Source organism: Leptolyngbya sp. FACHB-541, from assembly GCF_014695875.1.
GTDB lineage: Bacteria > Cyanobacteriota > Cyanobacteriia > Elainellales > Elainellaceae > JAAUTN01.
The window spans coordinates 1-54,177 of sequence record NZ_JACJPC010000077.1; the positions used below are offsets into that span (position 1 = coordinate 1).

General features: G+C 50.3%; 49 protein-coding genes. 18 read left to right on the top strand and 31 right to left on the bottom strand.

Features of this window, described 5'->3' with window-relative positions; translation table 11 throughout:
• The first annotated feature begins 588 nt into the window (after positions 1-588).
• The 5 genes from H6G00_RS17000 to larE all read left to right on the top strand — a co-directional run bounded on the left by H6G00_RS17000 (position 589) and on the right by larE (position 4,643).
• Entirely contained in the window at positions 589-1,635 is a 1,047-nt protein-coding gene (locus tag H6G00_RS17000) for an MraY family glycosyltransferase (RefSeq protein ID WP_190797668.1), read from the top strand.
• A gap of 9 nt (positions 1,636-1,644) precedes the next feature.
• Positions 1,645-2,925, top strand: a complete 1,281-nt coding sequence (locus H6G00_RS17005; protein WP_190797669.1) for a competence/damage-inducible protein A — start codon at positions 1,645-1,647, stop codon at positions 2,923-2,925.
• A gap of 93 nt (positions 2,926-3,018) precedes the next feature.
• Entirely contained in the window at positions 3,019-3,192 is a 174-nt protein-coding gene (locus H6G00_RS17010) for a hypothetical protein (RefSeq protein WP_190642823.1), read from the top strand.
• Entirely contained in the window at positions 3,176-3,700 is a 525-nt protein-coding gene (gene aroQ / locus H6G00_RS17015) for a type II 3-dehydroquinate dehydratase (protein ID WP_190797670.1), read from the top strand. Before H6G00_RS17010 ends, aroQ begins: the two co-directional genes overlap by 17 nt.
• 118 nt (positions 3,701-3,818) lie before the next feature.
• Positions 3,819-4,643, top strand: a complete 825-nt coding sequence (larE, locus tag H6G00_RS17020; RefSeq protein WP_190797671.1) for an ATP-dependent sacrificial sulfur transferase LarE — start codon at positions 3,819-3,821, stop codon at positions 4,641-4,643.
• Here the strand turns inward: larE and H6G00_RS17025 are convergent.
• The 6 genes from H6G00_RS17025 to H6G00_RS17050 form a co-directional block, all read right to left on the bottom strand.
• Positions 4,634-5,107 carry a DUF202 domain-containing protein gene (locus H6G00_RS17025; RefSeq protein ID WP_190797672.1) on the bottom strand — a complete coding sequence of 158 codons (474 nt, stop codon included), beginning with the start codon at positions 5,105-5,107 and terminating at the stop codon, positions 4,634-4,636. The two genes, larE and H6G00_RS17025, sit on opposite strands and share 10 nt — an antisense overlap.
• A 5-nt stretch (positions 5,108-5,112) precedes the next feature.
• The gene (locus H6G00_RS17030) at positions 5,113-5,604 is read right to left on the bottom strand and encodes a YajQ family cyclic di-GMP-binding protein (RefSeq protein ID WP_190642804.1); all 492 of its coding nucleotides are present in this window, start codon (positions 5,602-5,604) and stop codon (positions 5,113-5,115) included.
• Between the two features lie 42 nt (positions 5,605-5,646).
• Entirely contained in the window at positions 5,647-6,066 is a 420-nt protein-coding gene (locus H6G00_RS17035; protein ID WP_190797673.1) for an MAPEG family protein, read from the bottom strand.
• Positions 6,067-6,074: 8 nt separating this feature from the next.
• Entirely contained in the window at positions 6,075-6,578 is a 504-nt protein-coding gene (locus H6G00_RS17040) for a DNA recombination-mediator protein A (protein WP_190642802.1), read from the bottom strand.
• Positions 6,579-6,682: 104 nt separating this feature from the next.
• Positions 6,683-7,426, bottom strand: coding sequence for an FHA domain-containing protein (locus tag H6G00_RS36700; RefSeq protein ID WP_190797674.1), 744 nt, complete (start codon positions 7,424-7,426; stop codon positions 6,683-6,685).
• Positions 7,427-7,661: 235 nt separating this feature from the next.
• Positions 7,662-8,540 (bottom strand): alpha/beta hydrolase, encoded by an 879-nt coding sequence (locus H6G00_RS17050; RefSeq protein ID WP_190797675.1) that lies wholly within the window; start codon positions 8,538-8,540, stop codon positions 7,662-7,664.
• A 321-nt stretch (positions 8,541-8,861) separates the two neighbouring features.
• Here H6G00_RS17050 and H6G00_RS17055 point away from each other — a divergent pair, with 321 nt between their 5' ends.
• A complete protein-coding gene (locus tag H6G00_RS17055) occupies positions 8,862-9,272 on the top strand; it encodes a peptide chain release factor 1 (RefSeq protein ID WP_190797676.1) in 411 nt (136 codons plus the stop codon).
• Positions 9,273-9,274: 2 nt separating this feature from the next.
• On the opposite strand, the gene H6G00_RS17060 is transcribed toward H6G00_RS17055, so the two are convergent.
• The 6 genes from H6G00_RS17060 to H6G00_RS17085 all read right to left on the bottom strand — a co-directional run bounded on the left by H6G00_RS17060 (position 9,275) and on the right by H6G00_RS17085 (position 14,183).
• Positions 9,275-10,573, bottom strand: a complete 1,299-nt coding sequence (locus H6G00_RS17060) for a hypothetical protein (protein WP_190797677.1) — start codon at positions 10,571-10,573, stop codon at positions 9,275-9,277.
• On the bottom strand, positions 10,570-11,052 hold the full coding sequence (locus tag H6G00_RS17065; protein ID WP_190797678.1) for a hypothetical protein: 483 nt from the start codon (positions 11,050-11,052) through the stop codon (positions 10,570-10,572). Before H6G00_RS17065 ends, H6G00_RS17060 begins: the two co-directional genes overlap by 4 nt.
• Entirely contained in the window at positions 11,024-11,362 is a 339-nt protein-coding gene (locus tag H6G00_RS17070) for a hypothetical protein (RefSeq protein WP_242042316.1), read from the bottom strand. Before H6G00_RS17070 ends, H6G00_RS17065 begins: the two co-directional genes overlap by 29 nt.
• A 129-nt stretch (positions 11,363-11,491) precedes the next feature.
• Positions 11,492-12,499, bottom strand: a complete 1,008-nt coding sequence (locus tag H6G00_RS17075) for a hypothetical protein (RefSeq protein ID WP_190797679.1) — start codon at positions 12,497-12,499, stop codon at positions 11,492-11,494.
• A 229-nt stretch (positions 12,500-12,728) separates the two neighbouring features.
• Positions 12,729-13,325 (bottom strand): zf-HC2 domain-containing protein, encoded by a 597-nt coding sequence (locus H6G00_RS17080; RefSeq protein ID WP_190797680.1) that lies wholly within the window; start codon positions 13,323-13,325, stop codon positions 12,729-12,731.
• A gap of 201 nt (positions 13,326-13,526) precedes the next feature.
• Positions 13,527-14,183, bottom strand: a complete 657-nt coding sequence (locus H6G00_RS17085) for a sigma-70 family RNA polymerase sigma factor (protein WP_190642792.1) — start codon at positions 14,181-14,183, stop codon at positions 13,527-13,529.
• Positions 14,184-14,454: 271 nt separating this feature from the next.
• On the opposite strand from H6G00_RS17085, the gene H6G00_RS17090 reads away from it, so the two are divergent.
• Positions 14,455-14,625 (top strand): hypothetical protein, encoded by a 171-nt coding sequence (locus H6G00_RS17090; protein ID WP_190642791.1) that lies wholly within the window; start codon positions 14,455-14,457, stop codon positions 14,623-14,625.
• Positions 14,626-14,677: 52 nt separating this feature from the next.
• Here the strand turns inward: H6G00_RS17090 and H6G00_RS17095 are convergent, their stop codons facing one another.
• Positions 14,678-15,721 (bottom strand): isochorismatase, encoded by a 1,044-nt coding sequence (locus H6G00_RS17095; protein ID WP_190797681.1) that lies wholly within the window; start codon positions 15,719-15,721, stop codon positions 14,678-14,680.
• A 286-nt stretch (positions 15,722-16,007) separates the two neighbouring features.
• On the bottom strand, positions 16,008-17,003 hold the full coding sequence (locus tag H6G00_RS17100; protein WP_190797682.1) for a DALR anticodon-binding domain-containing protein: 996 nt from the start codon (positions 17,001-17,003) through the stop codon (positions 16,008-16,010).
• A 288-nt stretch (positions 17,004-17,291) separates the two neighbouring features.
• Here H6G00_RS17100 and H6G00_RS17105 point away from each other — a divergent pair, with 288 nt between their 5' ends.
• Positions 17,292-17,984 (top strand): Crp/Fnr family transcriptional regulator, encoded by a 693-nt coding sequence (locus H6G00_RS17105; RefSeq protein ID WP_190642788.1) that lies wholly within the window; start codon positions 17,292-17,294, stop codon positions 17,982-17,984.
• Positions 17,985-18,069: 85 nt separating this feature from the next.
• Here the strand turns inward: H6G00_RS17105 and H6G00_RS17110 are convergent, their stop codons facing one another.
• The 4 genes from H6G00_RS17110 to H6G00_RS17125 form a co-directional block, all read right to left on the bottom strand.
• Positions 18,070-19,149 (bottom strand): substrate-binding domain-containing protein, encoded by a 1,080-nt coding sequence (locus H6G00_RS17110; RefSeq protein ID WP_190642787.1) that lies wholly within the window; start codon positions 19,147-19,149, stop codon positions 18,070-18,072.
• A gap of 96 nt (positions 19,150-19,245) precedes the next feature.
• Positions 19,246-20,673 carry an ABC transporter substrate-binding protein gene (locus H6G00_RS17115; RefSeq protein ID WP_190797683.1) on the bottom strand — a complete coding sequence of 476 codons (1,428 nt, stop codon included), beginning with the start codon at positions 20,671-20,673 and terminating at the stop codon, positions 19,246-19,248.
• Positions 20,674-20,702: 29 nt separating this feature from the next.
• Complete coding sequence (locus H6G00_RS17120; protein WP_190797684.1) at positions 20,703-22,217, bottom strand: serine/threonine-protein kinase; 1,515 nt, start codon at positions 22,215-22,217, stop codon at positions 20,703-20,705.
• 12 nt (positions 22,218-22,229) lie between these two features.
• Positions 22,230-23,249, bottom strand: a complete 1,020-nt coding sequence (locus H6G00_RS17125; RefSeq protein WP_190797685.1) for a LysR family transcriptional regulator — start codon at positions 23,247-23,249, stop codon at positions 22,230-22,232.
• A gap of 233 nt (positions 23,250-23,482) precedes the next feature.
• Between H6G00_RS17125 and H6G00_RS17130 the strand changes: the two genes are divergently transcribed.
• The 6 genes from H6G00_RS17130 (at position 23,483) to H6G00_RS17155 (ending at position 29,344) form a co-directional block, all read left to right on the top strand.
• Positions 23,483-24,415 (top strand): hypothetical protein, encoded by a 933-nt coding sequence (locus tag H6G00_RS17130; protein WP_190797686.1) that lies wholly within the window; start codon positions 23,483-23,485, stop codon positions 24,413-24,415.
• A 23-nt stretch (positions 24,416-24,438) separates the two neighbouring features.
• Positions 24,439-24,924, top strand: coding sequence for a 2Fe-2S iron-sulfur cluster-binding protein (locus tag H6G00_RS17135; protein ID WP_190642782.1), 486 nt, complete (start codon positions 24,439-24,441; stop codon positions 24,922-24,924).
• 93 nt (positions 24,925-25,017) lie between these two features.
• The gene (locus H6G00_RS17140) at positions 25,018-25,494 is read left to right on the top strand and encodes a phycobilisome protein (RefSeq protein WP_190797687.1); all 477 of its coding nucleotides are present in this window, start codon (positions 25,018-25,020) and stop codon (positions 25,492-25,494) included.
• Between the two features lie 264 nt (positions 25,495-25,758).
• Entirely contained in the window at positions 25,759-26,307 is a 549-nt protein-coding gene (locus H6G00_RS17145) for a GNAT family N-acetyltransferase (protein ID WP_199318548.1), read from the top strand.
• A 601-nt stretch (positions 26,308-26,908) separates the two neighbouring features.
• On the top strand, positions 26,909-28,519 hold the full coding sequence (locus H6G00_RS17150) for an NAD(P)H-quinone oxidoreductase subunit 4 (protein ID WP_277881901.1): 1,611 nt from the start codon (positions 26,909-26,911) through the stop codon (positions 28,517-28,519).
• A 183-nt stretch (positions 28,520-28,702) separates the two neighbouring features.
• On the top strand, positions 28,703-29,344 hold the full coding sequence (locus H6G00_RS17155; protein WP_190797689.1) for a hypothetical protein: 642 nt from the start codon (positions 28,703-28,705) through the stop codon (positions 29,342-29,344).
• Between the two features lie 6 nt (positions 29,345-29,350).
• Here the strand turns inward: H6G00_RS17155 and H6G00_RS17160 are convergent, their stop codons facing one another.
• The 5 genes from H6G00_RS17160 to H6G00_RS17180 all read right to left on the bottom strand — a co-directional run bounded on the left by H6G00_RS17160 (position 29,351) and on the right by H6G00_RS17180 (position 37,084).
• Complete coding sequence (locus H6G00_RS17160; protein WP_190797690.1) at positions 29,351-30,289, bottom strand: COP23 domain-containing protein; 939 nt, start codon at positions 30,287-30,289, stop codon at positions 29,351-29,353.
• A 74-nt stretch (positions 30,290-30,363) separates the two neighbouring features.
• Entirely contained in the window at positions 30,364-32,499 is a 2,136-nt protein-coding gene (locus H6G00_RS17165; RefSeq protein ID WP_190797691.1) for a protein kinase, read from the bottom strand.
• Positions 32,500-32,627: 128 nt separating this feature from the next.
• On the bottom strand, positions 32,628-36,215 hold the full coding sequence (locus H6G00_RS17170; RefSeq protein WP_190797692.1) for a CHAT domain-containing protein: 3,588 nt from the start codon (positions 36,213-36,215) through the stop codon (positions 32,628-32,630).
• Between the two features lie 139 nt (positions 36,216-36,354).
• Positions 36,355-36,663 carry a WGxxGxxG family protein gene (locus H6G00_RS17175; protein WP_347278192.1) on the bottom strand — a complete coding sequence of 103 codons (309 nt, stop codon included), beginning with the start codon at positions 36,661-36,663 and terminating at the stop codon, positions 36,355-36,357.
• A gap of 115 nt (positions 36,664-36,778) precedes the next feature.
• A complete protein-coding gene (locus H6G00_RS17180; protein ID WP_190642775.1) occupies positions 36,779-37,084 on the bottom strand; it encodes a WGxxGxxG family protein in 306 nt (101 codons plus the stop codon).
• Positions 37,085-37,839: 755 nt separating this feature from the next.
• Here H6G00_RS17180 and H6G00_RS17185 point away from each other — a divergent pair.
• Positions 37,840-38,607 (top strand): YebC/PmpR family DNA-binding transcriptional regulator, encoded by a 768-nt coding sequence (locus H6G00_RS17185; protein WP_190797693.1) that lies wholly within the window; start codon positions 37,840-37,842, stop codon positions 38,605-38,607.
• Here H6G00_RS17185 and H6G00_RS17190 read toward each other — a convergent pair.
• From H6G00_RS17190 to H6G00_RS17205, 4 genes are all read right to left on the bottom strand, one after another.
• Positions 38,590-39,471: a DUF928 domain-containing protein gene (locus H6G00_RS17190; protein WP_190642773.1), complete on the bottom strand. Its 882-nt coding sequence runs from the start codon at positions 39,469-39,471 to the stop codon at positions 38,590-38,592. The two genes, H6G00_RS17185 and H6G00_RS17190, sit on opposite strands and share 18 nt — an antisense overlap.
• Before the next feature lie 30 nt (positions 39,472-39,501).
• Positions 39,502-40,263 carry a DUF928 domain-containing protein gene (locus tag H6G00_RS17195; protein WP_190642772.1) on the bottom strand — a complete coding sequence of 254 codons (762 nt, stop codon included), beginning with the start codon at positions 40,261-40,263 and terminating at the stop codon, positions 39,502-39,504.
• Between the two features lie 115 nt (positions 40,264-40,378).
• A complete protein-coding gene (locus tag H6G00_RS17200) occupies positions 40,379-41,167 on the bottom strand; it encodes a DUF928 domain-containing protein (protein ID WP_190642771.1) in 789 nt (262 codons plus the stop codon).
• 467 nt (positions 41,168-41,634) lie between these two features.
• Positions 41,635-44,271 (bottom strand): chloride channel protein, encoded by a 2,637-nt coding sequence (locus tag H6G00_RS17205; RefSeq protein ID WP_190797695.1) that lies wholly within the window; start codon positions 44,269-44,271, stop codon positions 41,635-41,637.
• Positions 44,272-44,741: 470 nt separating this feature from the next.
• Between H6G00_RS17205 and H6G00_RS17210 the strand changes: the two genes are divergently transcribed.
• Positions 44,742-47,639, top strand: a complete 2,898-nt coding sequence (locus H6G00_RS17210; RefSeq protein WP_199318549.1) for a GAF domain-containing protein — start codon at positions 44,742-44,744, stop codon at positions 47,637-47,639.
• 14 nt (positions 47,640-47,653) lie between these two features.
• Here the strand turns inward: H6G00_RS17210 and H6G00_RS17215 are convergent, their stop codons facing one another.
• The gene (locus tag H6G00_RS17215; RefSeq protein WP_190797696.1) at positions 47,654-48,616 is read right to left on the bottom strand and encodes a sensor domain-containing diguanylate cyclase; all 963 of its coding nucleotides are present in this window, start codon (positions 48,614-48,616) and stop codon (positions 47,654-47,656) included.
• A gap of 354 nt (positions 48,617-48,970) precedes the next feature.
• Here H6G00_RS17215 and H6G00_RS17220 point away from each other — a divergent pair, with 354 nt between their 5' ends.
• On the top strand, positions 48,971-50,281 hold the full coding sequence (locus H6G00_RS17220) for an FAD-dependent hydroxylase (RefSeq protein ID WP_190797697.1): 1,311 nt from the start codon (positions 48,971-48,973) through the stop codon (positions 50,279-50,281).
• A gap of 175 nt (positions 50,282-50,456) precedes the next feature.
• Positions 50,457-51,155, top strand: a complete 699-nt coding sequence (locus tag H6G00_RS17225; RefSeq protein ID WP_190797698.1) for a MotA/TolQ/ExbB proton channel family protein — start codon at positions 50,457-50,459, stop codon at positions 51,153-51,155.
• Between the two features lie 118 nt (positions 51,156-51,273).
• Here the strand turns inward: H6G00_RS17225 and H6G00_RS17230 are convergent, their stop codons facing one another.
• The 3 genes from H6G00_RS17230 to ispE form a co-directional block, all read right to left on the bottom strand.
• Positions 51,274-51,996: a TrkA family potassium uptake protein gene (locus H6G00_RS17230; RefSeq protein WP_190797699.1), complete on the bottom strand. Its 723-nt coding sequence runs from the start codon at positions 51,994-51,996 to the stop codon at positions 51,274-51,276.
• 18 nt (positions 51,997-52,014) lie between these two features.
• Complete coding sequence (locus tag H6G00_RS17235) at positions 52,015-52,359, bottom strand: DUF3082 domain-containing protein (RefSeq protein ID WP_190642764.1); 345 nt, start codon at positions 52,357-52,359, stop codon at positions 52,015-52,017.
• A 179-nt stretch (positions 52,360-52,538) separates the two neighbouring features.
• The gene (gene ispE / locus H6G00_RS17240; RefSeq protein WP_190797700.1) at positions 52,539-53,498 is read right to left on the bottom strand and encodes a 4-(cytidine 5'-diphospho)-2-C-methyl-D-erythritol kinase; all 960 of its coding nucleotides are present in this window, start codon (positions 53,496-53,498) and stop codon (positions 52,539-52,541) included.
• Between the last annotated feature and the right edge of the window lie 679 nt (positions 53,499-54,177).

A 54,177-nucleotide genomic window follows, 5' to 3' on the forward strand; every position in this document is an offset into this window, starting at 1 on the left:
CGTCTAACAGCATTTCAGGCCCTCCAGAGTCAGCAGGGTTAGCATAATAGCAGAGTTGTTCCCGTACTCTACATCTCTAGAGTGACGGGTATGCTATTTTCCCGCAAGTCCCTAAGTAAACGAATAGCAGTTAGCAAGTAAGTCCAGGTAGAGTTGTTACCAATATGTACAAGCACTGCACTACAGATCGAGTGAATGCTCGATTGTGTAGTCTCATATTGAATATTGGAATAACTGCTGCTGAAGCCAGGATTTAATTGCCTTGGCATCACGATTAAAACAATAAATCTAAAGAAAAACTTGCTGAAAACATATTCTATGTCTGGCTTTGAGAAGCATTAAACTAATGCTTCAACAGAATTCTCAAAGCCCTAAAATCAAAGTTCTGAAATTCTATGGCTCAGAACATTTAGCTATATCGCTGCTCTCATTTCAGGCGGATTGCAAGTATCCGGTCATGAATCAATGAAGAGCATTTACCTTGAGATGTCACAATCATCTTAGTCAAAGCCCTAGCATTGAGCCGACAGTTCATGTAGACTCTGCCTGAAACTTAGTTTTGTCTGCACCCTATCTTATAGTTATCAGATGCCTCCTCAGTTATACCACCTGGCTGCGTTCCTGGTTTCGGCTGTGGTAGTTCTTATTAGCACGCCGATTGTCAAAAAAATTGGACTCAAGAGCGGGCGCGTAGACATGCCGGGTGGACGCAAAGTTCACCAACGACCAATGGTACGCTTGGGCGGAGTTTCCATCTTTCTAGGAGCGCTTGTGGCGCTGCTAACCGTTTGGGGGCTAGGTGGATTTGGCTACCTGCCACCCGATAAAGAATACGAAATTTGGGGACTCACCTTTGGGGGGTTGGGCTTCTTTCTAATTGGGCTAGCCGATGATCTATTTGGTCTACCTGCACTGGTCAGGCTGTTACTACAGGCGATCGTAGCAGGGTGTGCTTGGCAGGTAGGGGTTCAAATCGATTTCCTCACCGTGCCCTTCCTGGGATTAGTCTCTCTGCCCGTTTGGATTAATCTGCCCATTACGATCATCTGGTTGGTTGGCATGGCCAATGCGATTAACTGGATTGATGGGCTCGATGGGCTTGCAGCAGGAGTCTCCGGGATTGCCGCCGTCGTCATGCTGGTCGTCAGTCTCTTCATGAATCAACCCGCCGCTGCTTTGATTGCCGCCGCCCTTGCCGGGGGTGCTCTGGGATTTCTCCGCTACAACTTCAATCCAGCCCAAATTTTTATGGGCGACGGGGGGGCTTATTATATGGGCTTTACCCTGGCTGGCGTAGGGGTAGTCGGGTTAGTCAAGAGCGTTACTACAGTTGCTGTACTCTTGCCCTATCTCATTTTGGCAGTGCCAATTTTAGATATGTCGGCAGTTATTTTAGACCGTTTACGTCACGGCAAATCTCCTTTCGTTGCAGACAAACGCCATCTGCACCATCGTTTACTCAACGCAGGGCTTTCCCATCGGCTAACGGTTCTATTTATCTATGCACTGACGCTCTGGGTTGGCAGTTTAGCGCTAGCCTTTTCTAATATCCCTAGCGGAGTTGCTTATGCAGTTGGGGCGACTGCATTGCTCAGCTATATGAGCTGGCAAGTTAGAAAACATGCCCGTCAGTAGGTGAATTTGATGAGCCATAGTGCTGAGACGAATAGTGCCGAAATTATCTGTGTGGGTACAGAGTTGCTGCTGGGTGAAATTCTCAACAGTAATGCCCAATTTCTGGCTCAACAGCTAGCTCAGTTAGGGATTCCCCACTATTACCAAACGGTCGTGGGAGACAATCCGCTGAGGCTACAAAAGGTACTGGCGATCGCCTGTGAGCGATCGCGCCTTCTGATCTTCACAGGCGGCTTAGGTCCAACTCCTGACGACCTGACCACCGAAACCTTGGCAGACTTTTTTGAAGTTCCGCTGATCGAGCGTCCTGACATTCTCGAAGACATTGCTCGTAAATTTGCCAGTCGGGGCAGAGTCATGTCACCCAGCAACCGCAAACAGGCGCTCATCCCCAAAGGCGCAGAAATCTTACCCAATCCCTGGGGCAGCGCTCCTGGAATTATTTGGCAGCCTCGGTCTGGGCTGACCTTGATGACCTTCCCCGGCGTTCCCAGCGAAATGCAGGCAATGTGGCAGCAAACTGCCGTTCCTTATCTTCAAAGCCAGGGATGGGGCAAGGAAATTATCTACAGCCAAACGTTGCGCTTTTGGGGCATCGGCGAATCCACTCTAGCTGAAAAAGTCGTTTCCTTTTTTGACCTGAAAAATCCGACTGTCGCCCCTTACGCTGGAAAAGGGGAAGTCAGGTTGCGAGTTTCTGCCAAAGCCAGTTCCGAAGCAGCAGCACTGGAACTGATTGAACCCGTCGCTCAGCAACTTCGTGAAATTGCTGGGGCAGACTATTACGGCAATGATGACGATACCCTTGCCGTAGCAGTTGGTAAACTGCTTCAGGATGCTGGACAAACTCTATCGGTAGCAGAGTCATGCACGGGGGGTGGATTAGGACATCTGCTGACATCAGTTTCGGGTAGTTCTAGCTACTTTAAAGGGGGAGTTATCTCCTATGATAACCAGGTCAAGATCTTGCTACTGGACGTTAACCCGGAAGATTTAGCACAGCATGGTGCAGTAAGTGATGTTGTCGCGAAGCAAATGGCGCTAGGAGTTAAGCAGCGTTTAGCGACCACTTGGGGACTCAGCATTACGGGAGTTGCCGGACCAACCGGCGGCACAGAAGAAAAACCTGTAGGCTTGGTTTACATCGGGTTAGCCGGACCAGATGAGCAGGTCGAAAGCTTCGTTTATTCCTTCGGTTCGCAACGCAGCCGTGACTGGATTCGCTGGATTAGTACCTGCAATGCGCTTGACCTGCTACGCCGCAGGCTCTTGATCCCCAGCAATCCTTAACAAATAATTAACCGACTTGATCATTCTGAAAGATTCGTTATGATCAAGGTGAACACTTTACGTTGACTTTATTTAAGCTAAGACTTTCTTGGCTTGATTAAGTTCCTGGTCTACGGCGAAGGAGCCTTTGGGTTAATGGATTACATCGAAAACATACTGGACAAGCTGAAAGAGTGGGCACGCAGGCTGATTGATGCTCTGTTAGGCCCAGAAGCTGAGCCTGAACCCGAACCCATTCCAATTCCTGTTAATGACCGCCGCCGATAGTCGTGAACCTTCTGGGTTAAGCGCCTCTTCAGAATCAAGCGCTCAATGGTTAGAATCAAGCGCTCAATGGCTGAGCATTTTAGTTCTGCATGGCCCTAACTTAAACCTCCTGGGTAAGCGTGAACCAGGCATTTACGGACATGAAACGCTGGATGGCATTAATCGCTCTCTAGATGAGGAAGGGCGATCGCTCCAGGTGAATGTTTCAACTATCCAGTCTAATCATGAGGGTGTGCTGATTGACGCGATTCACGAAGCGTTAGGAGAGCATCACGGTATTCTGATTAATCCCGGTGCGTATACCCACACAAGCGTTGCTATTCGAGATGCGATCGCGTCTGTCTTACTGCCAGTTGTAGAGGTCCATCTTAGTAACATTTACCGACGCGAGGCTTTTCGGCATCACTCTCACATTGCACCAGTGGCAATTGGGCAAATTAGCGGTTTTGGAGCTGACAGCTATCGTCTGGGGCTTCATGCGTTAGTTCACTACCTGAGACGGAACTAGTACTCAAGTTTTTACAAAAATTCGTTACGCTGGAGAAAGGCTGAGTGTTAAACCACTTGGTCTTTTTGCTTTTGAAACCGTTCATGACGGGACGGTGCGCTACTGGCATGGAGGAAAGATGCTGACAGAAAAACTTGAGCAACTCAAAGCTCTATTTACCGAAATGGGACAAGCGCTAGTTGCTTATTCTGGTGGAATTGACAGTACGCTGGTGGCAAAAATTGCCTTCGATGTGTTGGACGACCGCGCCTTGGCAATCACAGCTGAATCTCCCTCCTTATTGCCCGAAGATTTAGAAGATGCCCGAATCCAGGCAGCAGAAATCGGCATCGCCCATCAGGTGGTACAGACTCATGAGATGGACAACCCCAACTACACCTCGAACCCGGTCAATCGCTGCTACTTCTGCAAAAGTGAACTGCACGACACACTCAAACCCCTAGCACTCAAGTGGGGCTATCCTTACGTGGTAGACGGTGTTAATGCAGATGACCTGTCAGACTATCGTCCCGGAATTCAAGCAGCGAAAGAACGAGGAGCGCGATCGCCCCTAGCAGAAGTCGGTGTGACCAAAGCCGAAGTTCGCGAACTCTCAAGACTGCTGGGCTTGCCCTGGTGGGACAAACCTGCCCAACCCTGTCTTAGTTCCCGGTTTCCTTATGGTGAAGAGATCACCGTCGGCAAACTTCAGCGAGTTGGCAGATCTGAACGCTATCTGCGCAACCTGGGGTGGCAAAACCTGCGAGTGCGTTCAGAAGCGGATACTGCCCGCATTGAGTTGCTGCCTGAGCAAATCAAAGACTTTGTCTTGAAGACTGATCTGCCGGCTCTAGTTTCTGCCTTCCAATCCTATGGATTTCTCTACGTCACGCTTGACCTGGAAGGCTATCGCAGCGGTAAACTCAACCAGGTTTTGCAACCTGAACTTCTGGCTCAAAACTGATTGATGATATTGGCTAATTTTGAAGAGAAATAATCAGCAGGAGCGACCCCACTTTGAGAATTACGAGCTGGGGCCGGAGGAGTCTGTCGCCATAGGACAAAAGGAATGCTGAGCAGCCCCAAAATTAGCACTGTGCCTGCCGTGAGCCAGACCATCAAGCGACTAGGGCGATAGTCTGCTTGTTCAATTTGCCAGAACACCTGGTTGTAGCGCCACACGGACAGGACGATTACTACCAGTCCAACAACAACCAGCGCAATACCGAGAGTTTGATAGCTAAATATGGAACGGGCAGCAAGTCCGTCCTCAACAACGGCAGTCTGTACTTCTCGCAGGAACAAGCCAAATCGAGCGATCGCCAGCCCAAAGCCAATTAAGGCGATCGCTGTCCTTAGCCATGCCAAAAAAGTTCGCTCATTTGCCTGATGTTCTCGCTGGCGATCGATCTTGGGTTGCTCGTTCACACCGATCAGCGATAGTTGGTAAATTGCAGCGCGACAGGCAAGTCTTCCTGCTTTAAACGCTGAATCACTGTCTGCAACTCATCCTTAGATTTAGCCGAAACCCGTACCGCATCACCCTGAATTGAAGCCTGAATTTTATTAAACTCATCTCGAATCAGCTTTGAAATCTTTTTGCCAATTTCTGCACTGATTCCCTTTTTCAGCTTGATTTCCTGACGCACTCGGTTACCACTGGCAGACTCAATTTTGCCGTAATCAAAAATCTTCAGCGGCAGATTACGCTTAGCAGCTTTAGTTTGCAGCAGCGTATGCACAGCCTGAAGGGTAAAGTCGCTGTCAGTGTTGATGACGATCGCCTCATCACCCAACTCCACAGTCGTTTTGGTGTCTTTCAAATCATAGCGACTGCCGATTTCCCGCACAGTCTGGTCAATCGCATTGACCAACTCTTGGCGGTCAAAGTCGCTGACAATGTCAAATGAATACGTAGAAGCCATGAGTAAATTGAGATAACTACGAGAACTACTAACTATTAACTTTTAGCTAACTTTTAGCAGACTCATCACCATAAGCGTAGCAATACTAGCGGAACCGACAAGAAACATCAGCGATCGCAGTAACGGCACGCTCACAATATAGAAAACCGAGTAGAAGAAGCGAGCAGCCAAATAGGCGATCGCCGCTCCAACGACCAGGGTTGAATTCAGTTCCGTTACATACGCCATTAGCGCCGCTGCTGCAAATAGCACAAAAGACTCAAAGGAATTTTGGTGTGCCCAGGTTGCTCGCTGTGCCACCGCAGGCAGCTTATCAAACGTAGCCCGTGGTGCAGACATGTCATACCCTGCTGACAGCCGACCGTATGCCACAACTAAGAAAGGCAGATAAACCAAGATAGCTGCCCCAGCGATCGCATAGAGCAGCGTCGTAGACACAGGTAACTGTTCTAGAAAAGACATCACGCAGGCTAGTCAAAGTAAAACAACGTCACTAGCTTACGCTGATCTTCAGCATCCTGGCAGGTTTTTAACAGCGTATGGCTGTCATGAAAAGCAAAGCAAATAAGCTGCTGGCAGCGTGACACGATTTCCTGATTACAGACGGCGCTGGCTTCTGCTAGAGATAGCGTGTCATTAGCAGGATTTTCAACTAGGTGCATGACCTGATCAAGCTGATCACGAGATTCACGGGGTTGACGACTCAAGCTCTGAGGTAAAATCACCGTCAGCAAATTGGGGTCGGCCCGCATCGCTCCACGAATTGCAGCGGAATTAGTGCCTGTAGCGCCAGAGGTAAGGAGGCGATTACCCGATAGCACCAAGGCATAACTCATCAACTCAATCAAATGCTGATGAGTAATGGGTACATGACGCGACCCTAGCACCGCAATCCGCTTTGATCCAGCTTGCTGAATCGTTGCCAGCTCTTGCAAGAATTCATCTACGTTGGGCAGATCTACTGATTGGCTCAAAGACGGTATTGGGCTGAACGACCCAGCTATTTTAGCAGGTGTAGCGTGTCATCGAAACTTACCTTTAAGCTGAGAGAAAATTCTCAGCACAATCACAAACTCCACTACATTGAGAATTTGTCTCTCATAAAGGTCATAGTTTCTTCTAAGGCAGTGACCGGAGGACGCTTTACCGAAGTTGAATCAGGTTTACCAGCACAGTGCGCGCAATATTGGGGTTGCCCTGAAGGCAGCGACTCTGCCAAGCTGAGCCGTTCTATCATTTCAGCAGACAAATTTTCCATGGATTGGCTTTCGTTTCCACTTAAAAAAACGAGCGTTAGACTTCCTAGCCGAACGCGATCGCCATCTTTGAGCAAAAGGCTCCGTTGCACCTTTTCCCCATTCACATAAGAGCCATTACTGCTATTTAAATCAGTCAAGTAGAAGCCTTGATGGTCAACGTATCGAATCACAGCGTGACAGCGGGACAGTCGCTTATCGGCGATCGGCAAAGTCACCTGACGAGAATCGCGACCAATAATCCAGGTATTTTGAGGCTGAGAGAGCATCTGTGTAGTGCCATCCCGCAAATTAGTTGTCAGATAAATTTGGCGATTTAGCACCACTCCCTGAATGTAGGGAAACATCATCCCGGGTAAAGCACTACCTCTTGAATTCTCCAGGTTAAGAATTTCATCCAATAACCCTCGATGATGTTCATAGAGCTTTAGAAACAACTGATACAGCCCTAGACGCTGCTTCAATTCTGTATTCTCTACGGTATCTAATAATTCTGATGAGTATTCGGCTAAAAAATTTGCGTTAATCATATCTAGCTTGGGCTGGCTGGGCGTGAAAAGTCTCACTGTCCTCCTTCTAATGGCTGAAGCGGTTGAGGACAGTGATGAGTGAGCTTGATGAGCGTTAAGACCTTGTGGGGATGCCCCTGATCTGACTAATCATTCCATTCGCAGATGCTCAACTAAACTGAGGTTCTGTGAGCACCAAACTTAGACTAAGACCTCTCTCTGCTGGAGATAACCGCAAAATTACGATCAAATACAGAGTTGCAGGCATTTCGGGTAGTGAGATCTACGGAATCTAGACTTTGCGCAAAAAGCTCAATAGCTCTCGGTTCACGGTTTGAGGAGCTTCTTGTTGAATCCAATGACCACAGTGAGGCACCAACTTGATTTGAAGAGGAGCATTGACAAATTGACTGATGCCCTCAGTTAGGGTTTGACTCAGCAAAAAGTCGTCTTCGCCCCATAACACTAAGGTCGGGACGGTAATTGGGTCAGGCGATCGCCCCCAATTGCGAAACCAAATCTGGGGAGCCAGCCATTGGCGGTAGTGGTTAATCGCTGCAGATAGGACACCTGGTTTTGCTAGAGCTGCCCGATAAATCTCCGTATCCCTGGCAGTGAATGCACCCTTACGGATCGCCTGTTCCTGAAACAGATTCTTGACAAAACTCTGTAAGTTCTGCTGGATCAACCACTCTGGCAATCCAGGAATCTGAAACGCTAAAACGTGCCAACTGCGCCGCAGTTGATCCAGATTGCTGACCATTTCCTGCATGAAGTGCTGCGGGTGAGGTGCATTGAGGATGGCAAGGCGATCAAGGTACTGGGGAAACTTTTGGGCCATGTGCCAAGCGATCGCCCCACCCCAGTCATGTCCCACGACGTGTGCTCGTAAATAGCCCAATCCTTCGATCAAGCCGCGAATATCGGCACTGAGCGTATCCAGGTCGTACCCACTTTGAGGTTTGTCGGAATCGTTGTAACCACGCAAATCGGGCACCACCACCTTAAAATGGCGTGCCAAAGCTGGAATTTGATGTCGCCAAGAGTACCAGAATTCTGGAAAACCATGCAGCAGAATGACTAACTCCCCTTCGCCTTGAGTAACACAATGTAAGCGAATCCGATTTGTCTCAATGAAGTGGTGCTGCCATGCAGAACTAAGTGCGGTCATAGAAGTTGAAGAGAACAGAATATTAGGTCTTTTTCGCTACTGAAGCCTAAATCTCCGGACTACTTGCATGACGCTGGCAGACCAGAGCAAATCTGGAATTCTAGCAAGTTAGCTGCTTTCGGCAGTTGAAAGTTAGCAAAAGCAGATGGTTATGAACAATACGGCTGTCAGTGCTGTCAATATTGTTACATCTCACAGCCTACTTCTGATGATATTCAGAACTAGCTACAGCATTGTCACTAAAAAGCATCGTGGTAAACTCAATCTCAAATCTCAACCAGAACTCGGCTCTGAGCTTAAAATTCTTCTATCCCTTCTTCCATGAGTAATCCGCTTCGGAGACTCAAATTTCTGCCCTGGTTGCCTCTTTTTCAGGTAGCTGCATTGGCTACAGGTTTAGCTTTTGTTGTAGAGATTTTGTTAATTGCAGGAACCCAATTCTCTCCTATCGCTGAGACGTTGGAAATCCTATTTCAGCCGCCGCTCGCTTTATTCGTTTTACTTGCGGCTGCAGTTGGCTTGGGAGCATTGGCTGCCCTAATTTTGGAGCGCTTTCACCAAAGAGTTGTAATTAACACGTCTGTGCTTTGGGCGCTGATCTTGTGTGTCATGGTAATGCTGATGGCGCGATCGCTTCTACAACTTCCTGTCCTTTTTCTTGCACCAGATTACATGACCTTGATGGGAGTTTTGCTGGGTGTGTTCTGGCAAGGAAAAGCATACTGGCGGTGATACTAGCTACCAGAATCAAGCTCGGCTTCTTCTGGCAAATCTAGATCCAAGATGGCATCTACGGTTGACGGGCTAGTTGCGTTGTTTAGAGTAGTTGCGGCGACCTCAGGATCAGTCCGAGTTGAATCTGGAGTGGAAGTGGGCGCAAACGTCGGGGGAACTTCCTGGGCAAACAGACGGGCGATCGCCTCTTCTTCGGCAATTTCTTGAGGTGGTTGGCTAGCAGCAACTTCGGGTTGAGTTGGAGGCATTTGGACTAGCTGAGGTCTAAGACGATCCGCTTCAATGGCGCGGGCGATTGCCAACAGCCGCCGTTCCTGATCGCTGGAAATGCGGTGCAGATTATTGCCTAACCCTGGAGCATCCCACTCGCTAGTGTCTGGATCAAGGAAGGAGCGAGTTCGTGCCCAAAGGACTGCATCTGAGCCGCGCATTCCCATCTCGTGCGCCTGTTCCAGCCAGTCAATATAACCTCCTCTGCTCAGAGCCGCCCTTGGGGCTTGATTTGCGAGATCAATGCCGTTTAGTCTTTCCTCTAAAGTCAATTCGAGATTGTGAGCGATCGCCTTCTGCTGTAGGACCTGAGCTTGTTGTCGCAACCTTGCCAGTTGCTTTGCATCTGCTTCTTCAGGTGAACTCGCTCCGTGCTGGTAGGAAAAACTGCCCAAATTCCAAACGCCATTACCCGGATCAACGTGTCCATAGTAAGCGGGGTTGCGATGTCCATCTGGGGTGCGCGTGCCCTCTGCGCTACCGACTGCCCTGGCAACTAATGAATCAGAACCCCCCTCAAACAATCTGGCTTCTATGTCCTGCTCCTGAGTAGGGGGTGTGGGTGTGGAAGAGAGAGCAGAATTAGGGGTGAAATTGCCTGAACTCGCTGCCAATTCTGCTGAAGGAGACGCCTGTGGAGCAGGAGCTACAGCAGGAATGTCGAAGCTCAGATCCGCAGGCTTGATGGGTGATTCAGGCGAAATAGCTTCAATTTGTGGTGGGGGAGATGAAACAGGTTGGGGTGGTGGCGGTAAGGTGTTGGTAGGCTGATCTGAGACTCCAACTGGAATTGCAGTTGCCTGAGTCGGAATTTCTAGCGGTTTTACCTGAGGTGGTGCAGTATCAACAGGAAGCGCTGATGCTACAGCAGGCGCTTGCTCGACCCTTGGTTTAGGTGAACGGGGAGAGAGATCAAAGCTTAGAGCGAAGTCATCTGCCCGAGCAGCTACACCGTTACTTAGCGCAATTCCAACAGAAAAAGGGGCGATCGCCATCCAGCGCAACAAAGACTTACAGAGGGTTTTCATGGCTTTTTCAAAGTTCGCTCCAGGATGTCTACGGCAGGCTCAACCAGGGCCCACCTGCCATCAGGCTGTCTTCTTAGTGCCGCAAACTGAAGATATTCGCCTGACCCAATCGCTTCTCCCTGGCTGACTTGCCCTAAGTTAGGACGCTTTAGTCCACACAGGCGAAACAGGTAAGCCGGAATTTGAGGCGTAGAAAAAATGACACATCCTTTGACATTGGGTTGGACTCTGCCGTCGAATGGGGCATAGACTGAATCGCCTTTCAGCTGAATCGAGATATCGCCCAATCCGCCCAATACTCGGTGTCCGGCGATCGTATCTCCAGGTGCTAATTCCCAGTCCTGGTAAATTTGAATTGCTCGGACTGCTTCTGTAGGACGGTTGCTACAGCCCGTAACCGATAGCAATAACGCCAGCGCCAAGCCAACTTGTCTAAGTTTGCAGATAAATTTACTGATGGCTAAACTGATACCCCGCATACTCATCGTCCTCGTAGAGAATGACCAGCCAGGTCTGAGGGTCAAATTCAAGAGGATACGCTTCTCGTTCGGCCGCAACGCCAGCCCGAACTTCTAAGCTCGGCAGTTGGCAATAAGGCTCTTTTAGAATGTCTCGAACTCTTGCTTTTGGATCTCGCTCTGGCACGATGAGCAGTTGAAGCAGTTGCTCTCTTGATAGCGCAACCTCTGACTTCACGCTGCTCGGGCAGACTTCACCCTTACTGCTACTGGAACTGCCCGAAGGAACCATACCGCGTACATCTATCAGCAGCCCCACAAGTGCAAACATCAGCCCGCCTGCAAGCAATGGTTTTAGAGTAGATCGTTCAGAATCATGGTGCTTCATCTTGTCCCTCAACTTCTAGAAACACAAAGCAGGACAGCACAATTAAGCGCCACGCGCCTAAGAAGATAGACATCACAGCAGCCTTCCTCCAATTAGCAAACCAGCCATGACGAGAAATAGACGGTAACCCCAGATCGATCCGGTTTCAGGAGAAACAGCAATTTGGTAGATGGCGATCGCCGCTGGCGTTAAAATTAGAGCCACGATTGGCAGCCACAGCCCTGGAAATGATGCCAGCACTAGATCGATTCCCACTCGCGCGATCGTCGAGCCAATCACCCAGATCAATGCATCTGGCAAGCTAAAGGAAGGTACTGCTACGGGTGCAGCGTGATTTCGGGAAGCTTTGGAGGCTTTACGGCGACGAGCAATTAACTGGCTGGTCAGTTTGGAAAGTTGTTGCCACAGCAGTTTTCCCCAGACTCCAGCCATTTCAAGAAACAATTCAGGTTCGGCAGCGCGACGTCTTGACACACCAACATGCTTTTGAGGTGAAGCAGAACCCGGTCTGCCTGCTCGGTAACGTAGCGATTGAGCCATCAAAGTTGCTTCTCGCTCTGCCTTAAACAAATCGATTGTTCGCGTCGTGATGATGAACGCCCCGTTGGGTTCTCGCTCTACACAGGGCACTACTTCTGTTAAGTATTCACAAACAGGAATTTCAGATGAAAATTCCTCTGCATCTTCTGGAAGGGTCTGGCGCTTGCGTTCTAGCCTTTCGGCGATCGCCCTGAGTTCTAGAAGAGCCGCCTCTTGCGCTATAGAGAGTTGATTAACTCGTTCAGCCTGAGCTTCTAAGCGTTTAATCTCTTCAGCGATTTGCTCTGCAGACGTGACACGAGGTGGCTTCAGGTTTAGCTGCTGAATCTGAAGCTGGGAAGCCGGACGTTGCGGCAGTACTTCAATGGGTACAGAAAAGTTGTCAGGTCGGCTACTCGCTAGAGTTGCTGAAGCAGAACCATTCCTCTGAGGAACATGAACTTGGGACGGAGGAGAATACTGATAAGCTGGTTTACGTCCGCTCTGAAGCGCCTGAAGCTTGGCTTGAATGGCTTTAATTTCTGCTTGCGACTCTTTCATATCAGCTCCTTTGGGGTACCTGACTACTCTGATATTTGCTGATGCCTTAGAATTAGTACAAGTGTACTATAAATAAACTCTTTTGCATCCCCCTAGCAAAATTTGTGACAGCCGTATTCTTGGGCAGATTTTCCCTGCTTCAGCCCAACGAAAAAGAAATAGAGGGAGTGACCCACAGGTCACTCCCTCTATTTCTCTTCTATTAAGTTGTAGTTAAACAATCCGTCTGTTAACGGACATCATCATTGTTCAGATATGACCTAGATTCGTAGGGTTTGTCTCCCCCGTTCACATCAGGTGAAGAAATTGGAGCTTTAGGAATCTCGATGACCGGACGGTCTACAGCAATCATCAGCGCAGTGGTAGAAACATCAGGGACATCGGGAAACTCAGCAACCTGCGGTGCAGGAGATTGGTAACCCGGAGAAAACACGTTCGATAGTACACCCACGAATGTTGCGGCGATCGCCACCCCTGCCCAAGCCAGAGCTATTTTGGGTCGGCGGCTCAGCCGAGAAAAGACCTGTTCCGCAGCTTGTTCTGCGGATTGTTCGGGAGCAGGGATGGGAAGAGACTGCATTCCCTGACGCAATCTTAAAAGACGGCTGTATAGGCGCTGGACTGTTGGATCATTCTGTAACCAGCCTTCAACCTGGCGACGCTCCGCCGCAGTTACTTCGCCATCCAGATAGGCACTCAGCAGCTCAAAGCGATCACGCTTTAAGTTATCTAATGCACCCAAGGGCTGCTGATTGTCCATTCCATCCGCCACATCACGGTGTGACGGTTGATTGGAATCGTTACGAGCACCAAAATTAGAGGTCATTTTCAGATTGGAAAGTCAAGTACCAGGTCATACGTAGCAACGAAATCGAGCAAGTGACTGACGTAGTGGCAAACGATGCTCATCTAGTCAGATCATAGGTTAAGTGGCTTGAAACAAGCACCAACCTGAAGCAAAATCATTAATTCGGCGTAATCGTCTCTAACCTGGTCCATTGCTCATCCACCTCCTCAATTGACCTTGTTATCGACCATCAAGATAATTCTGCAACTGATACTGTAGCCGCTGACGCGCCCTAGCAATCCTAGATTTTACGGTTCCTAAAGAAACGCCTGTAATCTCGGCGATCTCTTCATAGGCCATCCCTTCAATTTCCCGGAGTACAATTGTGGTCCGAAAGACTTCGGGTAAGTCGGCGATCGCCTCGCGCAACTGGTCATAAAACTCGCGAGTGATTAAATCTTCTGCTGGCCCGGGATCATCCGAGGCAATTTCCCAATCCATCTCACCATCTTCCACAGATCGAGGTGCATCAAGAGACAATGGACTGCTGATGCGCTTACGTTTGCGGAGTTCATCATAAAACAGGTTGGTTGCGATACGACTCAGCCAACCGCGAAATTTAGAGGGTTCTTGCAATCGGCGAATATTTCGATAAACCCGAATCCAGACTTCCTGAGCCAGATCTGCGCGATCTGACCAATCAGGAGCCAGATGGTATAGCACCTTTTCGACGTGGGACTGATAGCGGCGAAGCAGTTCAGCGAAAGCGGCTTTCTCAGGGCGTAACCCAACTTGACATTGCAGGATCAGGTCATAGTTAGAGAGTTTTTCAGCTTGCACTGGAACTTGAGGCATTGCCCCAGCCACTGACCAAGATACGGGAAAAGGATGACTCATCGGCAACGCTTGACTATGAGAGGTTCCGTCTTTTGATGACGCTGGCATGTCTGAGAAGTTCCCACAGATACTGCATAAGGTTTACTAGGCTGCAAATCCGCATCAGGTCTTTTTCAAGTTTGGCTGAGCGGTACAGCTAGGAGTTCACGACTCAGAGTGTCTGAGAACTGAACTGATCAGAAGGTTTGCTCATCCTAAAACTTCCAGAAATTTTAAGCTTTAGTTTTGAGTTTTCCACCTGAAGCAGCTTAACTTTATCGTCTTCAGCGAAATGGCTGAGCCAATCTGTGGGACGGTTTTTGATCTGCACACTGATCAAGCTTTGGCTCTGGCTCTAGTTTTGAGCGATCGCCAATACTCTATAACTAGCTTCAGCACGGTAATTGAGGCGCTGATTCATAAAAGCTTTATTAAGATGGCTGGCACCCTATCGCAACGATGAACCTCTTAATAAGAGGACTCAAAGTGAACTTTGCAAGTTTCCCAAAAAATGCTCAAGTTAAATTTAGTCCAACCCAAGCCTCAATCGGGTCAGTTGACTTAACAAGGTGCATTCCGGCTTCTGCAAACCGCTGAAAGGCAGACTCTCCCTGCTCGGTGAAGTCAACCACACCGGGTACCACAACTGGAGACGAACAATCTTCTAGCAGGTATACTTTGCTTGCCAAGGCTGGATCAGTTGCTTGAATTTCAGTTAATAAATCATCGATCGTCCAGGCAACACAGTGGCTTTTGGCTTGACCGGCGATCGCGATCGCATCAAATTTCAGCAGCTTTTGTAGAAATTGAGTGTTTTTCTGGGCGATCGCTCGCTTTTCCTGGTCCTCCAGCACCTCAGGCTGAAGCACCGAATAGTTTTCTGTCAGAGGATTGCTGCCCTTGATTTCCAGGTTGGTTTGGCTTTGACGAGCTAAATTGTGAAAAAAACAAGCTTCCTCAAACGCAGACACCAAAGCGTGCCCCACTCCGCCCAGCATGGAATGGTAAGGCCAAATCGTCAGAGGATATTTACCAACTGAATCAAGCTTGCGAACGTAATGCAACGCATAGTTTTGTAGTGCGGCGTAGTCCATCTGCACCACTCCATGAGCAATCGCTGGATTAACCTGCCAGACTCCCTGCTCCACATCCGCTAGGGAAATCATCGTCATTGCGGGCGGGTGCTCCCCCGCCTGATTCACCCAAAACACCGCATGAAAAATTTGAGTTGCAGTGTGAGTGTCCATCGTCGGTGCAATTTCGCTAATTACCCCCAAATTGCGATAAATGAATTCACATAAGCGCACGTTGTCCTCCACGGCACCCATGCCTGATCTGCCGCCTACAAATAGCTCAAACCCAGGAATACAAAACGTGTTTTGGACATCGATTGCTAGCAGACAAATTTTTGTCTTGTCATCCACAGCAGATTGCAGTTCGTGCTGTCTTGCCCAACTTGCAGCCTCTTTTGCCCGATCCTGATAGGGAACGCGCCACACTTCTCCTACCTTTGCTGAGTCAAAGTGTGTGGGAATCGGAAGTTGGGTTTTAGCACTCATCGTCTTCTCCTGGTTTTAGGATCTTTTGAAGCTACGTAGAATGAAGTTTATGCAAATTAGCAAAGTGGGCGTGGGGAACTACTTCCCCACGCCCGCTCTACTTATATTCGATCTAATCAAATACAAAAAATCTTGGAGACCTTAAGAAATCAGAAAGGGCATCGACGACTGACCGTGTTTCGTCTCGATGCCCTTGCTGGTTCGCTCCTCACACTGACATAACTCTAGCAGACCCCCTCCGATTTGTCATTAGTTTGAAGGAAATTTCACAACGGTGTGACACGCTTCACAACTTCATAGGTGCACAAACATCTAAGCCTTCTTCTAGTAAAGCTTTTAGAACAGCTTGAGTTGCCAGTACGAGTCCTAACCGAGCTTGAGCTAATTCTGGTTCAGCGGTTTTAATCTCTGCAAAGACACGACAGGCGGCGTGGAATTTGATGAAGTTTTGGCTAAGGTTTTCGCCTACCTTCAGGATCGAGCGCTGAGAAGGTGCATCAGAAAGTGTATCTACCGTGGCTACAAGTTGAGAAATGAGCTTGTGTTCAGCGGGGTGTTGGAACCGCAGTAACTGCCTTGAATTGAGCCAGGGAAAAGGTTTCGGTGTTAAAACAGACTCCAACTGAAATTCACTAAAGCTACATTCAGATGAATTTTTTGACAAACTCAGCAGTCCTACTTGTTGAGCCAGATAAATTTGAGAACAACATCGCGCGTGAGCGTACTGCAATTCAAATAACCTGGTAGAATTACGCAAAAGTTGGTTATCATTTTCATGAACATTTTTCTGCCTAAGGCGATCGCCCAGGCGAATAGACCGTTCAGTTAGGATTTGTAGCCAGCTAGCCAGCCCCAAGTCACTGAGTTGCAGATGAATCCATCCTGAGGGGACAACCTTAACAGTGAAGTTGCGCCAAAGCGCATCAGACAAAGGTTGATGGACTATAGCTTTGTCTCCAACAGCTTTTATTGAATTGGTTAAATACGCACTGATTGTCTGAGCATCGATTGTTTGAACAACGTCCACTGATTCACCTGGTAGCCTTGAGAGCTTTAGAGCGATCGCGGATACGTACTCAATCTCAGAAGTGCCTCGATTAATTCGGTTGAGCGGAACAGTTTGAGGCTGCTCTATATCTTTAGATAGATAGCCTTTACAAGATAGATCCGATACCTTGTCTCTGCGTATTATTTCCTTCGACAAACGAATAGCTTCTTGTATTTGTCTGATCAAAATTGGCTTTAGGGCGATATGTGCAATATCGGTCGAGAGCAATTTCACTGCAATCTGTTTGTTACTTACGACACACAGGAGCTTTCCTTGTTTGCCTAATAGCAAAATTTGTCAAAAAAAGCTCACTTTCATAATAAGGAGTAGTTCTGTAGTTCAGTCTGCGTCATGCAATAAGAGGACCTACGTATTTTTCCCTACCTGGATAGGGTGAGATGAAGTTAAGCTTGGCTTACCCTGTTGGCCAATTTCGGTTTGAGGAGTTGAGTCCAGCCCCCTAGCGCACTCAATTCATAAATGATTTCCCAGAGTATTCACTGATTCTTCGAGCTTCCGACTATGTACTCAGTATCCTCACAACAACCCGAGACAGCCCGTCCTTTCCTCACTTGGCAAAGAATTTTGGACTGGGCTCAAGAACATTATCGCTGTCGGACTTTTGCCAAGGATGAGAAGATCCCGGCTCGACCTGGACTCCTTTATTTAGTTCAACGAGGAGCTGTGCGATTAGTGGGCGAAGCTCAGGTGAGCGCAACTGCCAGCAACTCTTCTCGTCTACCCCGAATTAATTCTGAAGAAGCATTCTTAGGGTTTGTGGGTGCCGGACAGCCTTTTGAGATTGTGGCTCAGTCGCCTTTTACATTGCAGAGTTTTGCCCATGTTGACAACACTGCTGTGATTTGGATGTACTGGCACGACCTGGATAATTGGCCACATTTTCGCCGTGAAGTGCTGGATGCTTTTCGCTATCAGCATCAACGCAAGCTTTTGTGGCTAAGTACGCTGGGGCAGCGTCGCACCATTGACCGCCTGTTAGGGTTTTTGACCCTGCTAATTGAAGAGTTTGGTGAACCTTGCGAGGAGGGATATTGTCTGCCTTGGGCATTGACTCACGCTCAAATTGGTAGCGCCATTGGCTCAACTCGGGTTACAGTAACCCGCTTGATGGGTAAACTCCGACAGCGATCGCTAATTCGTACCTATGGCGACAATTTACTTTGTTTGCCTGCTGAATCTGTTATCCAGCGATAAGCCAAACATTGCTGTAGCCTCGCAGGCTCGGACAAAATAGCTAGGAGCGCCTCTGCTGATAGAAGGGGCGCTTTTTTTGCCGTCTTTAACGAATTCGGACAAACCCAGACTCTTCAATTAGTGCCTGCCCTTGATCAGTGAGCAGTAAATTGGCGTAAGCTTCTCCAGCTTGCTGATCAATTTGACCGTTTTGCTTAACCACAACAAACAGTCTGCGGGTAATGGGGTATGCACCAGTTTGAAATGCATTGGAGTTGAGTTGAGTCCGCTCAGCCGAGCCGCCACATTGAGAACCAACAATCAACGGCTCAACGTAGGGTGCAACAAAAGAATCGCCAGAACGGGCACCCAAGGGAAGGGGCTTCACTGTGCATTGACCTACAATCTCCGGAGCCGAGGCATAGTAAATTCCACCTAGATTAGTTGAAACTTCTCGCAGGGCTTGCGTGGTGGTGTCGATAAAGCTGATATTGCTGCCAAAATTTTGTCCACCCAGAATGTTTGCGACAAAAAATTCTACGGTGCCACCATCGTTGACCCGACGGGAGTAGGGGGTGATGGGTAGGTTAGGGCCGCCAACCTGGCTCCAGTTTGTAATTTGCCCGGTATAAATATCTCTCAGTTGATCCAGAGTTAGCCCAGGAAGGTTGAGGTTAGGGTTGACGGCGATCGCCATCCCTTCCAGTGCTACCGGAATTTCTCTCAAGGTAAAGCCGCGCTGTTCTGCTTCTTGATACTCTTGGGGATTGAGAGAACGCGAAGACTGAGCAAACGTAAGCTGATTGTCGAGCAGCATCCGAATGCCGCTAGCAGAGCCAGGTGTTTCTCCTAAAGGAGGGTTGGTGTAGCGCAGTTGATAGCCAGACCAAACACTCTGAATTACCGGATCGATCTGCCCACGAATAGGTGCCCAAGTTGTGCTGCCACCATAGCTAAACAAACCAGAAGGAACGTTGGGCACTCCTGCAAAATTGTCTGCAACAGGGACAGGCGGCGGTGCAGACGACGAACTGGAACCCGATGTGGAAGAACCTGGAGTTCCTCGCCCAAGCAAATCGCCAACCCCAGAACTGGAGCGGGTAAACCACCAAGCGCCAGCGCCAATCAAGCCGATCGTGATCAGCAGAGAGAGGATCAAGGCAGGTGTCTCGTTCTTTTGAGCCATAGTTGCTGAGGTGCGATCGCACACCCTTTATAGTTCTACAGAATAGTTCTATAGATTTAAGGCTTGATTAACCGATTTGAATTGTTGAAGCAGTCGCTACTGCACAGGCACGAAATCGTAACCATAACCAGAACGAGATCCTGGTTCAATGATCACAAGCTGCTCTGCCTGATTGCGATCGCCCGACGGCAAAAACCGAATCGTACCCGTTGCGCCCTCGGTCGCAAAGTTGCTAGCACTTAGCGTTTGTTCAATACCTTCACGGGTCGGGTTACTTTTCAGACCCGCAACTAAAGTCTGCGTTGCGTCATAGGCCATAGCTGTTCGCCAGTTAACATCGCCTCCCCAGAAGTTTCGAGAAGATTGAACAAACGCTGCTTGGGGGTCCGAGAGAATGTGCCAAGGCACTGCAACCACCATATCAACAGCAGCTTCTCCACCTACCTGAAGCGTCTTGGGATTGTAAATACTATCTCCACCGAGCAAGCGCAATTGCCCACGATTGACCGTTACGACTTGCAGCGCTTGATCAAGCGTAGCCGTATTAGCAATCAAGACCAGGACTTCAGCGTCCTGTGAAGCAGCTTGTTGAAGCGTATCTGCGGCGCTAAAAGCGGGGTCAGCCAGGTCAAACTCTGCCAAAATCTGTCCGCCATCCCCGTAAAGTGCCGTTGTAAATTCATCCTTGAGTGACTGGCTGTAGTCACTCTCAGAATTAAAGTAAATTGCAGCATTTTGAGCTTGCAAGGTGTTGACCATGTAGCGAGAAAGCGCTGCAGCAGTAAAGCGATCGCTAGGCACCGTACGAAACACATAGTTACCAACTTCTGAAAGCTGCATTGACGTACTCGTTGGCGAGATCATTACCAGCCCAGAATTCTGATAAATTTCTGCCGCTGCCAGCGTAGCCTCACTACCAAAGTGCCCGATCACACCCAACACCTCTGAGTTTTCTGTTAGCGCTTCAGCAACCTGTCGGGACACCTGGGGGTCGTTGTCATCATTGGCGATCAGCACCTTTAGCGGCACACCGTTGATGCCACCTGCCTGGTTGATTTCGGTTTGAGCCTGAGCAACACCCCGAAGAATTTCTAGAGCTGGATTTGCAGAAGTTGCTGCTGGAACCGGAACGGCAATGCTGTAAGCGGTCTGATCGCCGATCTGAGCGTTGTTGAGATAGATCAATGCCTCCGGATCGTTTCGATTGGCTTGGAGCGCGGCTTCTAGATCGGAAACGGCCTGCTCAAAGTTGCCAGAGGCGATCGCTTCCACGCCTGCCTGTTTTTCAGGCGATGTCTCCGCAAACAAGACTCTTTCTCCTGAACTCAGGCGCTCTTGAGTCGGTGTATTGCTTGCATTTTGAGGAGAATCAGAATCACCATTTGCCGCTGTTGGATTTTGAGCTCCTGGAGTCAGCGCTCCTGGAGCAAACCGATTCAACACCCACCAGGCTCCACCACCAAGCAGCGCTAACGTCAGCAACAGGGACACGATTAAAACAGGAGTTTCATTTTTCTGAGCCATAGCAAGTTCGCACCTCTCTTACATGTCTCTTAGATGAAGCGGGACAGCAGCGCATAAATCAGGCGGAAAATAACCGTAATAGCGATCGCCAGCAGTCCTACCAACCCTGCCAGAATGACTAGGGTTGAAAGCGATTCTCCTGTTCGCAGCACCACGAAGGCAACCACCGCTAGTGTCACTGCCCCAATAATCGGCAAGTCCCATCCTTCAATGACGCGACGGGTTTGAAGCAAGACTAAAACGGCGATCGCCAATAGCGGTAACCCAGCACTGAAGAGCAAAGACCCCGAAAAGCTATAAATGGCGATCGCCAGCAGCCCTGCTTCAAAGCCGGTAAATCCAGCGCCTCTAATCAATTCCAAGGTCGAAAAGGGGCGTACAGCAGGCTGCATTCCGGGTTGAGCAGCCGGGTGCATCGCGACAGGAGCGGGTGTAGGCGTAGGTGCAGGGGATGGCGCAGGCGCAGGACTAGAAGGGCGGGGAGGAGGGGGTGCCTTCCTAACAGCAGCGGCTGATCCAGATGAGGGAACCGGGGGTGGCGGAGGCGGGGGTGGGGGTGGAGGCGGGGGCGGTGATGCAGGTCTGGCAGTTGGGCCGGCAAGCGCTTCTAGCACCTCATCCGCCGACTGAAAGCGCTGTTTAGGAGACTGCAGCAGCATTCGGTTGAGGATCGCTTCCAGGCGATCGCTCACCTGAGCATAGGCTCGCCACGTCCATTCGTTGCCATACGAGTCATACAGTTCATCGGGTTGCTTTCCCGTCAACAGCGTAATGCAGGTAACGCCAAGCGCGTAGAGATCAGTCGCTGGATAAACCACGTTACCCGCCATTTGCTCGGGTGGCGCAAAACCCATCGAGTAAATTCCAGTTGAGGCCCTGCCTCCTTGAACTGCGGCGGCTGAAGTCAGCTGCTTGACCGCCCCAAAATCTAGCAAAAACAGCCGACCGTCCCGATGGCGCATGATGTTGGAAGGTTTGATATCACGGTGAATGGAGCCGTTGCTGTGAACAAACCTTAGCACCTTGAGAATTTCGGTCAGCACTTCCAAGACTTCTGCTTCAGAGAACTGTTTCTTTTGCTCCAGTTCCCGCTCCATGTCCTGCCCGTCAATAAACTCTTGCACCAGATAAAAGAAGCGATCGGGCTTATTAGGAGTGCGACTGGGTACATCTAATTCAAAGAAAGCCAGCAGGTCAGGAATCTGAGGATGTTTGTTGCCCAATTCCTCCAAGACCTCGCCTTCCCGCTCAAATAGCTTTTGAGCCATTTCTAGCTGGGCCGGACTGAGATCACCCGCAGGCTGAAACTGCTTCACCACACACTGGCGCATCGCAGGCGTGTAGCGATCGCGGGCCAAGTACGCAGCCCCAAAACCACCCCTGCCCAGCAGCTTTAGCGGTACATAGCGCCCCACCAAAATCAACGGCATCCCACAGGCTGTGCAATATTTTTGCTGCACTGTCTTCAGCGTCGCGCTGTTATCCAGGTCAGCAAAATGGTTGGCGGGTCGAGGGCAAACTGGACGGGTGCAGTGGACTTCCATAAACCTCGTGACTTACTTTCCCCCAGGCTTGGAGGTGGTTGCCTCCAATGAGAGCGGTTCAACCGGCTCAGCTGCATCTTGATTAATCCTATCGTCTACCGCAACAGGCTTATGGCTGGCAAACTGCGGCAAGATCTCTTTAAAGAAAGCCTCTGCCGCCTTAGAGCGATAGCGATTGGGATTGATAATCACCGAAAGTGTGCGATTGACAACCACATCTTCAATCCGGGCGCGATGCAATACGCCCATTTGCAGCTCTTTTTCAATCGCTGAGATTGATACAAAAGCAGCACCTAACCCAGCCTGAACTGCATTCTTAATTGCTTCAATCGAATTTAGCTCCATTTCGATCTTGAGGCGACGAGTTTCGATGCCGCAGCGCGTCAAAACTTGGTCAATCACCTTACGAATTGTGGATTGAGAATCGAGGGTAATGAACTGGAGTTTATAAAGATCTTCTTTTTGCACAGTGCCCAAATGGGCAAGAGAATGCAAAACAGGTAAAATCAGCGCAAGTTCGTCTTCTGCGTAGGGAATAATTTCTAGCGAGTCCTGTAATTCAGGAGGCACTTCACCGCCGATAATGGCCAAATCAATCTGCCCGTTTGCTACGCTCCAGGCAGTGCGGCGAGTGGAATGGACGTGAAGCTGCACCGCTACGTCTGGGTAATTCTGCCGAAACAAGCCAATCATCCGAGGCAGCAGATACGTTCCTGTAGTTTGGCTTGCCCCCACAATCAAGGTGCCACCTTGAAGATTCTGTAAATCTTCGATCGCTCGACAGGTTTCCTGGCACAGCGTCAAAATCCGATCGCCATAGCTGAGCAACAGATGCCCCGCCTCGGTCAACTGTGCCCGCCTGCCACCTCGGTCAAACAAAGGCACATCCAACTGTCGCTCCAGGTTTTGCACCTGAAGGCTAACGGCAGGCTGGGAAACATAGAGACTATCAGCGGCACGCTTAAAGCTTCCCTCGGCAGCGATCGCCTTAAGAATCCGCAACTGGTCCAAAGTAAAAGGAAGGTCAGACATGAGTGCTAAACCTGAAAGGAGATAAGGCCCAAAGGCTGAGAACGAATAGACCGATTAGGAAAATGGGACGGTGGAGAACCATAATGGATGGATATCTGAGTCGGTAAGCAAGTCACCTGATAAGCAAATCACCTGAGTTGATCAAAAATCACAATGAGCAGATTAGCCCTCCCTGGATTACCGTTTGGCATATGCCGCACTGAAGTAAACAACTTATTGCTTAGAGCGTCCTTATGAAGCGGGAGGTTGTCCAGGACTTTCTGAATTTACCAGGAATTGCGGGAGTTGCCCTAATGGATGGGCGATCGCGCCCGTACTTTTTTGGCGTGGATCAATCCCTTAACTTTCAGCAGAAAGAGGCCCTGGCTCAAGGCATCCAACAGGTTGTAGAGACAACCCCAGCAGACTTTGAATTCTTTGAATTTCAGTTCACCGGGCATCAAGTCTATATCTACAAGCTAAATCACGGCATTATCCTTCTAGTTCTAACAGGGAGCAGTCTGGTTTACCCAGCTTACCTACAGGCGGTTGAACAGCTAAAAATCGAGCTTCAAGAAGACATCGCTAACACGATCGCCACCTTTCGTCTCCTGGCTGGCAACATCACCTTATCCAACCAAAACTACTGGAAACAGCGTCCTGAGGTGAACGCGGCGGCTGAAGGTCAATCCCCTTCAGGGTCCACTAAACTGGAATCTCCATTTAAAACCCACACTAAAAATGGCACTCCGACCCCATCGTTAAACTCAGCTAACAAACATCTAGATAGTCCTCCTACTCAAGCGCAATCTACAGCTTCTGCCCCTCTCACCTCCCCTATAACCGACCAGATCAACCTCAAAGAATTGTTGCTGGCGCTTAACCACCTTAGCCAGTTCACCACTCAGTATTTAGGCACAACCGTCGTCAACAACTACTGGAAATCTAGCCGCCCTGCCGTGGAATGGCTGAACAACTTTCAGATTGATCGGTCTGCTCAAATTACCTTCTCAGCCTCTATTGCCAGCTCCGACTTCATCACCATTAATCAACATCAGTACATTCAACAGTGGGTATCTGCCTTTATCGAACGCTGTGCCAAAGTAATCCGTGATTTCCCCCTCATCATTCGGCAAGCGGCACTCGATGATGAACAGAAAAGGCTCTTATTAGCGGATAAAGCTTAATTATTCTTCAAGGAAGATTCACCATGGCAAAAGTGGTCAGGCTAGAACCGATCGCCCAGGAAACCTCTGTTGAAACCAACGGCAATTTGCTGTCTGTCTTGATCAACAAAGACCTGGACGTGTTGCGGGAATGTGGTGGTCGTGGCATGTGTGCAACCTGCCATGTCTATGTGACAAAAGGCATGAACGCACTCACCCCGATCAACCGCCGAGAACAGCGCACCCTGGAAGTCATCACCACCTGCAAAACGAACTCTCGGCTAGCTTGCCAGGCCCGGGTTATGGGCAACGGGGTGGTTGTAGAACTGCCGCCCGGTATGTATATCAATTCTTTACAAGATATTGAAGCGCTGATCGGGCGACGTGCTGACCAGGATTTGCTTCACCCGATTACAGGACAAGTGCTTGTTGAGTCAGGGAAACTAATTACTCGCTCTACACTCAAGCAAATTGCAGATACCACCAGCTTTAAGCTAGGGCAGTACTTCTCTCACACAACCGATGCTTAAAGTAAGGACAACCGATGCCGAACAACTCCTGTTACTTACATTTCAAGCTAGGGAATTCTTGATAAAAGTTAACCGACTGGAGAGTGAGCCGGAATGTTGAGTCAACTGGAACGCCTAAGCTTGAATGTAGATGGTCGGTATGCTGCAGACGACGAACTTCAGTTTGTCAGCGACTATGTCCAGTCTTTCTATTTAAGAGTTGAAACCTATCAAAAGCTTCAGGCGGCAGAAGCATCCATTGTCCAGCAGGTGCAAGCGCGAATGCGGGCGATCGCCCCTGAACTGCTGAAGAACGGGAGTGAAGACCTCAGCGCCAAGTGGAAGCGCGACACGATCCGCGTTTTGCGCTATTCAACCATTGCCATGCTGTTAAATGACCCCGATAGCTTGCGCGATCGCCTCTTGGTCTGGATGCAAACTATCATGCGGGCTTTTGGCGCTCAACGAAGCTGCGACATGACCTATCGGATTATGCAAGAAGTTGTCAAACAGCACCTCACTCCCATTCAAGCTAGCCTCTTCTGCCCTATTTTGGAGCTAAATCGTCGCTCACTGGGAGTGACGGCTTAACTCCAGCAGTTTTAAGCAGCTTTAGAAAAATCAGTTTTTAACCGGAGGTATAGCCTTGCTATGCTTCCGGTTTGCTCTTTAAAGTTTAATTTTTAGGCAAGGCATAACTCACTAATAACGTTTCTCTAAAAAGAGGCTACAGATGGAAGGGCACTCCGCTCCGCGAGGTGCCCTTCCATCTGTAGCCCTAATTTTTGGAATTGGTATATACAGGTAAAGTATGTAAGTTCTGATAGTCTCTAGGTGAAGTAGGGATAGAAGCAATTGGACGAACAGCCCAGTCAGAACATTGAGGTAACACGAACTTACCTGCAAATGACTCATCCTGATGATCTGAAACCTGCCAGGATTGAGGAGAATTTTCAGGACTCTGTTGAGCGCGCGCGAATTGAACGGGTGGTTAACTGTCCTGCCTCTTTTTATCGCTATCTCTACACAGAGGTAGGACGCGAGTATTATTGGTGCGATCGCCTCCCCTGGAGCAATGAGCAAATTCTTACCCATCTAAATCAAGCTGGTGTATCCGTCTGGGCACTGTATTGTGACGGCGCACCTGCTGGATTTTTTGAGCTAAAACAGCACCCCGATCGCTCCACCGAAATCGCTTACTTTGGGCTACTGCCAGAATTTACCGGGCGTGGACTTGGCAAGCATTTACTCACCTACGCAGTTGAACAAGCCTGGAGTATGAACCCCGATCGGGTCTGGCTACACACTTGCACCTTAGATTCACCTGCGGCTCTCCCCAACTACCTCAAGCGCGGCTTCCAACCTTTTAAGCAAGAGCAGTACGTCACTTCTATAGAGTCGTAGAGATATTAGTTGGACCGAAGCCCCTGGCAGATACGCTCCTATTGTTTGGTTGGCGATCGCTAATCCGACTAGGAGAAAGGGGCATAGGAATTTTATAGAGTTTTCACCACTCAGCAACCTCACGTCGCGAACCTGGTAGCCACCTTAATGCCCCAGGCTACCAGACTTTTGGGAGTATTCTTTGCCTCAAGCTTGCTTTACGCGGGCTTTATAGAGTGACATCTTTAGTGACAATCATTAAAAATCTGCAATAAACTAGTACCGAACTTTACTTTGCTTAATAAAACTGGGGTATCATCGTAATTGACTAGGTAATTGTTCTTACCGGATCTAATTTTCCAGTGTTGACTCGATCTGTCAAGGATAACTTCGTGGAAGTCCTGCAAGGTTACAGCCTCTTGATTTATAGGTTCGCGATACCTGCCATCTATCTGCTCTGTCGTCTTGGGCAGAGCCATCTCATCCAGGAGCGCCTGTTCTCTTCCCGCTTCCTCACTTCAGCTAAACGCGCTTCTTTACAGATCGAGCCTGTGTTGCTCTGTAGCAAGCCTACTCTGCAACCCGAATGTCCTTCACGCTTAGAACTTTTGGGTAGGCTCTCATGATGAGTACTGAATTTCCTTGGTTAACAGTCCTGATTCTGTTCCCCCTTCTAGCATCCCTGCCGATTCCCTTTCTGCCCGATCAAGAGGGCAAGGTGGTTCGCTGGTATGCGTTGGGAGCAGCCTTAACAGAATTCGCGCTGATTATTTACACCTTCTGGCAGCATTACGACCTTCGCAACCCAGAATATCAACTGGTTGAAACCTATAGCTGGCTTCCTCAAATTGGGCTGAACTGGTCTGTTGCAGTAGATGGGCTGTCGATGCCCCTGGTTATCCTGACGGGTCTGATTACGACGCTGGCGATCCTGGCAGGCTGGCAGGTGAAGCACAAGCCACGCCTGTTTTTCTTCTTAATGCTGGCGATGTACAGCGCTCAGATTGGCGTTTTTGTCGCTCAGGATCTCTTATTCTTCTTCATCATGTGGGAACTGGAATTGGTTCCGGTTTACCTGCTGATCTCGATTTGGGGTGGTGAGAGACGCTCCTATGCAGCGACAAAGTTCATTCTCTACACAGCAATTGGGTCGCTGTTTATTCTGCTAGCCGCCTTTGCGATGGCTTTCTACGGAGATAACTTCACTCTCAACATCTCTGAGTTGGGGATGAAGGATTACTCCCTAACCTTTGAGTTGCTGATTTACTCTGCCTTCCTGGTCGCCTTCGGTGTGAAGTTGCCGATTTTTCCCTTCCACACCTGGTTGCCCGATGCTCACAGTGAAGCTCCTGCCCCAGCATCAATGATTTTGGCGGGTGTCCTGTTGAAGATGGCTGGCTATGGGTTGATTCGCTTCAATATTGAGATGCTGCCCAATGCCCATGTCTACTTCGCTCCAGTGCTGGCAGTTTTGGGTGTGGTCAATATTATCTACGCTTCTTTGACTGCCTTTGCTCAGACTAGCTTGAAGAAGAGACTCGCCTACTCCTCGATCGCTCACATGGGGTTTGTCCTGATTGGTATCGCCTCTTTCACCACGCTCGGCATCAGTGGCGCAGTGCTGCAAATGGTGTCGCACGGTTTGATTGCAGCGGCTCTCTTCTTCCTGTCGGGTGTAACCTACGAGCGGACTCATACCCTGGCAATGGATAAGATGGGCGGCATGGCGAAGAAAATGCCACTGGTGTTTGCCTTTTTTACCGCTGGCTCTCTCGCCTCTCTAGCGCTTCCTGGAATGAGTGGCTTTGTGGGTGAATTGACGATATTCCTTGGCTTCACCACCAGCGATGCTTACAGTGCGACCTTTAAGGCAGCGATTGTGCTGCTGGCAGCGGTGGGTGTGATTCTCTCGCCAATTTACCTGCTCTCGATGCTGCGGGAAGTCTTCTACGGTTCTGAGAATGTCGAGCTAACCGCTAAGTTTAGCTTTAGCGATGCTAGACCCCGTGAAGCATTCATCGCGATCTGCCTGCTCGTCCCAATTGTGGCGATCGGAGTTTACCCGAAGCTGGCAACGCAAACCTATGATGTGAAGACCGTAGCAGTCGCAACGCAAGCAAGAAACGTGCTACCGCTAATTGCTGAACAGCCGATTCGCATCTTTACGCCTCCCTTCTTCGCACCGCCGATTTTGGGCGCTGAAACGAAGGAACTGGCTAGCTTGGCCGAATAGTCCCTAGCAGTTTAGGCAGGACAGTTAAACGAGATAGAGTGAGCCGGACGTATCTAGGATATGTCCGGCTCACTCTATCTTTTAAAGGGCAAGGTTTTCTAAAGACTTGTGAAGCAGTTTGATTAAAGCCTTGCAGACATCCAGAATTCTGGCGGTTAGACTTGAAGTGAAAGACGTTCAAGCATGATGATGCGACTGCAACTTTTTGGGCGATCGCCACACTCCCTTTCTTGCCTAGTTCTAGCTCTTGCTCTAAGTTTAGGGTTACCGCTAAAGGCGATCGCAGTTGAGCGAGAAACCATCCTTTCCCTGATTCAGGACACTGCACCGCCAGACTTGCGATTTTTGCAGCCAGAAGCCGTTCCAGCAGACGGTTCAGTTATTACTGCGGATACCGTTTCTCAAACTGACCTGACTCTTCCTAGCCTGTGGTGGGCAGACGAACAGTTTGGCGGCAAATTGCTGAACAATTGGTTTGCTTTCACAGGCAGCAATGGCGAAACGCGCCGAGTAGACCTGATTGTCAATCAGCAAATCTGGAGTCTTTACAATTACCTGGAGCGCTATACCTTTATCAACCAACTGGGTACTGCTGCGCAAGAATTTGGCTACAGCACCAGAGTTTACAATCAGCAGCAAGAACCTTTAGCAGCTTATATTTGCGAGTTTCCAGTGGCTGAGATTGATGCTCAACGGTTGGTCAGCCCAGATGATTTGCCCGAGGAGTTGCCTCAGAGCGACTGTGCCATTCTGCTTGACTCGTTTGGTCAGGGCGGTTTGACTGGGCAAACCAACCCTTTTGAGCGCTTCACCACTCCTCAATAACTAGAGTTAGCGCACGGTGTAAGTGTAGTTGCCCTGACCCGTCGCGTCGTAGGAGTTAGCGAGAATTCGGTAAACCCCAGTCGTGGGCAGCGTAACGGTGATTTGAGAGTTGAGATTGTCTGAACTGATGTCGTCATTTTCGGCGACGCGATCGCCATTGGGGCCCAGCAAAATCAGATATGTATCAAACTCACTACTCTCTAGCGTGATGGTAACGGTCTGACCTGCTGTACCGGAGAGAAGGTGTTCTCTAAACAGAGAGCCATCGGTAAGGACTGGTCCACCCGCTGCTAAAGTACCCTGTCCCTGTAAAAGATAATCCCCTGAACCCGTAGTAGTGGAGCTATAGGGAATGCTGCTGATGGGTGCCTGCTGTTGATTCAGCGCAAGAAATGTTTGACGAGCCTGACTGTCACCGCGTCGTGTTTGGGCAGAGAATTGGCGGTTACACTGCTCTCTCGTAATGCCGCTAGAGTCGCCCTGGACACCTTGGCGAAAAAGATTTTCTTCAAACGCGGGAATGAACAAACAGCCCTGGAGTTCGTTTTGGAAGGTTAGCAGAATGTTTTCGGGGTCACAGATGCCTCGCTGTTGATCCTGCGTGTTTCTCGAAAGGCACATGACTGGCTCGTTATTTAGGTAGCCAAAAGTTGCGTTTGAAAAGGCGGACGCACCATCTCTAACAAAAACTCGTTGAAATCGGGCAGAAATGACCTGGCAGCGCACCTCAGCTGTGTAGGGTGGGGGTGCCCAGGCAGACGTAAAGGTAATGAAGTCAATAACTTGCCCATTCCCGGCAGCAACCATGACCGGGGGTTCACGGCTTTCGTCGCAGTAAAAGCCTGACCCTGTTTGTGCCTGAACGGGCTGACGTAACCCTGGCAGCAGCGAAATTGTTGCAGTCGAGCCAACCAGTAAAGCAACTAGGAATTTAGCTAATTTCATAGATATTTGTTCTAGTTCTAAAGGTGAAGAATGAGGGGGAAAAGCTAAGAAGGAGGCGTCTCGAATTTGCCTATTTACAGACAAACTCCACTGGGGCAATCCGGATCGGTGAAAGTGGGAGCTTGGGGCTGAGGTTGAGGTTGGGTCGCAGGACGCTGACGCTGCGTTTGAGAGCGGCGCTGGCTGGTTTGGCGTTGGCGGGGTTGGGATTGACGTTGTTCAGCAGCTCTTTGCTCGGCGGCTCTTTGCTCGGCAGCTCTTTGCTCGGCTGCCCTTCGCTCAGCGGCTCTTTGCTCGGCTGCTGAGATTTCGGTGTTGGCTTTTTCTATGAGGGGAGCTGCTTGCTGTTTCCAGTATTCATTGGCGATTTTTTCGGTTTCGGCGATCGCCGCCTGCCATTCACCCTGATCTACCGCTTCTTGGGCAGTTTTCAGCAGCCCCTCATCGGCTTCCCATTCCTGATTCCAGGAGACAATTTGCGCCTGCGCCTGCTCATAGATTGAGCTAGTTTCAGGAATTGCCCCCGCCATTGCTACGGCGTTTTCTAACTTTCCACCCTGATATTGCTCGGCTGCCAGTTCTAGAATTCGCTCAGACCACTCACCCACAAGGTTCTGAGACTCCTCATGGGCAGAATGACCTTCAGCAATTTCGTTGGCGGCAAGAATGGCATCTTTGAGTCGATTGCTGGCTGCCAATGCCTGTGCCCGTGCTAATTGGCACTCTCCCAAAAGCTGCTGGGCCTGTGCGTCCCCAGACAGCGCCATCGCAGTGCGAACGCATTCCTCGTGGTTTCCTTCCATCTTCAAGGAAGTAATCTGACCCAGAGCAAATTGGCGCTGAGACTGGTTGTAGTAATTTAACCCAACGACGGTAGTGGCGATCGCCGCTGCCACTCCTGCTCCTACCCCTAGAAACTTCCAAGGGAAGTGAGGAGACTGCACGACTGTCCCCTCAGAGGGGGGAGAAGCCACAGTCGGCGGCACTTGTACCGGAGGAGAAGGCGGCTCCGTTAGGGGAACGGTTGGTGGTGAAGATGAGGAGGCAGCCCGAACCGACGCACCCAGCATCCCTTCAACCTGCATACCAGGGGGTACGGAAGGAGGCGCAGTCACAGGCACCGTTGGTGCAGAGGAACTGGTTACTACGGGATCTGGGGAGGACTGAGCAGAAGCAGGGTCAACAGACACCACTTCAGTCTCAGGAACGCTGCTGGCAGCAGCTACGGGAACTGCAGCTGAGTCTGGTTCGGGAAGCGTTGGCAGTTGCAGATTAACTTCCGTTGGGGGAAGGGGAAGTCCCGACAGAGAGACAGGAGCAGTCGGAACGGTCATTATTTCAGGCGGCTGAGTTACAAGCGGGGGAGCGACACGTTGAGATTCGGTGGATGCCATCAGTGGCTCCAGTGCCCGCATCACTTCTTGCGTAGTCTGGTAGCGCTGGCGGAAGTCATAACAGACCATACCATCCAAAATTTGGCTAAATTCAGGACTGACGTTAATTCCGTCTCTCCAAACGAGTTCGCCTGTTGTTGGGTCGTCTCGCAACTCAGCTGGATACATTCCGGTCAATGCCTGAATGCCCATCATGCCAACGGCGTAAATGTCGCTACATAGACGAGGTTTACCGCTGAGCAGTTCGTTGGGCGCGTAGCCCATTGTGCCTACCGCAACCGTTAGCATGGTCTTGCCTTGGGAAGTTACGACCTGAGTGCTGATTTGCTTGACTGCACCAAAGTCGATTAGCACCAGCTTGCCATCGCGCTGCCGCCGCCGAATGTTGGAGGGCTTGAGGTCGCGGTGAATGACCTGATGCTGATGGACAAAGCTCAGGACTTCGAGGATGTCCCACACCAGCTTGATTGCGTCTACCTCTGACCAGCGCTTGCCCAGCAGCAGTTCACGGCTCAGATCATGCCCTTCGATGAACTCCTGAACCAGGTAGAAGTCTTGCTTTTCTTCAAAATGGGCTAAAAGCCTAGGAATTTGACCATGATTACCCAGTTTGTGCAAAGTTTTTGCTTCGGATTCAAACAGCCGTCGGGCAACCTGTAGCGTTAGCGGGTCAGTGAACTGCGGCTTAAGCTGCTTGACGACGCAAAGGTTATCTTCGGGGATGTACGCATCTTCTGCTAGGTAAGTTTGACCAAAGCTACCGCCCCCCAGGTGCTTAAAGATCCTGTAGCGACTTCCAACAACTTGACCCAGCATAAAAATTCAGTGTTTTTGTCTATCAAATTAGCACGAAGCAAATCTGTCCCCAGACATAAATACAAGCTGCTCGATGAATTTTCCATAAGGATTTGGCAGCAGCGGCACCCTAAAGCAGCAACAGTGATTCACCAAGGATTACCAATCATCGTAAACGCCGCCCAATAGTAGGGATGCGACAGCTCACGACTGCTAATATCCAAGCTGGCAGAGGGAAGGTTTAACCCTTCAATTCCCTCCAGTCCACGCAACTGTCCATCTTCCAGATACACCTCACCTCGCGCCATCGCAATTTGTGCTTGCCGTAGGGCTTCTGCCTTAATGGGAGCAGTGCTTAGCGATTGATAGAAGCCCGTCATCAAAGCGGCTGTTCCAGCATCACTGACATACCAGAGACTTGCAACCGCAGTTTTTACTCCTGTTTGAACGGCTAGTCCGGCAAAACCCAGTTCTGCCTGTTCATCTCCCAGGGCAGTCCGGCAAGCACTCAGCACCAGCATTTCTACAGCGGGGTCATTCCAGCCAAGCTGCCGCACCTGATCCATTCGCAGCTTGTCATTCCAAAGCTGAATGTAGGAGTCGTTGACTGGACCACCTACAAAGTCAGCATGGGTTGCCATGTGAATGATGCCAAAGGGCTGCTCGGTGCGGATTTGTTGTAAGTTGGCGATTGTAGCGTTGTCGTTGAGAAAGATTCTGCCGCGCCAGAGGTTTAGCACAACGGTGGAAAGCTCGACGGGCACAGCAGGCAATGGGGTTTGCCCCTGGGTGCTCTCAGAAACGCCCATTGCCAGCATTTGAGCATCTTTAATATCGACATAGCGAGTATCGGTCAGGCTCAGACTAGGCATTAAACCGACGCTGTACTGTTCGATCAGGAATTGCTCACCGTTGTGCAGGGCGGAGAAGGGGAGCGATCGCAATCCTACATCTGGCAAAAATACCAGATTGTTGATTTCCTGAGCCTGCAAGTCAGGCTGGATTGGGGCAACGAGCCACTGATAAAGCTGTTGAGCCGATGTTAGATAGCTGGTGCTGCGGGTACGGCGAGGGTTGGTCACTTCCCCACGAAATGACTGGGCAGCAGCTAAAACTTGAGCACGAGTGGCTTCTGGGACTCGTCTGCGCGTTAGTCCTGTTTTGGTAATAACTACTAGTTCCAGTTGATCGCTGTCCTGAGGGGTGTATCCGGGCAACAAACTCAGCGACTCAGGCACAAAACTGACATAGATAAACGCAGGTTTGGCTCCCGTTGCGTCTTCAATTTCCTGCAAGATTTCCTTTGCTTCGTCGAGCGACCGAATTCGAGTATTTTCCAATCCCAGGTAGTTCTCAAACTCCTGGGTAAAGTTCTCTTCCAGAGGGGCGATCGCCGTATCAATACTAACGGGCGATCGGCTGACAATTTCTGGTGTTGGGTTGGGAGGGTTGCGGGGAAGGAGTTCCTCTTCGTTAAAGGGTGGAGGAGTGGGAGTGGGCGTAGGGGTTGGAGTCGGGGTGGGCGTGGGCGTGGGGGTTGGAGTCGGAGTGGGAGCCGGGGTGGGCGTGGGAGTTGGAGTCGGAGTGGGAGTGGGTTCAGAAGTGAGTACTTGGATGTTACCCAGCACGAATTCGGTGCCAATGATAGGTGAATTGGCGGCAGTTAAGGTTGATTCGCCTGTGGTAATGGCACCCGCAGTGCCATTGGTAGGGTTAGCAGTGCCGATGGTGAAAGGAGTTTCGGTCCTACCGCCATCGTGCTGAATGCTGATAGAGCCACCCCCCCCTAAGCCTGACGTGGAAATGCTGGCGTTGATTTCATTGCGATCGCTAAAACTATCCAGCACCCGAAACAGCCGCCCTGCGGTAATGTTTACCGTTCCGCCTGTTCCCTCAAAGCCTTGAGTGTTAATTGTATTCACCCGAATCGCACGGACTGCATTCAGCGTCACGTCGCCGCCATCGCCGCCGCTGGAGGTGTTGATATTGCCAAGCAGCAGGTTTGCACCGGAAATGTCTAAGTTACGGCCATTCGTATCGAGCGTATCATTCAGATTCATGGAGAAGGTGCCTACGCCATCTCCATCAGCATCCGCCCGAAACTGAACCGGACCCGATTCAAAGGTGCCAAGGCTAAACAGGGTAAGAACACCGTCTGAAAGCGACTCGATCGTAATGTCATTGGTTGCTTCTAGCTGAAGATTGCCAGAGGCGGCTGCATTTTCTATTGCTGTTTCAGAAATGGTGAATGATTCGTCGGGATTTCCATCACCCGCTAGGACTGCATTATCGCCTAGCAGTTGAGCATCATCGTCAGCGCCATCGCCTGCCACAATTGTGATGTTCAACGGGTCGAGCAGCAAAGTGCCGACTTGCCCATTAGCCGCGCTGGTGTTGACAGTACCTCTAAAAATCAGGTTTTCGTGACCCGACACCTCAACAAAGCCACCATCGCCCGAATCTCCCCCCTGAGCGCTGATGCTGCCGTGAAATGCAGCGGTATCATTTGCCCAAACGATGACTCGACCACCATTTCCGCTCTCCTCGGCATTGGCGTTGATCACAGAGTCACGATCAATCAGAGTGCGTGAGGCAGTAGGGATGCTGCCTTGCCCCTGATAGTCGCCGCCGATCAGTACGGTGCCACCGCCACTGCCAGAAGCATCTATGTTGGCTTCTATCAGTCCAACGACATCGCCCAAGACTTGGATTGTGCCGCCAGGTTGACCGGGAGCAGTTGAGGAAACGTCCAGCCTCCCGGAGGCGATCGCCACTCCTGCCTGATTGGGAATTTCAATACCAGAGCCAACTAGCTCAACTTCACCATTGCGGTTGAGCCGCAGTCCAGTTGCATTGCTGGCACTTCCACCCGTGAGCAGTTCTGGTAGCGAAGCAGTTGGCAGCGTCCATGGGGTAGGTTCACCAGACTGAGGATTAGCTGCAACAGGTTCGATTTCGACGCTAAGCAAATGACCTGCTTGGCTCAGCCGTACCCGATTTGCGCCAGAAACTGCGGTTAGGGTAATTTGTCCCGCAGGTGCAGCGAGTTCTCCTGTATTAGTAACGGTGCCACCTAGCAGCGTCAGGGAATGCCCTCCAGAAACACTGAGGTTACCTGCATTGGCGATCGCCCCCGGTTCCGTCATGGTGAAAGCAAACTGAGTTGGCGCACCGACCAAACTGGTGTAATCATTTGCCCCTGAGCCGTTAAACCAGCCTTGCTCAAATCCAATTCCGTTGCCAGTTGTGGCGGTAAACGAGGCGGGTACATCCAACCGTGCAGTTGCACCAAATAGGATTCCAGAAGGATTCATCAGATACAGGTTTGAGTCGCCCTCCGTGACCTGAAGCAAGCCGTTGATTAAAGAAGGATCGCCCCCCACTACCCGTGCCAGGATATTTTGAATCGTTGGGTCAGAGCGAAATAGGGCAATTTCATTGGGGCTTAGCCCAAACCGCTCAAAGCTCTGGAATAAATTGGCACCATCTTCTGAAAGCAGCCCGCCGCGAATAATGTAGCGATCGCCATCAATCCTAACGCGAGTCCCTGTCCCGTCATTGGCAGGCACAATAGACTGAGCTGCGGCTGGGGTAGCCACTGTGCCGACAATAAGCAGCGTTCCTACAGCAAACGTTCCTACGGCAAAAGCAACAGAGGGCAGAGGAGAGGCGATCGCACCACCCCGTGTATGTTCCTGACCAGAAGATAGCGAAACACCCGGCGTAGAAGAAATCATAGCGGTGCCTGAATGCTGAGTAACCGTTACTACAAAATACGCCAGCCCTGATTAAGATCAGAGCTGGCGATATCAAAACTTAATTCGGTTACAGGTCCAAGCTCAAGTTGGGAGGATTTTGAGCTTGAGAGCGATCCGTCTACTCGCGATATCCAGTACCAGTTGTACCAGTTGTACCACTTGCGACATCTGGCTCTCGATAAACTTCAGTGGTCTTGCGTTTGCGGAACAAATTTGCTACACCAATCAATCCGAGTAAACCCAACCAGCCCCAATTGTTTGCGTCATCACTACTCTCTTGCAAAGGAGTGGTGTCTAGAGTGGGGTTGTTTGATTCGGTTTGAGCGAGCGCAGATGGGACAACGGGCACTAGAACTAGGCTGGCTGCTAAGATACCAGCTTTCATAATCTTAGAAAAGTCCATGCTTTTCATATTCACTTCCTTCATTTAGAGTGCAAATTTCTATCAAAAAATTTTTCAACTGTCCTGATGGCGGCGGGTCTTAGAACATTCCTAAGACCCTTATTCTCTTATCAGTCCAATTCTTACCGCCTAATCTGGATTAGTAGCGTGTAGAAGAAGTCCGGCTTACTTCGTCAGGTTCGCGGTAACGGGTAGTGTGATCATCATCTTTGCGAGCCAAACCAGCCAAGCCGATCAGACCCAACAGACCCAGCCAACCCCAGTCAAAGTCGCGATCGCCTTCCACTTCCGTCTCAGTGCCTTCCACTTCCGTCTCAGTGGTTGTTGTGGTGCCATCAACCGCAGGAGCATCTTGCGCAAAGCTAGGCGCACCTACAGACAACACAGTCAGGCTCAGTCCTAGTGCACTGGCTCCAGCCAATTTGGCGAAATTGGAAAGTTTCATAGTTAAGTATCCTCGCTAATTCTCATTTGTTAAGGAGATCTGGCAGTGCAACGACTGCACGTGTTCAATGAGTTGTTGACGGCTTGTTAAATCGTTTGTTTTAGCTATTCAACAACCATGTCTCTACAGTATTCGTTTGTCTTCAAGACTTGAATCAACCTAGAGCGATAAACCCGGATCAAGCCTAGTCATCCTGCAGAGATAGAGGATTAGCAGAGACGAATCTATTCCAACCTTTTCAATAGAATCAGCCTTAGAAGAATCAATCGACTTAATTTCAATTCTTGTACATTCAAAAAGCCGAAACCTTTGATTCACTGAAGTTTTAGCTTTAAATAAAAATGAGAATCGAATTTAGAAATATTAGAAATACTGGGGTTCTGTTCTAGAAATAGGAAGCTTTGGGTTAAGACTTTGAAAAGACATAAAAACAGATATTCTCAGAAAATACACATTTCTAAACATTCTTTGGTTGCGAACTAATCTACGAATTCTATAGATTCTTACAGCAGCCTCAAATCGGTTGTAAGTGGAACCAAGAATAGGAGAAATATAGCTTTGGGCAGCCCCTATGAAATTAGAGTTTTTTCGATGCGGCGGTCAGGAATCAGCCCCATGAGTGCAACTAAAACGTATAGCAAGCAAGCGAGCCTTGAGTTCTACTACTGCGGTAGATAGGGCGCAATCAGACACACACGCAGCAGGTTTACTATTCTAGGTTTGGACGTTATCTCACAGCATGAACTGATTAGCGCATGGCAGGACACAGTAAGTGGGCAAATATTAAGCGGCAAAAAGCCAGAGTAGATGCGGTGAAGGGCAAAACCTTTGCCAAGATCTCGCGGGAGATTATTGTGGCAGCCCGGAGCGGAGTGCCTGACCCTGATGGTAATTTTCAGCTTCGCACGGCAATTGAGAAAGCAAAAGCGGCTGGAATTCCCAATGACAATATCGAACGGGCGATCGCTAAAGGCTCCGGCAAGCTAGGCGCAGATGCAGATGCGCTGGAGGCAATTCGCTATGAGGGGTATGGTCCGGGCGGTGTAGCTGTCTTGATCGAAGCATTTACCGACAACCGCAACCGCACTGCCGCTGACCTCAGGGCCGCCTTTAACAAAGCAGGCGGCAACTTGGGAGAAACGGGCTGTGTCGGCTGGATGTTTGAACAGAAGGGCGTTGTCACCCTGATTGGGGAGATTGACGAAGATGAGTTGCTAGAAGCATCGCTGGAAGGCGGAGCAGAATCCTACGAACTGGTTGAGATCGATGAAGCAGCGGGAGCTGAGGTCTTCACGGAACCCATCAACCTGGAAGCCCTGAGCCAAGTTTTACAGGAAAAAGGCTATAAAATTCAGCAGACCGAACTGCGCTGGATTCCGCAAAATTCCGTAGAAGTGATTGACTCTGACCAGGCGCGATCGCTGCTCAAACTAATGGATGCGCTAGAAGACCTGGATGACGTGCAGTCTGTCAACGCTAACTTTGATATGGCAGATGAACTCATGTCAGTCAGCATGGTCTAACGGTTCATCAGCAACAGCCCCTAGCCCGACTGATTCCAATAAATTGCGCCAACGGGCTGCCGCTGCTTCGTCTTCAGGATTGGTGCGGCGCTGCTCGGCGATTGCAGACAGAGCATCATGCCAGAGTCCGGCAGCAGCATAAATGGAGGGGCGATCGCTCTCTGCTGCTGCCTCGATTTCAGCCGCCAGATCAGGGGCAGGCTCAACTCGATGAAGCCAGCCTTCGGTGTAGAGGTCGGCTGAGCGATCGGCTGAATCGCAAATCAAAGAGAAAGACCAGCGGTATAGCGCATCCACTTCTAAGGGCGGCATTCCAGCATGGGCGGGTAACGCTAGGCTAACAATTCCCGCTTCACCGGTAATCTGCAATATAGTGCGATAAATCTCGTTGTCTGCCTCGTCAAACAAGACCAGCTCTATTGCCTCTGCTTGATTTGAGGGAACCCGCCAGAACAGCGTCGGATAGCCCGACAGCGTTCTTCCGTAGTTGTCCATTGGCATTAAGGCAACCAGTTGCGAGTCATCCAGTTGTGAGTGATCGATGCAGTTACCGCTGCCCCTTGTACCACCTGCCTCACGCCGACCCGGCAACCCTGGTGCAGGTGGGGTATATCCTCCAGGTGCAGGTCGAGCAGATGGGCTCTCCAGTTCAAAACCGGGCTGGTCGGTTGGGGGTGCGTCTGTCCCAGACGGACTCCCGAAGTCTCCTGCCCGTGTGCCGCCATCCCCTAAACGCTGAGGTAACCCCCGCTCTGGTGGAACGTACTGCTGCGCCAAGGCTGACGGCAAACCGCTATTGAGCAATAGCCCTAATGTCGTCAGGTAAGCCGCAATGCGAATAAGTCGAGGGCGATCGCAGTGCATAGGGAACACCGAATAAGGAACTGTAGAGGGTTAGGGGCTAATGCCCAGATTGCTGCTGACAGGCTGGCTGCTAACCTGCTCACAGCAGGGGACGAATGGCTGATCTGCCACTTTTGCTAGCTCCACCGAGTCAAGCAGAGTTCTCCAGCCTCTCATGAAACTGGCGTTTTGAGGATTGGCGCGACGCAGCTCGGCGAGGGATGTAAGCGCATCGTGCCAGATGCCAGCGGACGCATAGATAGTGGGGCGATCGCGGAGCGAGGCTGTTTCTAACCGAGCCAGCAGAGCTGCTTCTGGCTCAACCCGTTGAATCCAGCCCTCAGTATAAGGATCACCTGATCGATCGACATCGTCACAAATTAGGGAGAAGTACCAGTGATAGTCCTTCCCGACTTCTAGGGGTGGCATCCCGGCATTTTCAGGCAGGCTCAGGCTAATCACCCCTGATGCACCCGTTACCTGAAACCGAGTGCGATATAGCTCATTGTCGTTCTCATCTAACAGCACAAACTCCGCTGCTTCGGGCTGCACATCAGGAATGTACCAAAAAAAAGTTGGATACTCCGCAATCGTTTTACCAAAGTTAGTGTCAGGCATGAGAGCTGTCAGACGCTGGCTGCTGCTGAGGCAATCTCCACGAGTGCCCCCTCCTTCGCGACGACCGGGCAAGCCACGCTGAGGAGGAATGTACTCTTGAGCTAGGGTCACTGTGGGCAGGGCAGCCAGCCATATTCCTACCGCCAGCATGAGAGAAACAGGGAAACGGTTAAGCAAAAAAAGGGGGCGATGCATGACTCTTACTTCTCAGAACGGTTTTGTTGGCTTATCGGTGTTTTGAGCAGTCTTGATCAAGTCGGCAGAATGCATTGAGTGCGCATGGATAGAGCCACTGGCAATGCTAGCGAGTTTATTCGCTCTGGGCAGTAGTGCAGCACTGAGCAAAGGCAGCTTCAGCGATGTGATTGAGTCCAACCGAGTTGAGTAGAGTTGACCACTGAGTTGTAAAAGTTTGGCTGGTGGGTGTAGTGTGCAGCGCAACCAGGCTGGCGAATGCGTCATACCAGATGCCTGACTGGGCATAGAGGGCAGGAAGTTCTGCTGGAGTGGCATTTGCCAGGGCAGTTTCTAGGGCAGCGGTAGGTTCAACGCGCTGAATCCAGCCGTCCATGACGCGATCGCCAGAACGATCGCCTAAGTTGCAGGTTAAGCCAAAGCTCCACTGATATGGTTTGCCAGGTTCCAGAGCAGACGCGCTATCAGCAGGCAGCGTGACGCTAACCACATTAGCGCTGTGACTTGGTTGAAAGGTGGTGCTGTAGACTTCGTTACCTTGCTCATCCAAAAGCATAAAGTCGGCTGCTACGGCTTTCTCGGCGTAAAGCTGAGGAATGTAGAAGAAAAAAGTAGGGCGTTCTGAAGTGGTGTAGCCAAAATTTTCAGCCGGAGTCAGAGCAGTAGGCAATTCTTCTACCGATGACTGGGAGGAGGATTGGGTTGGGTTGGCTACCGCTAACTCATTCCAGCAGCCGCGGGTACCCCCTCCTTCTCGCCGTCCTGGTAAACCCACATCTGGAGGGTTGTATTCCTGGGCGATCGCCATCAAAGGAAATCCTCCCACTACTAAGCCGAGTGAAAAAGCACAACAAATCGTGACGAAGATTGGACGAATTTTAGAATTCAGATTTAATCGGTACATGCTAATTCCATCCTATGAACACACAGGGATCGTTTGATGCAGATGGTTTGTTCGAAAAATAAAGATTGATAATGACTGAAGCGATCGCCACAGAGTTGATTCACACTCCCAGTTGATAAAGTTGGGGCTACAACTTGGAGACGGTGCAACGTCTGGGCTGTGAGGATTTGCCTAGCCTTCCGAATTAATGGATAGCGGTTTAATAGGTGACTCAACAACGGCCTCGACGACTCACTATATTTATATCTGCCCCCGTCTGAGCATCAGAACTAGTACGGAGGTGCTTGTTCTATAGATTCAGAGTATTTGCTTTTGTTTCCGTACTAATTTCATCCGTCTCATTCACCTAACTGAGGGTATCAGCAGCGATAACCGTCTTATGGCTCCGATTCCTATTTAAACGCGGATGTTTTAAGTTTCCGGTTTAGCCCGATGAAGATTAGATAAACCAAATACCTATTTTCCTGCTAAGGCTGAGCAGCGATCGCCCCTCTAACCAGAACGATGGTGCGATCCCCATAGCGGGCGATCGCCTCTGGAATATTGCCCTTAATTGCCTGCTGTAACAAGCCCTCGCGACTTGCTCCTAGCACAATCACATCGCAGGCATCTCTGACCGCCAGATGCAGGATGGCTTCTGGGACTGAATGTCCCCAGGCTGGGCAAGCCACCACAGGATAATGCACCTGGCTGCTCAGTTGCTCTACCGCCTGATGCAGCAGCACATTGTCTTCCGCCGAATCTATTGAATTAAATACCTGACAAATTTCGACCGTAGGGGAAGGGCTAAGTGTCGTTAGTGCTGGCAATAGCCGCAAAGCCTGCTGGGAGTTTGGTCCGCCTGCAATTGGCACCAGCCAGTGGTCAAAAGTTCCAGCCTTGCTGAGCTTGATCACCACAACATCGCAGGCAGCCTGTCGCACAACCGTATCTACTGCACTGCCAAACACCCGCCCCGGCGTAGCGGTAGTTCCCTTCCAGCCCATCAAAATCAGGTCGATGTGACGCTCCTTAATCGTCTCCAGCATTGCCTGCGCTGCATCATGGGCAACCCGAATTTGAGTATGAATCGGAATTTGCCAGTCTCGCCCCAGTTGTTCAGTTTGGCGCAGTAAGCGGCGACTGGTGGTTGTCCTGACCATTGTTTCTGCTGGAGAACTGCCGCGCGGCACGATAATCACTTGTAGGCATTCCAGTTCATAATCGCGATCGCGAGCAATAGTTGACGCAATTTTGAGCAGCAACGGAGCCGTTTGAGGATTGCTCAGCGGTACTAGTAGCCGCCCCTTGCCAGTAGCGGGCGATCGCGTCTGATAGACCACATAGGAAGGTTCTGGCTGCGGACCAAACTGCCGGGTTTCGCCATTAAGCTGGTCAGACTCCGCCCGAATAATGTCAGCGCGAGTGATGATGCCAACCAGCTTAGGCCCTTCGGTCACCGGTAAGCGGCTGAGCTTAAACCGATTAAGCAAATAGAGTACGTGGGTGAGTGGATCAGACGGGCTAACCGTGACAGGCTGAGGGGTCATGATATCTGACAGAGTCGCTTCCTCTAGGGCAGAGGGACGACGGGATGGGTCTGCTAGATCGCTCTGGGTGACAATTCCCACGAGCCTGCCATCATCGACAACCGGAAAACCGCGATGGTGCGATCGCGAAAAAGCCTGCACTGCCTCGCTCAGCTTCATCTGGCTAGATAATGTCTCAACCCGCCGCTGCATTAGCGTGGCTGCAGTTAGGTCAGCCCACGGACCAGTATTTGCCGTCACCGTTTCTAGGTGAATGCCATTCCAGGCTAAGAGGCGGCTATAAAGCGATCCCCCAGCAAGGCGATCGGCAATCAGGTAGGCGATCACAGAGCCGATCATCAGCGGCAGCACCAGATTAAAGTCTGTCGTGATTTCAAAAACGATGACAATCGCCGTAATCGGACCTCGTGTAATGGCGCTAAAAAAAGCACCCATTCCTGCTAACGCATAGGTGCTGGCAGGACTGACCCCAACGGGAATTCCTAGGGGAATCCCAATCAGCGTTTCTAACCCCTGGGCCGAGAATCCAACCAAGTATCCCAAAGCTGACCCCAGCACCAACGATGGCGCAAAAAGTCCTCCAGGGGCCCCAGAGCCGTAAGCGACTAGCGTCAGGACAAATTTCACCCAGAAAACCAACAGCGTCACCTGCCAACCCGCCGCTCCAGTACTCAAAAAATCTTGCAGTCCCGTGTCATCTCGCACAGCGGGAGGCAGGAGCATTCCGACCAGCCCAGTAATCAATCCAGCCAGCCCAACCTTCAAGGGCAATCCCAAGTGCAGGGTACGGCGGTAAAAGCTCAAACTGACAAAAATGCCCTGACTAAACAACGCACCTAGCAACCCAGCTAGCAGCCCCAGAACCAAAAAAAAGGGAATGTCTTGCAGCGAAAAACTGACATGAACCTCATTACCCGTGACGATTGAATTAAGGCTGAGTCCTTGTCCACCCAAGAGCCGCGAGACAACAGCTCCAATAAACGAAGCCAGAATGGCAGTACCCAGCGTCAATCCAGAAAAATCTTGCAGGAATTCCTCCACCACAAACAGCACTCCGGCGATCGGGGCATTAAAGCCAGCCGCCAGTCCAGCGGCCGCTCCTGCGGCCAAAAGCTGCCTGCGATATTCGGGTGAAGTAGGAATCCACTGGCTCAGTTGAGCTGCAAGTGCTGCACCAATCTGCACAGTTGGACCTTGACGACCCAGACTTAACCCTGACCCCAGCGCCAAGGTGACGCTGATTAGCTTGACGATCGCCACTCGCAGGTTGAGTGGAATGGGAAAATTTGCTAGTGCCGCTTTTACCTGTGGAATTCCACTGCCTGCGGCTTCTGGGGCTAGACGCTCGATCAGTAAACCCGTTAAACATCCGCCTCCAAGACCGACCAGAGGCAGCGCCCAGAGAAACTGATCGGAAAGGTCAATTCGCCAACCGCTCAGCCAGCTAATTCCTTGCTTGAGCAAAACGGCCGCCAAACCAGAGACAAGTCCAATGACGCAGGCTTCAAAGATAGCGAGACGCTTTGACCCGACCAAAATCTGTCGGAATTGTCTGGGAACGGAAAGATGCCACATCGGCGGGTAGATGAAGGACTAAAAGGGAAGAACGAGCGATGCCGGAAAATTTAATTTTCCTTAAGCTTGCGGATCAGAAACTTCGCACAGCTTGTATACATATCAAAGAGGCAAATTTTCATAAAAACACTCTACCTTCTGTTATTTTTGTTTACCTTATTTGATTACGAGTTGATTTCAACTGTTTTAGAGAGCTTGTATTAAGAGTTTAGAGGGGTTTACTACCTGGGTTGCTACCGGATCTTGAGATGTTTAGAGTGTTCTTTAATCAGTAGAAACTTTACGGCTCGAAAGTCTATCTTGACCTGAGCGGTTGGGAGACAAATTTGCTCAGGTGGGGGCATCTGACTCGTAGTTATCGCTTCAGTGGTGGTTTGGGGTGCTGAAATCACTGAAGGAGTCGCTGTGAGCTGTTTACAAGTTTCACAGAAGTTGATTGTGTTCCTTGTTGTCACCAATAATTGCAGCCGATGGCAGCACGATTGCTTGATGAATCTGCCAGACTTACGGCCTTGTTTCGGTATCGGATTTTAGATACTGAACCAGAGGCTACGTTTGATGCGATCGCCCGTCTGGCGACTCAAATCTGCCAGGTGCCGATCGCCATGGTCAATTTTCTGGTGGACAATTACTATTGGTCAAAGTCAAGCATTGGGCTAGAGTTGCCCGTTAGCCTGGAGCAATCGTTTTGTGCCCATGTGATTCAGCAAGCAGGGATGCTGATCGTACCTGACATGCTGGCAGATGAGCGGTTCAGGCTGCATCCGCTGGTAGCTGGGCATCCCCACATTCGGTCTTATGCAGGTGTGCCGCTGATTACTCCAGAAGGGCTGCCGATCGGCACCTTATGCGTTATGGACTGGGACGTGCGATCGCTCAGTCTAGAGCAACAAGAATCTTTGCAAACCTTGAGCCAGCAGGTTGTTGCTCAACTGGAACTGCGGCGCAAGTCAGTAGAGCTAGAGGAAGCGATCGCCAACCAAACTCAAATCGAAAAGACCGGCGAGACCCGTTCCAAGCGTAAACTGGCTCGCTTGCTGACCAGCATTACGGATGCTTTCTTCACGCTCGACCATAACTGGCGGTTTACCTATCTCAATCCTCAGGTTGAAAAGGCGCTGTTTAGAACTCGAAGTGAACTGTTAGGGCGACGCATTTGGGATGTGTTTCCCGAAACAGTCGGCTCTGTATTTGAGCAAGAATATCGGCGATCGATCGCCCAGCAAACTCCCGTACACTTCGAAGAATTCTACCCGCCTTTAGGAAGCTGGTTTGAGGTGAGGGCATTTCCTTATCAAGAAGGACTGTCCGTTTACTTTCGGGATGTGACGACACGCAAACAGTCGGAGATGGACTTGTTGCAGCGATCGCACCTGTCTGAGTTTATTGCTGCGATGGGAGTACTGCTGGCGCAAGGCGGGGCGCTATCCGAAATTTTGGGACGCTGTACCGAAACCACGATGCAGTATCTTGATGCCACCTTCGTTCGCATCTGGACGTATAACGCTGAGGCAAAACTGTTAGAGCTACAGGCGATCGCCGGACAGCATTCCCACGTCGAAGATTTTTATAGCCGTATTCCTCTAAGTATTTCCATCATTGGCTTTATCGCTCAACTCCGTCAGCCTTACCTGACCAATGATGTGCAAAACGACGTATGCATCGGCGCACGCGACTGGGTGCAGCGCGAAAACCTAGTTAGTTTCGCAGGTTATCCCCTGATTGTTGAAGATCGTCTGGTCGGCGTAATGGCTTTGTTTTGTCGGCAACCGCTGAGCGAAGCGACCCTCAACACCCTCGGCTGGATCGCCAACAGCATTGCCGTGGCGATCGACCGTATCTGGGCGAGAGAAGCCTTGATGAGCCGCCGAGAAGCGTTGTTGTTTCGCCTGGCTAGTCAAATTCGGGAGTCGCTCAACCTGGATGTGATTTTGGGGACAACCGTAAGTGAGGTGCGATCGCTCTTGCAAATCGATCGCTGTCACTTTCTCTGGTGCTGGATGAACGACGATCGCCCCAGTCTGGTTGTCACCCACGAATCTTGCAGTTCTAATTTGCCTAGCCTGCTAGGAGACTGCCCACCCGAAGAGACTGTCCCCCTAGCGGTAAGCATCCTAAATCTACAGATGATTCGGATTGATGATGCTACCAAGGAGCTAGAAAGAGACGCCGAGGTACAAGAGCTACTCAATCGTGGCATTATGGCGCAACTGCTGGTGCCGCTAGAAACGCAATCTAACCAGCTAGGCGCGATTGTCTGTAGCCACAGTCGCGCCCACACCTGGAGCGATAGTGAAGTGGAGCTGCTCCACGCTGTCGTAGATCAGGTGGCGATCGCCATCGAACAGGCAGAACTCTATGCCAAAACTCGCGCTGCCGCCTTTGCCGCTGAGACTCAAGCGAGACAACTGACCGAAGCTCTGCAAAACTTACAGCAAACCCAGTCTCAGCTGATTCAGACCGAGAAGATGTCGAGTCTAGGGCAAATGGTGGCAGGCATTGCCCACGAAATCAACAACCCCGTCAACTTCATCACGGGCAACCTAGTTCATGCCAACAATTACACCAAAGACCTGCTGCAACTGATTCAGCTTTATCAGCAGTACTATCCTGACCCAGCGCCCGAAATTCAAGCTTTGATTCAGACTATTGATATTGAGTTTGTCGCGGATGACCTGCCCAAGCTGCTAGCCTCTATGCGAATCGGGGCAGATCGAATTCGTCAAATTGTGCTTTCTCTCCGCAACTTCTCGCGCCTAGACGAAGCTGCAATGAAGCCAGTCAACATTCACGAAGGCATCGATAGCACGTTGCTCATCCTACACAATCGGTTTAAGGCTTGCGGCAACAGTACGGGCATCCGGGTAATTAAGAAATATGGAGCACTGCCACCCGTGGAATGTTACGCCGGACAGCTTAACCAGGTCTTTATGAATATTTTGAGCAATGCGATCGATGCTCTGGAAAGCCAGCCCGAACCTAAAACGATTACCATTCAAACCGAGTTTACTCCCGACTCACCAACGGTGACCAGGTTATCTGAATCCGGAGCTGAAATAATGCTGGGACAACCAATTGCGACTCAGACGACTTTGACTTCTAGCCTTGACATAGAACAAAACGTTCGGGGAATAGTCACAATCCGCATTCAAGACAACGGCGCAGGAATGGCCCCCAATATTCAGGAGCGTCTGTTCGACCCCTTTTTCACAACTAAGCCCGTAGGTCAGGGAACGGGGCTAGGCATGTCGATTAGCTACCAAATCGTGGTGCAAAAACATGGTGGCAATCTTGAATGCCGCTCTGCTCCGGGTCAGGGTACAGAATTTATCATTCAGATTCCTTCTTCTCCCAGAAACTCCTTGTAAAGCGTGAATTGGTGTTAGACGTTTTCTGCGTCAAAGATTTTGTAACAGGTTTTACCAGATTCTTTAGCGCGGTGCATTGCGACATTGGCATAGTGCAACAGATCTTGCGGCTGATCGTAGCCGTTGCTGAGGGCAATCCCAATACTGGCAGTCACAAAAACCTCATGCCTGTTGAGCGTAAACGGCAGCACTAACCGTTGCTGAATACACTCAACGACCGAAGTAGCCTCACTGATATCGCTAATGTTGTCCAGCAGAATGGCAAATTCGTCATTCCCAAAATGACTGGCGGTATCACCGAGATGGAGGCAATTTTCTAACTCCTGAGCAAACTGACACAGCAGATGATCGCCTGCTGAGTGTCCCAGTTGGTCGTTGATCAGCTTGAACTGATCCAGGTCTAAAAACATCACTGCAAATAGACCGTTTTGCCGCTGCACTCGCTCAGCGGTGTAGGTTAACCGCTCAAGAAAAAGAGTGCGATTGGGCAATCCGGTCAGCCCATCGTGCAAGGCACTGTGCAACAGTTGAGTTTCTGTTTGCTTGCGGTTGGTAATGTCTCTGCTAAAGACAGCTACCCCCGTAATTAGCCCACTGCGATCGAAGATTGGATTAAAAGAAATATCAAGGTAAATAGAAATATCGTTCAAAAAATAATAGTGCTCAGCATCAAAGCGATCGCCCTTCAAAGCGCGGTTGTAGTAGTCAATCCATAACGTTCGTTGCTCAGCAGGCAGGCAATCTATTGCATTCATTCCAGGAGCAAGTTCTACATCAAATGCAAGTAAAAACAGTTGCTTAAACGCCAAATTGAGCGTCAACACCGTGTAGTGTGAATCCACAGACCAGACAGCATCCTGAGTACTTTCAATTAAATTCAGTAGATTTGCTTCGTTTTGACGCAGTGCTTTTTCGGCTTTCTGAAGTCGCTCTACTTTCGCCTGCAAAAGCTGATTGATTTCCTCTAAGTCTGACATTTTTCTTGCCTCTGGATTTGCGATTGAATAAATAGCTCATTTGCAAGCCGATATTCCAAAGCTAAAAACCAAAGGTGAAGAAATTGGGAAGGAAGCTGAGATTTACTGGAGCTTCATGGAAGGCTGCCCTTTATAGCGCTGCGCCCATACTTTAGGACAAGTTTTTGTGTAGAAGCTCCCGCGCAGTTCACGCAAAAACGTTTTAATCAAGGCACGTAGCGCCATACTTTTCCTAGCTTCCCCAATTCCCTCAACCAGGTGGACTAGTGAGGGCGATCGCGTCAGAATAAGGAAGGTATAACTACTTACTTGTTCGACTTAACTTGTTCGGCTTGATTGATTACGGTTTGATCAATGGTGTTAAATCCGCTTCCATCTCCGGCTTCGCTTGCCTCTGGTCGTAATTCGTCTCACCCGTTTGAACTTCAAACTGGGCTTCAAACTTATCGTTGCGATCGCCTCTCTGTAGACTATGACCTGGCGATCGTGGGTGGGGGAATTGTGGGGCTGACCCTAGCCTCTGCCCTCAAGCAAGCGGGGCTAAAGATCGCACTCATTGAAGCACAACCTCGGACTGCTGGACTCGAGCGGCGACGGGCATATCACATCACGCTGACCTCCAGCAAAATTTTTGCCGGGTTAGGACTCTGGGCGCAAATTCTGCCCCAGATCACCACTTTTCGCCAAATTCATCTTGCCGACGCTGACTATCCGGCAGCAGTGCAGTTTCAACCTCAAGATTTAGGGACTGAGGCACTGGGCTACGTGGCAGAACATCGGGTTTTGCTGCAAGCTCTACAGGAGAGCCTGGAAGATGCAGAACAGGTAAGCTGGCTCTCCCCGGCAGAGGTCTTGTCCGCAGACTATCAGCCCGATTGCGTTACACTGACCGTCTCGATGCAGGGAAAGGTTCAATCGATTAAAACGCGGCTGCTGGTCGCAGCCGATGGAACGCGATCGCCCATGCGCCAGCAGGCAGGCATTGGCACTCACGGGTGGCAATATTGGCAGTCGTGCATTACCGCAGTGATTCAACCTGAAAAGCCACACGGCAACATCGCCCGCGAACACTTTTGGGAAAGCGGCCCGTTTGCTACTCTGCCACTTCCCGATAACCGCTGTCAGATCGTTCTTACGGCTCCCCATGCTGAAGCAAAAGCCTTCATGAACCTGAGCGACGCTGAGTTTTTGGCAGAGCTAGACCGCCGCTATGACGGACAACTGGGACATCTGACCCTGGTGAGCGATCGCCTCCTATTTCCGGTGCAGCTGATGCATAGCAATCGCTATACACTTCCCCGCTTAGCGCTAATCGGGGATGCAGCCCATTGCTGCCATCCCGTCGGCGGGCAGGGCTTGAACATGGGAATTCGAGATGCGGCTGCCCTGGCTCAAGTTTTGCAAAGGGCGCACCAGAACGGCGAGGACATCGGCACGTTACGCGTCCTAAAACGCTACGAACGCTGGCGTTGGCTAGAAAATTTAACCATTCTCGGTTTCACTGACCTGCTCGATCGCTGTTTCTCAACCAACTGGGCGCCTCTGCGGCTCAGTCGGCGATTAGGGTTGCGGGTAATGCGTGCTACTCGTCCCCTCAAATGGCTAGCACTCCGACTCATGACTGGATCAAGCGGACGCTTACCAGATCTAGCAAAACCTTCTTAACCATTTACTCCAGAGCACCAAAATTTTCAGATTCCCAATCCCCAATCCCCGCTATGATTTAACCTTGAGTTGATCTTTTGCTTACCTCATTAAAGAGTCTCCAGAGCGATTCGGATATTCTCAACGGGGGAAGTCAAGTCTATTAAGAATTTGGAAGTAGCATTTCTGCACCACCATGTTCCCAGTCCTTGAAACCGTTATCAAAGGCGGCCCAGTCATGGTTCCTATTGTGGGATTGTCGGTCGCGACGATCGCCTGTGCGCTTGAGCGCAGCTGGTTTTGGTATCAGCTCTTGAGCCAGGAAGACCGGATTGTACATGATGTGCTGGATGCAGCCCGCTACGATCTGAATGAGGCTGGGGCGATCGCTGAAAAAGCGCAAACTCTGCCTATTGGACGCTTCCTGCTAGCGCCTTTGCGACTGAGAAATCCCAGCCCTGAAACTTTTCGTCTAGCAATGGAAGCAACAGGCGATAAAGAATTTGTGCAAATGCGAAAGGGTGACAAGCTTTTAGAAACGGTGGTTGCGGTTTCGCCGCTGCTGGGACTGTTGGGTACCGTGACGGGCTTGATTGGCACGTTCAACAACCTCAATATTGGCGGTGGCGGTACTACCCAGCAGGCAACCGCAGCCGCAGCCGGAATTGGGGAAGCGTTGATCACCACTGCGGCTGGAATGGTTGTGGCAATTTTGGCGTTAGCGGTTTTTCGGGTGATGGTGTCGCTTCAGGCGCGGCAAATGGACTACTTTTCGGAAGTGGGCAATGAGCTTGAGCTAATCTATCGTCAGGTCTGGTATGAGCCTGCGATCGCCGATGAAAACTACGTCCCCGCTGCTGCTATGTCGGGTCGCCCTATCGCCGACGGCAACTAAGCTCTAAACTTCAGCTATGTGATTTAACGATCGTCGCCAAACTTCCCAACTGATAGAAGTTGAGCTAACTCCCATGCTAAATTCGCAAACGCATTCTCTCAGAAGATCTGGTGCAAACCTACGTCAGAGCGCTGGATGAAGCAACTTCTAGAGTTGGAAGACGATTAGTGCAAAGGCCCATGAAGTCGATCATCTTGTGAACTAAATCAGGTTTAGTCACGACGAGAATTGTTGAGCCAGCTTCCAAGACCGTGCTGCCATTTGGAATGATCAAATCAGCACAGGAATGGCACTGGTAGCCAATCATCAATGAGCCTTTGGGGAAGCTGGGGTCTTGAGCAACGTGGGCAACGGTACGCCCGGTAATGTAGCAGTTAGCCGGAACCGGCAGTTTTAACACTTCTACCTGCCCCTGCTCAAAGTGCATCATCGACTCCACTTCGGGGTATTCGATCGCATTTGCCATTGTCGTGACAGCCAGGTCAATCGTGCTAATCACATGATTGGCTCCGGCGATGCGGTAGGGTTCAAAGAAATCCTGTTCGCTCATTCGCACGACGATGTGAGGCACCCCGTAGTGCTTAGAAAGCGTCACCATCGCTAGGTTCAAGGCATCGCTGCTGAGCGTTGCTGCGACTGCATCGGCTTTGCGAATTCCGGCTTCTAACAAGACCAAGGTGCTGACCGCGCTGCCCTCAAAGGACATTACGCCAATTTTTTCACGAGCAAATTGGCAGGCAAGGGGATCGGTGTCAATGATGGCAACGGTATGCCCCATCTCTAACAAGTTTTGGGCTAAACGTAGCCCCATCATGCCAGCGCCACCAATGAGGACATACATGTTGATCATCTCCTAAACTTATTCTTTGTTTGATAGGGAAGGTTGGCGCAATTGTTGAATTAAAAGCTGAATTCCTAGAGCAATCAGTCCGAGGGCGGCGATCGCAAAAATTGCAGTCGCTAGTGTGCTTAAGCCAATGACCAAGGTTCTCACTGCAACGGCAATGTTAGTTGCTGTCACGCTGCTCGTGGGCAAGGGTTTTGCGGCAAGCCCTTGAATGATCGCTTGGTTGAGCAGGTAGAGGAGAAAAGCAAGCCCCCCTGCAATAATCGCCCCCGTAAAGCAGCGCAACGGTGTAGGCGGAGTTTCACCCGCAGAGTTTTTATTTTGCTGAGAAGAATCTGGTGAAGGTAGGTCTGCCATAGTGCGTTTGTTATGTTCTACAAATGGTAGTTTTCAAATGATATCGAGCGAGAGCAAAAAAGATTTCGCCCTTACAATTTGCTACTCACCGGGTGTATCAGCGCAGCATGAGGTAGACAAATTTTCTAACTTCCCCGCAATTCTTGCCCGAATGCTACGCCCTTCGAGGATTTACAAGATCAAACAATTTGAATGCCGCCAGCCCTAAACTGCGTCACCCAGGTTTGTAAATCCGGATCAGGCAAAGCAGCCTGAATCTGCTGTTGCAAATGTTTTGCCTCTGCCTGTGACTCAGCCAGGGCAAAGACCGTTGGACCCGACCCTGACATCATTGTCCCTAACGGATTGAACTGCTGTATTGTTTCTCGCAACTGAGCCACCTGCGGGTGGGCAGGCAGGACGACTTTTTCCAAATCGTTGTGCAACAGCTTACCGATTTTGGAACTGTCATGATGCATAATCGCAGCCACAATTTCACCCGCATGGGCACGCTGCTTTGGCGTAGTCGATGTTCCGACAGCGGAACCCGTTGTGGAAACAGGGCTATAGGAATCGCCAAACTGTTTACGATAGGTCTGGTATGCCCAAACCGTCGAAACGCTGAGACTGCGGTACTTGGCTAGCACCGCATAAAGGGAGTTAATGCTGGGCAGCGGTGAAAGCTGTTCGCCTCGTCCGGTGGCGATCGCCGTTCCCCCTGCGATGCAAAACGGCACGTCTGACCCCAACTTTGCCGCCAAATCCTGTAGCTCGCCTTGAGTCAGTCCTAACCCCCAAATCAAATCCAGCCCCACCAGCACCGCTGCACCATTGGTCGAGCCACCCGCCAACCCAGCCCCAACTGGAATGTGTTTGTGAATCGTGATATTTACTCCGCCATACTGCTCAAATGCATCCGGAAACTCTGCTGCCATCAGCAAGGCTGCTTTGTAAGCCAAATTGCTCTCATCAGCAGGCACTTCGGGATGATCGCAGTGCAGCCGAAATTGATCGACCCCATTGGCATTGAGATCGATTCGATCTGCTAAATCAATTCCCTGGAGAACCATTGCCAGCTCATGATATCCATCAGGGCGATCGCCAATAATTTCCAGGTAAAGGTTGATTTTAGCCGGGGCAATCAGGGAGTAGGAGCGCATTGGAAGGATGAGGGATGAAGGATGAGGACGTGATACTAGTCTATTGTCTATCGCGATGGGTGACTAAAGACTAGTTAATTTGCGCTCTTGACCTCATACTGTATTCCTTGTGTGCCACTGATTAGAGTGTGTCATGGCTCGTAATGGAGCTGTTATGCTGCGATCGCCACGCCGAGCAGGGTGAATCTTACAGAGCCCTGTTTAATGGCTGTTGAAGCTGTTGGAGTTCCTCAATTGACCGCCCTATCACACGAGCAATAATTTCAATTGGCAGTCCTTCTCGCAACAAATTGTTAGCAATTTCTCTTTGCTTTCTTACCGCTGCTGCTTCCTGAATAGACTAATAGATCACTGACTTCCACTGACTTCTGCATGGAGAAGTGTTCCGCCACTTAATTTTGGCTTAAATTTAACTAAATTCTGATACTTTGCTAAACACTCAACAACATAACGTTCCTAGTCAGCGGTTGCCAGAAACTTTGCAACGACACAAAGCGGTTTTGGTCAATCCGCTGCACTAGGGTTGTTAGTCCGCAATATACACAGCTTTGCAAACTCGTAAACTTAGGGACTTGCGGGAAAATAGCATACCCGTCACTCTAGAGATGTAGAGTACGGGAACAACTCTGCTATTATGCTAACCCTGCTGACTCTGGAGGGCCTGAAATGCTGTTAGACG

What these genes read in the sequence shown, in the direction of transcription:
- H6G00_RS17055 (WP_190797676.1), top strand. Translation starts at nt 8,862, where the DNA reads ATGAGTAATCCGCTTCGGAGACTCAAATTTCTGCCCTGGTTGCCTCTT.
- H6G00_RS17130 (WP_190797686.1), top strand. Translation starts at nt 23,483, where the DNA reads ATGAAGCGGGAGGTTGTCCAGGACTTTCTGAATTTACCAGGAATTGCG.
- H6G00_RS17050 (WP_190797675.1), bottom strand. Translation starts at nt 8,540, where the DNA reads ATGACCGCACTTAGTTCTGCATGGCAGCACCACTTCATTGAGACAAAT.
- H6G00_RS17125 (WP_190797685.1), bottom strand. Translation starts at nt 23,249, where the DNA reads ATGTCTGACCTTCCTTTTACTTTGGACCAGTTGCGGATTCTTAAGGCG.
- H6G00_RS17115 (WP_190797683.1), bottom strand. Translation starts at nt 20,673, where the DNA reads ATGGCTCAGAAAAATGAAACTCCTGTTTTAATCGTGTCCCTGTTGCTG.
- H6G00_RS17095 (WP_190797681.1), bottom strand. Translation starts at nt 15,721, where the DNA reads ATGAGTGCTAAAACCCAACTTCCGATTCCCACACACTTTGACTCAGCA.
- H6G00_RS17135 (WP_190642782.1), top strand. Translation starts at nt 24,439, where the DNA reads ATGGCAAAAGTGGTCAGGCTAGAACCGATCGCCCAGGAAACCTCTGTT.
- H6G00_RS17140 (WP_190797687.1), top strand. Translation starts at nt 25,018, where the DNA reads ATGTTGAGTCAACTGGAACGCCTAAGCTTGAATGTAGATGGTCGGTAT.
- H6G00_RS17035 (WP_190797673.1), bottom strand. Translation starts at nt 6,066, where the DNA reads ATGTCTTTTCTAGAACAGTTACCTGTGTCTACGACGCTGCTCTATGCG.
- H6G00_RS17000 (WP_190797668.1), top strand. Translation starts at nt 589, where the DNA reads ATGCCTCCTCAGTTATACCACCTGGCTGCGTTCCTGGTTTCGGCTGTG.
- H6G00_RS17150 (WP_277881901.1), top strand. Translation starts at nt 26,909, where the DNA reads ATGATGAGTACTGAATTTCCTTGGTTAACAGTCCTGATTCTGTTCCCC.
- H6G00_RS17120 (WP_190797684.1), bottom strand. Translation starts at nt 22,217, where the DNA reads ATGGAAGTCCACTGCACCCGTCCAGTTTGCCCTCGACCCGCCAACCAT.
- H6G00_RS17075 (WP_190797679.1), bottom strand. Translation starts at nt 12,499, where the DNA reads ATGAAAGAGTCGCAAGCAGAAATTAAAGCCATTCAAGCCAAGCTTCAG.
- H6G00_RS17185 (WP_190797693.1), top strand. Translation starts at nt 37,840, where the DNA reads ATGGCAGGACACAGTAAGTGGGCAAATATTAAGCGGCAAAAAGCCAGA.
- H6G00_RS17065 (WP_190797678.1), bottom strand. Translation starts at nt 11,052, where the DNA reads ATGCGGGGTATCAGTTTAGCCATCAGTAAATTTATCTGCAAACTTAGA.
- larE (WP_190797671.1), top strand. Translation starts at nt 3,819, where the DNA reads ATGCTGACAGAAAAACTTGAGCAACTCAAAGCTCTATTTACCGAAATG.
- H6G00_RS17175 (WP_347278192.1), bottom strand. Translation starts at nt 36,663, where the DNA reads ATGAAGGAAGTGAATATGAAAAGCATGGACTTTTCTAAGATTATGAAA.
- H6G00_RS17215 (WP_190797696.1), bottom strand. Translation starts at nt 48,616, where the DNA reads ATGTCAGACTTAGAGGAAATCAATCAGCTTTTGCAGGCGAAAGTAGAG.
- H6G00_RS17190 (WP_190642773.1), bottom strand. Translation starts at nt 39,471, where the DNA reads ATGCACTGCGATCGCCCTCGACTTATTCGCATTGCGGCTTACCTGACG.
- H6G00_RS17200 (WP_190642771.1), bottom strand. Translation starts at nt 41,167, where the DNA reads ATGTACCGATTAAATCTGAATTCTAAAATTCGTCCAATCTTCGTCACG.
- H6G00_RS17220 (WP_190797697.1), top strand. Translation starts at nt 48,971, where the DNA reads ATGGTGTTAAATCCGCTTCCATCTCCGGCTTCGCTTGCCTCTGGTCGT.
- H6G00_RS17030 (WP_190642804.1), bottom strand. Translation starts at nt 5,604, where the DNA reads ATGGCTTCTACGTATTCATTTGACATTGTCAGCGACTTTGACCGCCAA.
- H6G00_RS17225 (WP_190797698.1), top strand. Translation starts at nt 50,457, where the DNA reads ATGTTCCCAGTCCTTGAAACCGTTATCAAAGGCGGCCCAGTCATGGTT.
- H6G00_RS17210 (WP_199318549.1), top strand. Translation starts at nt 44,742, where the DNA reads ATGGCAGCACGATTGCTTGATGAATCTGCCAGACTTACGGCCTTGTTT.
- H6G00_RS17105 (WP_190642788.1), top strand. Translation starts at nt 17,292, where the DNA reads ATGTACTCAGTATCCTCACAACAACCCGAGACAGCCCGTCCTTTCCTC.
- H6G00_RS17230 (WP_190797699.1), bottom strand. Translation starts at nt 51,996, where the DNA reads ATGTATGTCCTCATTGGTGGCGCTGGCATGATGGGGCTACGTTTAGCC.
- H6G00_RS17080 (WP_190797680.1), bottom strand. Translation starts at nt 13,325, where the DNA reads ATGACCTCTAATTTTGGTGCTCGTAACGATTCCAATCAACCGTCACAC.
- H6G00_RS17160 (WP_190797690.1), bottom strand. Translation starts at nt 30,289, where the DNA reads ATGAAATTAGCTAAATTCCTAGTTGCTTTACTGGTTGGCTCGACTGCA.
- H6G00_RS17235 (WP_190642764.1), bottom strand. Translation starts at nt 52,359, where the DNA reads ATGGCAGACCTACCTTCACCAGATTCTTCTCAGCAAAATAAAAACTCT.
- H6G00_RS17155 (WP_190797689.1), top strand. Translation starts at nt 28,703, where the DNA reads ATGATGATGCGACTGCAACTTTTTGGGCGATCGCCACACTCCCTTTCT.
- H6G00_RS17060 (WP_190797677.1), bottom strand. Translation starts at nt 10,573, where the DNA reads ATGAAAACCCTCTGTAAGTCTTTGTTGCGCTGGATGGCGATCGCCCCT.
- H6G00_RS17195 (WP_190642772.1), bottom strand. Translation starts at nt 40,263, where the DNA reads ATGCATCGCCCCCTTTTTTTGCTTAACCGTTTCCCTGTTTCTCTCATG.
- H6G00_RS17070 (WP_242042316.1), bottom strand. Translation starts at nt 11,362, where the DNA reads ATGTTTGCACTTGTGGGGCTGCTGATAGATGTACGCGGTATGGTTCCT.
- ispE (WP_190797700.1), bottom strand. Translation starts at nt 53,498, where the DNA reads ATGCGCTCCTACTCCCTGATTGCCCCGGCTAAAATCAACCTTTACCTG.
- H6G00_RS17165 (WP_190797691.1), bottom strand. Translation starts at nt 32,499, where the DNA reads ATGCTGGGTCAAGTTGTTGGAAGTCGCTACAGGATCTTTAAGCACCTG.
- H6G00_RS17005 (WP_190797669.1), top strand. Translation starts at nt 1,645, where the DNA reads ATGAGCCATAGTGCTGAGACGAATAGTGCCGAAATTATCTGTGTGGGT.
- H6G00_RS17090 (WP_190642791.1), top strand. Translation starts at nt 14,455, where the DNA reads ATGGCTGAGCCAATCTGTGGGACGGTTTTTGATCTGCACACTGATCAA.
- H6G00_RS17170 (WP_190797692.1), bottom strand. Translation starts at nt 36,215, where the DNA reads ATGATTTCTTCTACGCCGGGTGTTTCGCTATCTTCTGGTCAGGAACAT.
- H6G00_RS17110 (WP_190642787.1), bottom strand. Translation starts at nt 19,149, where the DNA reads ATGGCTCAAAAGAACGAGACACCTGCCTTGATCCTCTCTCTGCTGATC.
- H6G00_RS17180 (WP_190642775.1), bottom strand. Translation starts at nt 37,084, where the DNA reads ATGAAACTTTCCAATTTCGCCAAATTGGCTGGAGCCAGTGCACTAGGA.
- H6G00_RS17085 (WP_190642792.1), bottom strand. Translation starts at nt 14,183, where the DNA reads ATGAGTCATCCTTTTCCCGTATCTTGGTCAGTGGCTGGGGCAATGCCT.
- aroQ (WP_190797670.1), top strand. Translation starts at nt 3,176, where the DNA reads ATGACCGCCGCCGATAGTCGTGAACCTTCTGGGTTAAGCGCCTCTTCA.
- H6G00_RS17205 (WP_190797695.1), bottom strand. Translation starts at nt 44,271, where the DNA reads ATGTGGCATCTTTCCGTTCCCAGACAATTCCGACAGATTTTGGTCGGG.